This window comes from Micromonospora sp. R311 (assembly GCF_056780015.1).
On the sequence record NZ_JBSWCE010000028.1, the window covers coordinates 1 to 56,209 of the forward strand.

Below are 56,209 nucleotides of genomic sequence, written 5' to 3' on the forward strand. Positions count from 1 at the left end.
TTGCGTCACAACATGATCCTGGATGCCCTCTCTTCATACCCAGACATCGACCCCTGACATCGGAACTACTCGTCTAGTGATCTGCTGGCGGCGGCCGCGCCGCGCACCGTCGCGGTGGTCCGTACGATCGCCGACGACCAACTGCACCTGCCGACGCCCTGCCGCGACTACACCGTGCGCGACCTGCTCAACCATCTCTACCAGGTGGTGGTGAACTTCCAGGAGCTCGCCGCGAAGCGCAGCGTGCGGTGGGCGGAGAAGCCCGACCACCTCACCGACGACTGGCGGGGCCGGTTCGAGGTGGAGACGCGGCGGCTGATCGACGCCTGGTCCGATCCGGCCAGCCTGGCGGGTGTCTCGCCGGGGATGGGCATGCCGCAGGCCGTGGTCGGCGGCATGGTGCTGCTGGACCTCACCGTGCACGGCTGGGACCTCGCGGTCGCCACCGGCCAGCCGTACCGGCCGGCGCCGGAGGTGACGGCGGCGCTGCACGACCTGGTCGAGCAGTTGGGACCGCAGGCCCGGAAGATGGGCGTCTTCGCCGACCCGGTGCCGACCGCCGCCGGCCTGCCCGACCTCGACCGGCTGCTCGGCCTGACCGGCCGGGACCCCGCCTGGACCGGGTCGGCCTGACCGGCGCCGAAGCCCCCGCCGGCCGAGCCCGCCAACCCGCCGCTCCGACGAAGCCCGCGTGGCGTCCGCCGCGCGGGCTTCGTTGACAAGCGCTATTCACCCAGTGAATAGTGGCCGGCGTGTCCACTCCGCACGTGCTGCTCGGGTTGCTCGCCGCCGGCACCAGGCACGGCTACGAGCTCAAGCGCGCGCACGACGAGCGGCTGCCCCGGGCCCGTCCACTGGCCTTCGGCCAGGTCTACGCCACCCTCGGTCGGTTGGAGCGGGACGGGCTGGTGGCGGCGACCGGGCAGGAGCGCCAGGGCGGCCCGGACCGCACGGCGTACGCGCTGACCGGGGCGGGGCGCGCCGCGCTCGACCGGTGGCTCGGCACGGTAGAGCCGCCGATGCCGTACGTCGCCAGCACGCTCTTCGCCAAGGTGGTGGTGGCGTTGCTGGTGGCGGACGTCGACCGCGCCCGGACCTACCTGGTCGACCAGCGCCGGGCCCACACCGAGCGGCTGCGGGAACTGACCGCGGTGAAGACGGCACCCTCGGTCAGCCTCGACGACGTCGTCGCGGCCGACTTCGCCATCGCCCATCTCGATGCCGACCTGCGGTGGTTGCGGACCACCCTGGACCGGGTCGCCGACTGGCACCGGGAGGTGCACTCGTGACACTTCAGGCTCGCGGAGTGGTCAGGTCCTACGGGCCGACACCCGCCCTGCGCGGCGTGACGCTCGACGTCGCCGAGGGCGAGATCGTCGCCGTCACCGGCCCCAGCGGCTGCGGCAAGTCCACCCTGCTGCACTGCCTCGCCGGGATCCTGCGCCCCGACGCGGGCGAGGTGAGCTGGCGTGGCGAACGGATCGACACCTGGTCCGAGGCGGCCCGGTCCCGGCTGCGCCGCACCGAGTTCGGGGTGCTGTTCCAGTTCGGCCAGCTCGTCGCCGAGCTGACCGCGGCGGAGAACGTCGCGCTTCCGCTGCTTCTCGCCGGCACGGGGCGGCGAGAGGCGCGGACCGCGGCGCTCACCTGGCTGGACCGGTTCGGGGTGGCCGACGTGGCCGACGTCCGGCCGGGTGAGATGTCCGGCGGCCAGCAGCAGCGCTGCGCCACCTCCCGGGCGCTGGTCACCGAGCCCCGGGTGCTCTTCGCCGACGAGCCGACCGGCGCGCTGGACACGCTCACCGGCGAGCAGGTGCTCACCCAGCTCGTCCGGTTGACCCGCGAGCAGGGCACCGCGGTCGTGCTGGTCACCCACGAGCCGCGGATCGCCGGGTACGCCGACCGGGAGGTGGTCCTGCGCGACGGCATGGTGGACCACACCGGGCTGGGGCTCGACGCGCCGCTGGCCGGCGGTCACCGGTGAGGCCGGCGACGCTGGTCCGGCTGGCGCTGGCCGGCACCCGCACCGACACGGCCCGGGTGCTGCTCACCGCGCTCAGCGCGGCCCTGGCGACCCTCGCCGGGCTGGCCGCGCTGACCGTGCTGGCCATCCCCGGCCCGCTCGTCGACGGCGGGGCGGAGGCCGAGCAGTACCGCAACAGCCTGCTGCGCGAGCCCGGGCTGCGTGGCGGCACCGCGTTCGCGCTGCTGCTGCTCGCCGTACCGGTGCTGGCGCTGGCCGGCCAGTGCGCCCGGCTCGGCGCGCCGGCCCGGGACCGCCGGCTGGCCGCGCTCCGGCTGGCCGGCGCCACTCCCGGGCAGGTGACCCGGCTGGCCGTGTCCGAGACCGGCCTGGCCGCCCTGCTCGGCACGCTCGCCGGGCTCGCCATCCACCTCGGGGGTCGGGAGCTGCTGCACCGCCCGGACGAGCGGGGCCTGCTCGCGCTCCCCACCGACGTGCTGCCGCCGGTCGGCGCGCTGGTCGCCGTGGTGCTCGGGCTGCCGCTGGTCGCGGCGGCGGCCACCGCGCTGCTGCTACGCAGGAGCACCACCACCCCGTTCGGCGTGGTCCGCCGCGTCACCCGGGAACGGGCGCCCCGCCCCTGGCCGGGCCTGCTGATCGGGGTCGGGCTGGCGGCGGCGCTGCTCGTCACCCCGATCTTCCGGGCATCCGACGGGCCGGGCGACCCGGTGCCGCCCGGGCTGCTGCTCCTGCTCGTGGTCGGCGGCGCGTTCACCGCCATGCTCGGCGTGGTGCTCGGCTCCGGGTGGATCTCCCACAGCACCGGCCGGCTGCTGCACCGGGTCGCCCGCCGGCCGGCCGCGCTGCTCGCCGCCCGTCGGCTGATGGCCGACCCGTGGGCCGGCAGCCGCACGTTCGCCGCCCTGCTGGCGGCGGTGCTCCTGGGCGCCGGCGCGGCGGCGCAGCGCGCCTGGTTCGTGCTCAGCGACCAGATGCAGCGAGAGGCGAACCGGCTCGCCGGTCACGACGGCGGGGCGAACCCGTTCTACCTGCGCACCATGGACCTGGTCGACCTGGCCGTGGCGGTCGCCCTGGCGATCGCCGCCGGAGGGCTGCTCGTCGCGCTGGTCGAGGGCATCGTCGCCCGGCGGCGGGCGTACGCGGCGCTGGTGGCCACCGGCGTGCCACGGGCCACCGTCGGCGCGTCGATCGCCTGGCAGGCGCTGGCGCCCGCCGTCCCGGCGATCCTGGTGGCGCTGACCGTGGGGCTGCTGCTCGGCCGGGGCTTCGCCGGCGACGTGTCGACCGGCGGGACGTACCGGGAGGTCTGCGAGGCGAGTGCCGAGCTCTGCGCCGACCCGGCGACCCGGGCGCGGTACACCGAGATCGTCCGGGTCGGCGTCGAGGCGCGGGTGCCCGACGTACCGCTGGCGCAGCTCGCGGCGCTCGGCGCGGCGGCGCTCGCGGCGGTGCTGGTCACCGTCGGTGCCGGCCTGCTCTTCCTGCGTGCCAGCACCGCGGTGGAGGAACTCCGGGCCACCTGACGCGGTGTAACGCCCGGGGCGGTCGCGGCGCTCTCTGCACCGGAGGCCCGGTCACCGGGCCGGTGCCCGGACCGGACCGGGCGCGCGTGGCAGCGGGAGAGAGCACCAGATGCAGAACCAGCCGGGCGGACCGCCACCGGTGTTCGTCGACGGCACCGGCCGGCGACGCCGGATCACCGTCATCGCCGGCAGCGCCATGGGCGTCGGCCTGCTCGCCAGCCTGGGACTGATCGTCGCCGGCCTCTTCCTGGACACCTCGGTGTCCCTGCCCGGCTGGTCCGACAACCGCACGCCGGCGCCGTTGGAGGCCGGGGTGGACGGCCGCGACGGGCTCGGGGGCGAGGCCCCGCCCGCACCGGCCCCCTCCTCGGTGACCAGCACCTCCGCGGTGCCGACCCCTTCGCGGACGCCCGGCAACCGGCCCACCACGGCCCCGTCCGCCCCCACCGCCTCGGACAACCCCGGGCAGGGTGACGAGCGACGCGACAGCACCGGGAAGCCGAGCAAGTCCCCGGGCAAGCCGAGGTAACGGTGGCCCGACATGTCGCCCGCCGGGACCCCCGGGCGCACTGGATCCTGCTCCTGCTCGGCCTGGTGCTGCTGCTCGCCGCGCTCACCCTCAACGGCCTGGTGACCGGGCTCGCCGGTGGCTCCGGCGCGGGGGTGCCCGCGCCCGCCGGTGCGACGGCGGTACCGAAGCAGGTCACCTCCGGCGGTCCGGTGCTGCGGCTGGACCAGCCCGAGCCGGTCACCCGCGCGCTGCCGGACCGGACGATCGCGCTGACCTTCGACGACGGGCCGGACCCGGACTGGACGCCGCAGGTGCTCGACGTGCTGCGCCGGCACCGGGCCCACGCCACCTTCTTCGTGGTCGGCGCCCGGGTCAACGAGCACCCGGACCTGGTCCGGCGGATCCTCGCCGAGGGGCACGAGCTCGGCTCGCACACCTTCACCCACACCGACCTGGGCACCGCCGCCCAGTGGCGGCGCGACCTGGAGCTGTCGCTGACCCGCAAGGCGATCGCCGCGGCCACCGGCCGGGAGGTGACCCTGCTCCGGCCGCCGTTCTCGTCCAGCCCTCAGGCGCTGACCGGCGCGGAGTACGCCGCGCTGCGCGCCGCCGCCGGCAGCGGGCACGTCGCGGTCCTCGCCGACCTGGACACGAAGGACTGGCAGCGCCCCGGCGTGCCGGCCATCGTCACGGCGGCCACCCCGGCGAAGGGGCGGGGCGCGGTGGTGCTGATGCACGACGGCGGCGGTGACCGGGCCCAGACGGTCGCCGCGTTGGACCGGCTGCTACCCGAGCTGACCGGGCAGGGCTACCGGTTCACCACCGTCTCGACGGCCGTCGACGCGCCCGCGTCGATGCTGCCGGCCGGTGCCGGCAGCCGGTGGAGCGGCACCGCGCTGCGCTGGACGCAGAACGCCGCCGCCGGGCTGGCCACGACGATGGACCTGCTCCTCGGGATCGCGCTGGTGCTCGGCGTGGCCCGGCTGCTGGTGCAGGTGGTCTGCGCCCAGCTGCACGTGCGGCGGGTCCGCCGGCCACGGCACCGGCCCCCGGCGGTCACCGTGCCGGTCTCGGTGATCGTGCCGGCGTACAACGAGGCGGCGAACATCGCCGCGACGGTCCGGTCGCTGGTGGCCAGCGCCTATCCGACGCTGGAGGTGATCGTGGTGGACGACGGCTCCACCGACGGGACCGCCGACATCGTGGAACGGATGCGGCTGCGCGGCGTACGGGTCGTCCGGCAGGCCAACGCCGGCAAGCCGGCGGCGCTGAACACCGGCATCCGGGCCGCCCGGGCCGACCTGCTGGTGCTGGTGGACGGCGACACCGTCTTCCAGCCGGACACCGTGTACCGGCTGGTGCAGGGCTTCGCCGACCCGACGGTGGGCGCGATCTCCGGCAACACCAAGGTCGCCAACCGGCGCCGGCTGCTCGGCCGGTGGCAGCACCTGGAGTACGTGATCGGCTTCAACCTCGACCGCCGGATGTACGACGTGCTGGAGTGCATGCCGACCATCCCCGGCGCGATCGGCGCGTTCCGCCGGCACGTGCTGCTCGCCGTCGGCGGCGTGCCCGCGGACACCCTGGCCGAGGACACCGACCTCACCATGCGGGTGCTGCGGGCCGGCTGGCGGGTGGTCTACGAGGAGGCGGCGATCGCCTGGACCGAGGCGCCGTCGTCGCTGCGGCAGCTCTGGCGGCAGCGCTACCGCTGGTGCTACGGCACGATGCAGGCGATGTGGAAGCACCGGCACGCGCTGCGCGAGGCGGGCGCCGGTGGCAAGCTCGGCCGGCGCGGCCTGCCGTACCTGACCGTGTTCCAGATCGTGCTGCCGCTGACCGCCCCGGCGGTGGACGTCTACGCCGTCTACGGCCTGCTCTTCCTGCCCTGGTCGACGCTGGTGCTGGCCTGGGCCGGGCTGCTGCTGCTCCAGGCGGTCACCGCCGGCTACGCGCTGCGGCTGGACCGGGAGCGGCTCGGGCCGCTCTGGAGCCTGCCGTTCCAGCAACTGGTCTACCGCCAGGTGATGTACCTGGTGGTGGTGCAGTCGGTGGTCACCGCCCTGATCGGCAACCGGCTGCGCTGGCAGCGCATGGTGCGTACCGGCGAGGCGGCCGCCCTGGTCGGCGCCGGCCGGCCGACCTGAGCCGGTCAGGCCGGGCCGTCGAAGAGGCCGGCGGACCAGGAGAGGCCCAGGCCGACGGCGGCCGAGCAGCAGCAGACCAGCAGGGCGACGGCGACCACGCCGAGGATCAGCCAGGCCGATCCGCGGCGGGCCGCCGCCGGTTGCTCCGCCGGCACGTCCGGGCCGGGCGGCGGCCCGGCCGCCCGGTCGTCGTCGGTGGTCATCGCGGGCGGCTCAGGCGCGGCCCAGCCGGTCGAGGATCCAGGCGTTGATGAACGCCTCCTCCTTCCAGGCGTCGTATCGGCCGCTCGGCCCGCCGTGGCCGGCGCCCATCTCGGTCTTCAGCAGGTAGTCGCCGCGTGGCGCGGTGGCCCGCAGCCGGGCGATCCACTTCGCCGGCTCGTGGTAGAGCACCCGGGTGTCGTTGAGGCTGGTCACCGCGAGGATGGCCGGGTAGTCCCGGGCCGCCACGTTCTCGTACGGCGTGTAGGACTTCATGTACGCGTACACCTCGGGGTCGTCGAGCGGGTTGCCCCACTCCTCCCACTCGGTGACGGTCAACGGCAGCGACGGGTCGAGGATCGAGGTGAGCGCGTCCACGAACGGCACCTGCGCGACGATGCCGGCGAACGCGTCCGGGGCGAGGTTGGCCACCGCGCCCATCAGCAGCCCGCCGGCCGAGGCGCCCCGGGCGACCAGCCGGTCGCTCGCCGTCCAGCCCGCCTTGACCAGGTGCCGGGCGCAGGCCACGAAGTCGGTGAAGGTGTTCTTCTTGGCCAGCAGCTTGCCCTGGTCGTACCAGCGGCGGCCCAGTTCGCCGCCGCCCCGGGTGTGCGCCACCGCGAAGACCACCCCGCGGTCGAGCAGGGAGAGCCGGGCGACGGAGAACCACGGGTCCATGCTCGCCTCGTACGAGCCGTAGCCGTACAACTCGCAGGGGGCGGAGCCGTCCCGGGGCGTGCCCACCCGGCAGACCAGCGAGATCGGCACCCGGGTGCCGTCGTCGGCCAGCGCCCAGTCCCGGTGCTGCTCGTACTCGGCCGGGTCGTACGGCCGCCCGTCCGGCCCGGGCAGCACCGGCTTCCGCTTGCGCAGCACCATCTGCCGGGTGACCAGGTCGTAGTCGTAGATCGAGTCGGGGGTGACCAGCGAGGTGTAGCGCAGCCGCAGCTGCGTGGTGCGGTACTCCGGGTTGGCGTCCAGGCCGACGCTGTAGAGCGGCTCGGGGAAGTCGATGTCGTACGGGTCGCCGCCGCCGACCGGCAGCACCCGCAGCCCGGTCAGCCCGTTGCTGCGCAGCGAGACGACCAGGTGGTCGGCGAACGCGTCCACCGACTCCAGCCGGGTGCCGGGGCTGTGTTCGATCAGCGGCACCCAGTCGCCGGGCGCGTCGGCCGAGGTGAACGCCAGCGCGAAGTCCTCCGCGCCGTCGTTGTGCAGGATCAGGAACCGGTGGCCGTGGTGCTCGACCGAGTACTCCACGCCCTGCCGGCGCGGCGCGATGACCGCCGGCGCGCCGGTGGGGTTGCCGGCCGGGACGACCCGCACCTCGCTGGTGACCTTGCTGGCGATGTCGATCAGGATGAACCGCTCCGAGCGGGTCAGCTCGACACCGACCCAGAACCGCTCGTCGTCCTCCTGGTGCACCACCACGTCGTCGCTCGCGGCCGAGCCGATCACGTGCCGCCAGACCCGGTGCGGCCGCCAGGCGTCGTCGACCGTCACGTAGAACAGCACCGACGCGTCGGTGGACCACGCGGTGCCGTAGAAGGTGCCGGGGATCTCGTCCGGGAGCAGCTCGCCGGTGGAGAGGTCCTTCACCCGCAGGGTGAACCGTTCGTCCCCGGAGAAGTCCGTCGAGTAGGCCAGCCAGCGCCCGTCCGGGCTGACGTCGAACGCGCCGAGCGCGAAGAAGTCGTGCCCCTCGGCGAGCAGGTTGCCGTCGAGCAGCACCTCCTCGCCGTCCAGCGCGGCGCCGTCGGCGCTGACCGGGGGCTCGGTCTCGCCGTCGCGGACCGCACGCCGGCAGTGCACGCCGTACTGCTGGCCCTCGACCGTGCGGGTGTAGTACCAGTAGCCGCCCTTGCGGGTCGGCACCGACAGGTCGGTCTCCTGGGTGCGCCGGCGGGTCTCCTCGAACAGCTCCGCGCGCAGCCCGGCCAGGTGTGCCGTGCGCGCCTCGGTGTACGCGTTCTCCGCGGTCAGGTAGGCGATCGTCTCCGGGTTGTCCTTGGCGGACAGCCAGGCGTACTCGTCGACGACGGTGTCGCCGTGGTGGGTGCGCTCGCTGGGCACCCGCTTGGCCACGGGCACGGGGGTTTCGGTGGTCACGGCGTCACGTTACCGGCCGGCCGCCGCCCGTCGCCCGATCTGGCGACGTGCCCACATCCGCTTTCGAACACATGTACGATGGCCGGCATGGCGGCTGCAGCGAGTTCCACCGACCGACCCGGAGCCCTCGACATCACCCGACGACTGACGGAGATCTGCGGCCCGCCGTTCGCCCGCTTCGCCGGTCCGGCCGACGAGGTCGCCGGCCGCCCGGCGCGCTGGGTCGCCGTGCCCGGCGGTCCCGCGGCGGCGGCCGAGGTGCTGCGCCTCGCCGCCGTGCACGACCTGACCGTGGTGCCCCGGGGCGCCGGCACCAAGATCGACTGGGGCGCCGCGCCCGACCGGGTCGACATCATGCTCGACACCGGGCGGCTCGCCGGGATCGGTCACCAGCCGGTGGGCGCGCCGACGGCCGAGATCGGCGCCGGCACCCCGCTGCGGGCGGCACAGGCCACGTTGGAGCGCACCGGGCAGCGGCTGGCGCTGGACGCGCCCTCGCCCGGGGCCACCCTCGGCGGAGTGCTCGCCGCCGGTGAGGCCGGGCCACTGCGGCACCGCCACGGCACCCCGTGCGACCAACTGGTCGGCCTGCGCTACCTCGACGCCGACGGCGAGCTGGTCGACGCCGGCGGCGGTGTGCCCGGGCTGGAGCTGGCCCGGCTGCTCTGCGGCTCGCAGGGGGCGCTCGGGGTGCTGGTCTCGGCGACCCTGCGGGTGCAGGCCGCGCCCGCGCGCCGGGTCTGGGTCACCCGTCCGGTGTGGACCCCGCTGGAGGTGCACGACCTGGTGCGTGCGGTGCTCGCCGCCGGGCTCGACCCGGCCGCGGTCGAGCTGGATCTACCGGCCGGTGCGGGATCCCGGCCGGTGCCGCGCGGCCGGGCCGCGGCGATGGCGCGCCACCCGTCCATGACGGGGCGCACGCCGTCCGGCCCGGCCGCCGCCGGCAGCCTGGCGGTGCTCCTCGAAGGCGGCCCGGCCGACGTCGCCGAGCGGGCCGAGCGCCTGGCGGCGCTGCTCGGCGAGAGTTCGGCCGCCCAACCCGCCGCCCCGGGCTGGTGGCGACGCTACCCGTTCGGCCCGGGCGACACCGCGCTGCGCCTCGAGGTGCCGATCACCGATCTGCACGCCGCCGTCTACGCGCTGCGCGACGCGGCCGGGGCCCCGGTGCCGGTCCGCGGCTCGGCCGGGCTGGGCGTGGTGCACGCCGCGCTGCCCGGGGCGCTGCCCGCCGACCGGGTTGCCGCGATCCTCGCCGCGGTACGCGGAGTGCTGCTGGCCCGGCAGGGCCGCTGCGTGGTGGTCGCCGCGCCGGCGCCGGTGCGGCGCACCGTCGACCTGTGGGGCGACCAGGCCGGGCTGGCCCGGCTGCGCGAGGCCAAGGAACACCTCGACCCGCACCACCGGCTGGCCCCCGGCCGCCTCCCCGGCGGCCTCTGACCGAAGCCGGCTCCGATGCGGCATCCGGCGGTGTTGCGGTGGCCGGACGGGCCAACCTGCCGCATACCGGGCCGAGCAACGGGATGCCGGCGTGGGACGCGGCGTGGGCGGCAGGGGGTCAGACGGCGTCGTTGCGGAGGACCAGGATCGCGATGTCGTCGCGGGGCGCCTCGGTCGAGAACCCGATCGCGGTGGCACGCAGCCGGGCCGCCACCACGTCGGCCGAGTAGCCGGCCAGCGGCGCGGCGGCGTCGCGGAGCCGGTCGGTGCCGAAGAGTTCCCGGCCGCGCCGGCGCTCGGTGACCCCGTCGGTGTAGAAGACCAGCGCGTCGCCCGGGTCGAGCGAGAGCTCCGCGGTCGGCGAGGCGATCGAGTCGAGCAGCCCGAGCGCGGTGCCCCCGGTGCCGACGAAGGCCGCCCCACCGCCGCCGTGCAGCAGCACCGGCCGGTCGTGGCCGGCGAGGTGCAGCGAGACGTCGAGCTGGTCGCCGTCGCCGGGGCCGACCGCCGCCAGGACCAGCGTGCAGTAGCGCCCGCTGCCCCGTTCGACCAGCGTCCCGTTGAGCCGGGACAGCACCTCCGGCAGCGGCTTGCCGTCCCCGATCAGCACCCGGATCACGTCCCGGACCAGGCCGGTGACGGCGGCCGCCTGCACGCCCTTGCCGGAGACGTCGCCGACCACCACCAGCCAGCGCCCGTCCGGCAGCGGCAGCACGTCGTAGAAGTCGCCGCCGACGTCGGCGTCGTCGCCGGTCGGCACGTACTCGGCGGCGAAGCCGATGCCCTCGACCACCGGCAGCACCGGCGGCAGCAGTGACTGCTGGAGGGTCTGTGCCACCCGGCGGCGCTCGGCGTGGATCCGGGCGTTCTCGATGGCCAGGGCGGCTCGGCGGGCCACATCCTCCAGCACGGCGACCTCGTCCGGGTCGTGCCGGTGCCGCTGGTGCCGGCCCACCGCCAGGGTGCCGAGCCGCTGCCCCCGGGCGATCAGCGGGACCGCGAAGCCCTCCATCGGGGTGCCGAGCGGCGTCTGGGTGCCGTTGCGGGACGCCTCGCGCAGCCGCGCCTGGATCGAGTCCGGGCCGGTCTCCCGGAGCACCGCGTGCAGCTGGGGCAGCATCGACTCGTCGGCGTGGCTGGCGGCGGCGAGCCGCAGCCGGCCCCACTCGTCGGTGGTGTGCACCGCGCACCACTGACCGAGCCGGGGCACCACCAGCTGCGGGATGAGCGCCATGGTCAGCTCGACGTCGAGGGACTGGGCGAGCAGCTCGCTGGCCTCGGCGAGGAAGGTCAGCCAGGCCTGCCGGCGGACGTCCGCCCGGCGCAGCCGGTCGTTCTCCAGGTGCAGCGAGAGCCGCTCGGCCATCAGCGCCGCCAGCGGCCGGGCGTACGCCGAGGGCGCCGCGTCCAGCTCCAGCTCACCGGCGTACGGCCGGTGCACGGTCAGCGGCACCCGGACCAGCTCGTTGCCGGGCCGGGGCTGGCGGCCGTACCGGGCCAGCACCTGGGCGCCCTGCCCGTCGCCCCGGTCCAGCCGGACCACGCCGCCGGCCGCGCCGACCATCTCGGCCACCCGGGTGAGCAGGCTGGTCGCGAAGTCGGGCAGCGGGTCCTCGGCGTACGGATCCGGGGTGGTCTGCATCAGCTCGCTCATCGCGCCGGCGCTCGGCGCGGAGCTCTCCCCGGCGGCGGTCCCGCCCCCGCCGGGGCCGGTGGCCGGCGGCACCGCCACCACGGCTCCCGGCGTCGCCCGCTCGGCGCCCGGCGTGCCGGGCCGGTCCAGCCGGAACCAGACGCCCTTCCCGCTGGGCAGGTAGGTGGTGCCCCACCGGCTGGCGAAGTGGTCGACCAGCAGCAGACCCCGGCCGCGCTCGGCGACCTCGGCGATCTCGGTGGCGTCGTTGCGGACCCCGACGGTCAGCTCGTCGACCGGGCCGGACGCGAAGTCCGACACCATCACGGTCAGCCCGGTTCGGTCGGCGACGACCTCGATGTCCAGATCCGTGCCGGCGTGCTCCACCGCGTTGGTGGAGAGTTCGGTGGTCAGCAGCAGCGCCTCGTTGAGCAGCTGGTCGAGGTGCGCCTCGGCGAGCACCGAGCGGACGACGGCCCGGGCGGCGGCGGGCGTACGCCGGTCGGCGGGCAGCCGGACCCGCCGGACATGCTCGCCCGGGCCCCCGGTCGCCGTGGGCCCTGCCTCCGCTGACACCCTCGTATCCTCCACCGCCGTCCGCCCGGTGCCAAGCCGGTCCCCCCCCCGGCCGGCCCTGCCGAGGGGCGTTGGGGCGTCCGGGCAGCCCACCCCTCCGGGCGGTCAGGCTTGATCCCTGCGCGAGCGGGCTCCCCGGAGACCCGCCCAGCGCGCTGTCCGTGGTCGCGCCGGCCGGGCGCCGCGTGGTCGGCCGGGTCGGCGAGGCGACGATTGGGCGCCCGACCGGCCGCGCGACGTGGCGCTGGCCGCGGTCGCGGGCACAATGATGGGATGCCAACGTGCCGGCACGCACCGGTGGCCCCCGACGTGAGCGAGGAATGATGACCACGGCGAAACAGTCGGTAGCCGCGGACCCGTCCGCGCCCGACCACGAGGCGGTCCTCGTCGAGCTGACCGAGGCGCTGCGGCGGGTGCGCAGCGGCGACCTCAAGGTCCGGCTGCCCAGGCGGGCGGGCCGGGCGGGTGAGGTGGCGGACGCCTTCAACGAGGTGGTCTCCCTCCAGGAGCGGCAGTACCTGGACCTGCGCCGGATCAGCCGGATCGTCGGCCGGGACGGCCGGCTCACCGAGCGCCTCGACGACGAGGGGCTGGACGGCTCCTGGGCGGAGGGCCAGCGGGCGGTCAACTCGCTGATCGACGACCTGGGCCGGCCGACCACCGAGATCGCCCGGGTGATCGTGGCGGTCGCCGACGGCGACCTGTCCCAGCACATGGCGCTGGAGATCGACGGCCGGCCGCTGCGCGGTGAGTACCTGCGGATCGGGCGCACCGTGAACACCATGGTCGACCAGCTCTCCTCGTTCGCCGACGAGGTGACCCGGGTGGCCCGGGAGGTGGGCACCGAGGGCAAGCTGGGCGGCCAGGCCGACGTGCGCGGCGTCGCCGGCACCTGGAAGGACCTCACCGACTCGGTGAACACCATGGCGTCGAACCTGACCGGCCAGGTGCGGTCGATCTCCCAGGTGGCGACGGCGGTGGCCAAGGGTGACCTGTCGCAGAAGATCACGGTCGGGGCGCGCGGCGAGGTCGCCGAGCTGGCCGACACGATGAACTACCTCACCGACACGCTGCGGCTCTTCGCCGAGCAGGTGACCCGGGTGGCCCGCGAGGTGGGCACCGAGGGCAAGCTGGGCGGCCAGGCCGAGGTGCCGAACGTGGCCGGCACCTGGAAGGACCTCACCGACAGCGTCAACTCGATGGCGTCGAACCTGACCGCCCAGGTGCGCAACATCGCGCAGGTCTCCACGGCGGTCGCCCGGGGTGACCTGTCGCAGAAGATCACCGTGGCCGCGCAGGGCGAGATCCTGGAGCTGAAGGACACCGTCAACACGATGGTGGACCAGCTCTCGTCGTTCGCCGACGAGGTGACCCGGGTGGCCCGCGAGGTGGGCATCGAGGGGAAGCTGGGTGGCCAGGCGCAGGTGCGCGGCGTCTCCGGCACCTGGCGTGACCTCACCGAGAACGTCAACCAGCTCGCCGGCAACCTGACCAGCCAGGTGCGCAACATCTCCCAGGTCTCCACCGCGGTGGCCAAGGGTGACCTGTCGCAGAAGATCACCGTGGACGCGCAGGGCGAGATCCTGGAGCTGAAGAACACCGTCAACACGATGGTCGACCAGCTCTCGTCGTTCGCCGACGAGGTGACCCGGGTGGCCCGCGAGGTGGGCACCGAGGGGAAGCTGGGCGGCCAGGCGCAGGTCAAGGGGGTCTCCGGCACCTGGCGGGACCTCACCGAGAACGTCAACCAGCTCGCCTCGACCCTGACCACCCAGCTGCGGGCGATCGCCCAGGTCTCCACCTCGGTGACCCGGGGCGACCTGACCCAGCGGATCGCGGTCAAGGCGCAGGGCGAGGTCGCCGAGCTGAAGGACAACATCAACCAGATGATCGTCACCCTCCGGGAGACGACCAAGAAGAACGCCGAGCAGGGCTGGCTCGACTCGAACCTGGCCCGGATCGGTGGCCTGCTCCAGGGCCAGCGCGACCTCGGCGAGGTCTGCCGCATGATCATGATGGAGGTGACCCCGCTGGTCGACGCGCAGCTCGGCGCGTTCTTCCTGGCGGACACCTCCGAGGGCGTGATGCGGCTGCGGCTGACCGCCTCGTACGGGTACGTGGCCCGCGGGCACGACGTGACCTTCGGGCCGGGCGAGGGGCTGGTCGGCCAGACCGCGCTCTCCCGCCGGACGATTCGGGTCGGCGGCTCGCCGGACGGACGGCTCACGCTCCGCTCCGGGCTGGCCGACACCCCGCCGGCCGACCTGGTCGTGCTGCCGGTGCTCTTCGAGGGCGAACTGCTCGGCGTGATCGAGTTCGCCAGCGTGACCACCTTCTCCGAGCTGCACCTGTCGTTCCTGGAGCGGCTGGTCGCCACCATCGGCATCGCGGTGAACACCATCCAGGCGAACCGGCGCACCGAGGAGCTGCTGGCCCAGTCCCAGCGGCTCGCCCACGAGCTGCAGGAGCAGTCGGCGGAGCTGCAGCGCACCAACGCCGAGCTGGAGGACAAGGCGCAGCTGCTCTCGGAGCAGAAGGGCAACATCGAGACGAAGAACCGGGAGATCGAGCTGGCCCGGCTGGGCCTGGAGGAGAAGGCGCAACAGCTCACCCGGGCGTCGGCGTACAAGTCGGAGTTCCTGGCCAACATGAGCCACGAGCTGCGTACGCCGTTGAACTCGCTGCTGCTGTTGGCCCGGCTGCTGGCCGAGAACTCGGAGCAGAACCTCACCCCGAAGCAGGTCGAGTTCGCCCGCACCATCCACAGCGCCGGCTCCGACCTGCTCTCGCTGATCGACGACATCCTGGACCTGTCCAAGATCGAGGCGGGCCGGATGGACGTCGAGCCGACCGAGGTCCGGTTCGACGAGATCCGCAGCTACGTGGAGCAGGCCTTCGGGCCGCAGGCGGAGGAGAAGGGCCTGGACTTCCAGGTGCGGATCAGCAAGGACCTGCCGCCGGCGCTGGTCACCGACGCCCAGCGGTTGCAGCAGATCCTGCGCAACCTGCTCTCCAACGCGGTCAAGTTCACCGACAACGGCGCCGTGACGCTGCGCATCGCCCCGGCGGCGGAGAACGCGGTCTTCGACGTGCCGGCCCTGGTCAACGCCCGCCAGGTGATCGCGCTCACCGTGATCGACACCGGGATCGGCATCTCCGACGACAAGCTGTCGCTGATCTTCGAGGCGTTCCAGCAGGCCGACGGCACCACCAGCCGCCGCTACGGCGGCACCGGCCTGGGGCTGTCGATCAGCCGCGACCTGGCCCGGCTGCTCGGTGGCGCGATCAGCGTGTCCTCGGCGCCGGGGCAGGGCTCGACGTTCACGCTCTTCGTGCCGGACGTGCTGGCGCCGGACGCGGTGGTCGCCCCGCTGCCGCCGCAGCCGTCCCGCGCCGGGCTACCGTCCTCGCTGCTCATGCCGCCGGTGGAGCTGACCGAACCGGCGGCCGGCCCGACCACCCGGCGGCTGGAGGGGGCCACCGTGCTGATCGTCGACGACGACGTGCGCAACGTCTTCGCCCTCACCAGCGCGTTGGAACTGCACGGCATGACCGTGTTGTACTCGGACAACGGGGCGGACGGCGTCCGCCTGCTGGCCGAGCATCCGGAGGTGGACATCGTCCTGATGGACGCCATGATGCCGGATCAGGACGGCTACGAGACGACCCGCCAGATCCGGCGTAACCACCGCTTCGCCGACCTGCCGATCGTCTTCCTGACCGCGAAGGCGATGCCCGGCGACCGCGAGTCGGCGCTGGAGGCCGGCGGCAGCGACTACATCACCAAACCCGTCGACCTGGACGAGCTGATCGAGCTCATGGCGTCCTGGATCAGCGGCGGCCGGACCGAGGAGAGCTCGTGACCCAGATGGCGAAGGCGCTGCTGGTCGATGACCGGCGGGAGAACCTGATGGCCCTGGAGGCGATCCTCCAGGGGCTGCCGGTCCAGTCGGTCGCCGTGGAGAGCGGCGAGGCGGCGCTGAAGCAGCTGCTGGTCGACGACTTCGCGGTGATCCTGCTGGACGCGCAGATGCCGGACATGGACGGCTTCGAGACGGCCAGTCACATCAAGCGCCGGGAGCGTACCCGGCACGTGCCGATCATCTTCCTGACCGCGGCCGACCGGGACGCCCAGCTCGCGCTCCGCGGGTACGCGGTCGGCGCGGTCGACTACCTGACCAAGCCGTTCGACCCGTGGGTGCTGCGGGCCAAGGTGTCGGTCTTCGTGGAGCTGTGGGTCAAGACCCGGCAGCTGGCCGCCCAGTCCGACCTGGTGCGCGAGCGGGACGCGCAGTGGCGGATGCTGACCGACGCCGTCGACGAGGCCACCACCCTGCTGCGCGCGGACGACCCGGACGCCCGCGACCGCGCCGTCGAGATCCTCGAACAGGCCCGCTGGGGCAACACCCCCTGACCCACCCACCCTCCCGCCCCGCCCCGTTGATCATGAGGTTGGCGGTGCCGAAAGGTGCGAAACGCCCCGCTAACCTCATGATCAACGGGGCGGGGCGGGGCGGGGTGGGAGGGGGTTAGCGGGTGGTTTGGTCGTTGCGGATCATCAGGGCGGAGCGGAGGCCGGTGATGTCCAGGACGCGGAGCAGGAAATCGCCGACGTGGGTCAGGATCAGCAGGCTCTGCGCGTGACTGGCCTTGCGGCTGAGCACCACCAGGGTGCCCAGGCCCTGCGAGTCGCAGAAGGTGACGCCGCCGAGGTCGAGCACGATGCGCGGCGGGGGGTCGGCGAGCACCTCATTCACGACCGTCGACAGCTGGGCGGCCGTGAGCATGTCGATCTCACCGGCGAGGCGCAGCACTGCTTCGTCGCCCGCTCGATGTAGCGTGATGGACAGTTCGGCACGATCCACCCGGTCAGCCTATCGCGATCTCGACCGCCCGGCCCGTCGAGGCGACCCGACCGGGGCCGACCCGCGCGGCGGTCGCCGGCCGGGCGCGCCGCGGGCGGGCGGTCGCGAGCGCGGCGGAGCGCCGGCCGGGCCCGGCGCGGGCGGGCGGTCACCCGCGTGACCCGGGTGAGACTGGTAACCCCCGACCGGGGTGGCTGCCGATTCGCCGCCCGGCGCTGACACAATGGCCGCATCGTGACCGATATGTTTCCCGCCGGATCCGGCCGCTACCCGGCCGACGCGCCGGCCTCCGAGGCCCTGTTCGACCGCGCCCGCGCCATCGTGCCGGGCGGGGTGAACTCTCCCGTGCGCGCGTTCCGCGCCGTCGGCGGCACGCCGCGCTTCATGGTCCGGGGGGAGGGGCCCTGGCTCTACGACGCCGACGACCGGCGCTACGTCGACCTGGTCTGCTCCTGGGGCCCGCTGATCCTCGGGCACGCCCACCCGGAGGTGGTGGCCGCCGTGCAGGCCGCGGCCGCCCGGGGCACCAGCTTCGGCACCCCGACCCCGGCCGAGGTCGAGCTGGCCGCGGAGATCGTCGACCGCACCCCGGTCGAGCAGGTCCGGCTGGTCAACTCCGGCACCGAGGCGACCATGTCGGCGATCCGGCTGGCCCGCGGCTACACCGGCCGCTCCAAGATCGTGAAGTTCGCCGGCTGCTACCACGGGCACGTCGACGCGCTGCTCGCCGCCGCCGGCTCCGGCGTGGCCACCCTCGGCCTGCCCGACTCGCCCGGCGTCACCGGCGCCGCGGCGAGCGAGACCATCGTGCTGCCGTACAACGACCTCCGGGCGGTGGAGGAGGCGTTCGCCGCCGAGGGCGCGCACATCGCCGCGGTGATCACCGAGGCGGCCGCCGGCAACATGGGCGTGGTCGCCCCGCGCGACGGCTTCAACCAGGAACTGGCCCGGATCGCGCACGCGCACGGCGCGCTGCTGGTCGTCGACGAGGTGATGACCGGGTTCCGGGTCTCCCGCTCCGGCTGGCACGGCCTCGACGCCAGCGACGCCGACCTGTGGACGTACGGCAAGGTCATGGGGGGTGGGCTGCCCGCCGCGGCATTCGGCGGGCGCGCGGAGATCATGGCCCGGCTCGCCCCGGCCGGCCCGGTCTACCAGGCCGGCACGCTCTCCGGCAACCCGCTGGCCTGCGCGGCCGGGCTGGCCACGCTGCGGCTGGCCGACGACGCGCTCTACCGCAAGCTGGACGAGACGGCCGCCGTCGTGGGCAAGCTGGCGTCCGACGCGCTGGCCGCCGCCGGGGTCCCGCACCGGCTGTCGTACGCGGGCAGCATGTTCTCCATCTTCTTCACCGACGCCGACGTGGTCGACTACGACAGCGCCCGCACCCAGCAGGTGCCGGCGTTCAAGGCGTTCTTCCACGCGATGCTCGCCGCCGGGGTATACCTGCCGCCGAGCGCGTTCGAGTCGTGGTTCGTGTCGGCGGCGATGGACGATGCCGCGTTGGAGCAGATCGCCGCCGCGCTGCCGAAGGCGGCCGCCGCGGCGGCGTCGGCGGGACTCGGGGGGTAGCGGTGAGTACGACGGTGGTCCACGTGCTGCGGCACGGCGAGGTGCACAACCCGGACAAGATCCTCTACGGCCGGTTGCCCGGGTTCCGCCTCTCCGAACTCGGCGTGCAGATGGCCAAGGCGGCCGCGCAGGGGCTGGCCGAGCGGGAGATCGTGCACGTGGTGGCGAGCCCGCTGGAACGCGCCCAGCAGACCGCCGAGCCGATCGCCGCGCAGTTCGGCCTGCCGGTCGGCGTGGACGAACGGCTGATCGAGAGCGCCAACTGGTTCGAGGGCAAGAAGGTCTCCCCCGGTGACGGCTCGTTCCGCGACCCGCGCAACTGGTGGGTGCTGCGCGACCCGGTCACCCCGTCCTGGGGCGAGGCCTACCGGGCCATCGCGGAGCGGATGTTCGCCGCCCTGCACGCCGCCCGGGTGGCCGCCGAGGGGCGCGAGGCGGTGCTGGTCTCGCACCAGCTGCCGATCTGGACGCTGCGCCGCCACGTCGAGCGCAAGCGGCTCTGGCACGACCCGCGCAAGCGGCAGTGCGGGCTGGCCAGCCTCACCTCCTTCCACTTCGACGGCGCCAAGGTGGTCGGCATCGGTTACTCCGAGCCGGCCGCCCATCTGATCGCGATGTCGCCGACCGCCCGGACGGCCAAGGGGGCCTGATGAACGCCCGGAGGTGGACCGCTGGTCTGCTCGCCACCGTCACCGCGGTGGCGCTGGCCGCCTGCTCGTCGCCGGCCGGTGAGGAAGCCTGCGCCAACCGGGACGGCGTCATCGAGTGCGCCCCCGACCAGCGGTCCGCCGCCCCGAAGCTCGCCGGCGAACTGCTCACCGGCGGCAGCTACGACGTCGCCACCGCCCGCGGCCAGGTCGTGGTGGTCAACTTCTGGGGCTCGTGGTGCGCGCCCTGCCGGGCCGAGGCGGACGACCTGGAGGCCACCTACCAGGCCACCAAGGGTTCCGGGGTGACCTTCCTCGGCATCAACGTGCAGGACCAGCGGGACAAGGCGAAGGCCTTCGAGGAGGGCCGGGTCAGCTACCCGAGCCTGTTCGACCCGCCGAGCCGGCTGGCGCTCGCCCTGGACATCCCGCCGAACACCATCCCGGCCACCGTGGTGCTGGACCGGGAGGGCCGGATCGCCGCGGTGATCCGCGCGGCGGTCAAGCGGGAGGGCCTGCAACCCATCGTCGAGCGGATCGCCGCCGAGTCGCCGGCGCCCGCCGGTCAACGCTGATGGGCGAGACGTTCCGGGAACTGGCGCAGAGCGGCCCGCTGCTGCTCGCGATCGGCGCGGCCGCGCTGGCCGGGCTGGTCAGCTTCCTCTCCCCGTGCGTGCTTCCGCTGATGCCGGGCTACCTGTCGTACGTGACCGGACTGGCCGGCGCGGATCTGGAGGGCCGCCCGGCCCGGCCCGGCCCGTCGCCGGCCGACGGGAGCGCGCCGGACCCGTCGGGCGGGGTGGCCGTCGCCACCCGGCCGGTGGTCGCGGTGAAGGGGCGGGTGCTGGCCGGAACGCTGCTCTTCATCGCCGGCTTCACCGTCGTCTTCACGGCCACCGCGATCCTCTTCGCCGGGTTCGGCCGGATCTTCTTCGACCACGAGCGGACGCTGGAGATGGTCATCGGCGCGCTGGTCGTGCTGCTCGGGCTGGGCTACCTCGGCGTGGTGCCCGGGTTGCAGCGCGAGTTCCGGATCCACCGGCTGCCCGCCGCCGGGCTGCTCGGTGCGCCGGTGCTCGGCGCGGTCTTCGCACTCAGCTGGATGCCGTGCACCGGCCCGACGCTGGGCGCGGTGCTCGGCATGGCAGCGGTCGACGGCAGCACCGACCGGGCCGTGGTGCTCGCCGTCGCGTACTGCCTCGGGTTGGGGATACCGTTCGTCGTCTTCGGGCTGGGCTTCCAGCGCCTGCTCGGGGTGTTCCGCGCCGTCCGGCGCAACAGCCGCTGGGTCACCCGGATCGGCGGCGCCCTGCTGATCCTGATCGGCCTCGCGCTGGTCACCGGCGGGTGGACCAACTTCGTGATCTGGTTGCAGACCACCGTCGGGGTGGGCGAGGTGAGCATCTGATGACGGCCGTGGACGACCGGCCGGCGACCCCGGCCGAGGCGCCCCGGCGCCGGCCCAACCGGGTGCTGGCCCTGCTGCGCAACTCCTGGCGGCAGCTGACCAGCATGCGTACCGCGCTGGTGCTGCTCTTCCTGCTGGCGATCGCGGCCATCCCGGGTTCGGTGCTGCCGCAGCGCGGGGTCAACCCGGAGGACGTCCGGGACTACTTCGTCGCGCACCCCGACCTGGCGCCGGTGCTGGACCGGATCGGCGCCTTCGAGGCGTTCGGCTCGGTCTGGTTCTCCGCGATCTACCTGCTGCTGTTCACCTCGCTGATCGGCTGCATCACCCCCCGGCTGCGCGACCACGTCCGGGCGCTGCGGGCGAAGCCGCCGGCCGCCCCGAAGCGGCTGGACCGGCTGCCGCAGCACGCGGTGCTGGCCGCGCCGGCCGGCGGCGCGGCGGCGATCGCCGAGGTGCTGCGCCGGCGACGCTGGCGGGTGGTGGTCCACGGCGACGAGGTCTCCGCCGAGAAGGGCTACCTCAAGGAGACCGGCAACCTGCTCTTCCACACCTCGATGGTGGTGGTGCTGGTCGGCGTCGCGCTCGGCTCGTGGTACGGCTGGAGCGGCAACCGGCTGCTGGTCGCCGGCGAGGAGAACGCGTTCTGCAACACCCGGCAGCAGTACGCCGAGGCGAAGCTCGGCCCGCGGGTGGACAGTGCCGACCTGCCCGGGTTCTGCCTGCGGCTGGACGACTTCCAGGCCCGCTTCCTCGACACCGGGCAGCCGGAGTTCTTCAACGCCCGGGTGACGGTGGACGAGCCGGGCCGGGAGCGCCGGCAGGCCGACTTCTCGGTCAACTCCCCGCTGCGCCTCGACGGCGCGAACGTCTACCTGCTCGGCCACGGGTACGCCCCGGTGATCCGGTACACCGACCGGTTCGGCCGCAGCCAGACCAGCGTGGTGCCGTTCCTGACCACCGGGGACATGGGGCTGACCAGCGAGGGGCTGGCCGCCTTCCCGGACGCCAACGTCGACCCGGCCACCGGCGCGCGCGACCCGAACCTGCAGATGGCCTTCACCGGCCTCTACCTGCCGACCGCGCCCGACGCACCGCCGTACGCCCGCTCGGAGTACCCGACCGAGCGCAACCCGGTGCTCAACCTGGTGGCCTACCGGGGCAACCTGGGCCTGGACGCGGGCATCCCCGGCTCGGTCTACCAGCTGGACCAGCGGCAGGTCCGGGCCGGCAAGGTCAAGGAGGTCGGCACCAGGGTCGTCAAGCTGGGCGAGACCTGGACGCTGGACGACGGCACCCGGGTCGAGTTCCTCGGCACCGAGCCGTACATCACCCTCTCGGTGCGCCGCGACCCGGGCTCGACGCTGCTGCTGGTGAGTTCCGCGACCCTGCTGGCCGGCCTGATGGGCTCGCTCTTCGTCCGCCGCCGGCGGGTCTTCTTCCGGGTGCTCCCGGCCGGTTCCGTCACCCCGGCGGGTGCTTCCACCGACCCGGCGGGCGGATCTCCGACGGGCGGTAGTAGTTTGGTCGAGGCCGGTGGGTTGCCGCGCACCGACCATCCCGGGTTCGCCGACGAGTTCGCGCAGCTCGTCGCCGCGGTCAGCGGTGACGGGCGGCCGGACGAGCGGGCCGGTGCGGATCGCGACGGAGGCGATCCGGCCGGGACGCGAGAAGGAGCCGACTGATGTCCGCACTCTCCGACCAGCTGGTGTCGTTCGCGATCCTGGCGTACCTGGTCGCCATGATCAGCCACGCCGTCGAGTACGCGCTCGGCAACGCCCGCGCCCGGGTCGCCGCGCCCGCCCGGGAACTGGTCGGCGCCGGCGTCGGCGCGGCCGGCGGCAGCGCCCCGCCGGAGCCGGTCGTGGCCGGCCCGAACGCCGCCGAGCGCACCGCGCAGCGGGCCCGGCTGGCCGGCCGGATCGCGGTCGGCGTCACCGCGCTCGCCGCCCTGCTGCACCTCGGGGCACTGGTCACCCGCGGCCTCGCCGCCGACCGGATGCCCTGGGGCAACATGTACGAGTTCGTGCTCACGGTCTCGTTCATCGGCGTCGCCGCCTGGCTGGTGGTGCTCTGGCGGAAGCCGTCGCTGCGCCGGCTCGGGCTCTTCCTCACCCTGGTGATGGTGCTCCTGGTGGCCACCGCCGAGCTGGTGCTCTACGTGCCGGTGGTGCCGCTGGTGCCGGCGCTCAACTCGTACTGGTTCGTCATCCACGTCTCGACGATCGTGTTCAGCTCCGGCATCTTCCTGCTCGGCGTGGTGCCGGCGGTGGCCTACCTGATGCGGGCCGGTTACGAGCAGGGCAGGCGGAGCTTCCCGTACACGCTGGCCAAGCGGGTGCCGGCGGCGGCCGCGCTGGAGCGGCTGACCTTCGTGCTGCACGCCTTCGCGTTCCCGGTCTTCACCTTCGCGGTGATCGCCGGGGCGATCTGGGCCGAGGCGGCCTGGGGCCGACCGTGGGGCTGGGACCCGAAGGAGACCTGGGCGTTCATCTCCTGGGTAGTCTACGCCGGTTACCTGCACGCCCGGGCCACCCCGAGCGTGAAGCGGAACGTGGCCACCTGGCTGGCCGTGGTCGGCTTTCTCACCATGCTGATGAACCTGTTCGGGGTGAACATCTTCTTCGAGGGCCTGCACTCCTACGGCGGCCTCCCCGACTGACCGCCGGCTGCGGCTACCTGCCGGGGCGCCGTCGCCGGAGGGTCTCGTCCACCCGCAGGGTGACCTGGTACGCGACGTCCGGAACGTCGGCGAGTTCGATCCGCTCCGCGCGCAACGCGAGCTGGGCGTGCAGCTCCCGGGCCACGGCGTCGCGGAGCTCGGTCAGTAACGGCGACAGCCCGTCCGGGTCGCCCACCACGTACGCGTCGGACATGCGTCCACCGTGCGCCGGTGCGTCGCCGCCGGGCCAGCACCGGTGACATGTGTCGCCGGTGCGGTCAGCCGCCGAACCAGCCGGGCACGTCGAGGCGGAACCAGTTGGCCGGGGTGACCGCGCGCAGGTCGTCCTCCATGGCGGCGACCCGGTCCGGGCCCAGAGTGTCCGTCCAGCGCTGCCGGAGCTGGTCGAAGACCACCGCCGAGCGGCGCAGCCCGTCGTGCCCGCGCGGGGTCATCCGGACCAGCTTGCGCCGCGCGTCGTCCGGGTCGTCGGCGCGTTCCAGGTAGCCCAGGGCGACCAGCCGGTCCACCGTCTTGCCGGCCGCCTGCTTGGAGATGCCCAACCGCTGGCCCAGCTCGGTGGCCGTGGTGCCGCCGGCGCCGACCGCCTGGAGCACGAAGCCGTGCAGCGGGCGCAGCTCGGGATGCCCCTGCCGGGCCAGCTCGGCGTGCAGGTCGTCGATGAGTGTGCGGAAGCCGGCCAGCAGCAGCAGGGGCAGCAGGAAGCCGGGCCGGTCGGGGTCAGTTGCCATGTTCGACAACCAGGTTTACCATTTGGACAACCACGTTGACGATCATACGTCACGCCCGGCGGCGGCCCGTGCCCCGCGCCACCGGCTCCTTCGTCGCCGCTCCGTCACCCGCGAAAGCAGGTCGCCATGCCCGTCTTCACCCCGCACACCGCCGACACCGCGCCCGACGCCGCCCGACCCACCCTGGCGGCGGTACGCCGGAAGTTCGGCTACCTGCCCGCCGCCGTCGCCCTGATGGCCGAGTCCCCGGCGCTGCTGCAGACCTTCCTCACCGCCAACGCCGGCTTCGAGGCCGGCAGCCTCGACCCGGTGCAGCGGGAGGTGGTCGTGCTGACCGTCGCCACCCGCAACGAGTGCCACGTCTGCGTGGCCCTGCACACCGCGACGCTGACCCGGCTCGGCGCCGCCGCCGAACTGGTCGACGCGCTGCGCGCCGGCACGCCGCTGCCCGACGACCGGCTCGAGGCGCTGCGCCGCTTCACCCTGGCGGTGCTGGAGCACCGGGGCGATGTCCCCGACGAGCGGACCCGCGCCTTCCTCGCCGCCGGCCACCAGCCGCGGCAGGCCCTGGACGTGGTGCTCGGCGTCGGCGTCTACACCATCTCCACCTTCGCCAACCGGCTCACCGGCGCGCCGGTCGACCCGCCGCTGGCCGGGTACGCCTGGACGCCCGCCGGCTGACCCCGGCGGGACCGGTCAGCGGGGGCGGCGGAGCCGGCCACCGGGCGGCGGCGGGACCGGTCAGCGTTCGGCGGCGACCCGGTCGAGCCACTCGCCGTCGACATCACCCCACCCGGCGTGGGCGGGGCGACGACCGGTGCGGGAGACTGGCTCCCATGGCGGCTCGTGGCTTCCCGTACACCGATCTCAAGGACTTCCTCGCGGCCCTGGAGCAGGCGGGTGAGCTGCGGCGGGTGAGCGTCCCGGTGGACCCCACGCTGGAGATCAGCGAGATCGTCACCCGGACGGTCCGGGCGGGTGGGCCGGCGCTGCTCTTCGAACGGCCGACCCGGGGTGAGATGCCGGTGGCGATCAACCTCTTCGGCACCGAGAAGCGGATGGCGATGGCGCTCGGCGTCGGGTCGCTGGACGAGATCGGCGCCCGGATCGGCGCGCTGGTCAAGCCGGAGCTGCCGGTGGGCTGGTCCGGCATCCGGGAGGGCCTGGGCAAGGTCATGCAGCTCAAGTCGGTGCCGCCGCGCAGGGTGAGGACCGCCCCCTGCCAGCAGGTGGTCTACCGGGGCGACGACGTCGACCTGAACCGGCTGCCCGGCCTGCAGGTCTGGCCGGGCGACGGCGGGATCTTCCACAACTACGGGCTGACCCACACCAAGCACCCGGAGACCGGCAAGCGCAACCTCGGCCTCTACCGGCTCCAGCAGCACTCGCCCAACACCCTCGGCATGCACTGGCAGATCCACAAGGACTCCACCGCCCACCACGCGGTCGCCGAGCGGCTGGGCCAGCGGTTGCCGGTGGCCGTGGCGATCGGCTGCGACCCGGTGATCTCGTACGCCGCCTCCGCGCCGCTGCCCAGCGACATCGACGAGTACCTCTTCGCCGGCTTCCTGCGCGGCGAGCGGGTGGAGATGGTCGACTGCCTCACCGTGCCGTTGCAGGTGCCGGCGCACGCGCAGGTGGTGCTGGAGGGCTACCTGGAGCCCGGCGAGCGGCTGCCGGAGGGCCCGTTCGGCGACCACACCGGCTTCTACACCCCGGTCGAGCCGTTCCCGGTGCTGCACGTCGAGGCGATGACCATGCAGCGCGACCCGGTCTACCACTCGATCGTCACCTCCAAGCCGCCGCAGGAGGACCACGGTCTCGGCAAGGCCACCGAGCGCATCTTCCAGCCGCTGCTGAAGCTGCTGATCCCGGACATCGTCGACTACGACCTGCCGGCTGCCGGCGTCTTCCACAACTGCGCGATCGTGTCGATCCGCAAGCGCTACCCGAAGCACGCGCAGAAGGTGATGAACGCGATCTGGGGCGCGCACCTGATGTCGCTGACCAAGCTGATCGTGATCGTCGACGAGGACTGCGACGTGCACGACTACAACGAGGTGGCCTTCCGCGCCTTCGGCAACGTCGACTACGCCCGCGACCTGCTGCTCACCGAGGGCCCGGTGGACCACCTGGACCACTCGTCCTACCAGCAGTTCTGGGGCGGCAAGGCGGGCGTCGACGCGACCCGCAAGCTGCCCGGGGAGGGCTACACCCGGGGCTGGCCCGAGGAGATGTCGATGAGCCCCGAGGTGGTCTCCCTGGTCGACAAGCGCTGGAAGGAGTACGGAATCTGATGGCCGCCACCTCCGATCCGCGCGATCTTGCGGTTTCCGCCCCCGATTCGCCCGGTTCCTCCAGCTCTGCCGGGGCGACGAGTGCAAGATCGCGGGGCCGGGTCCGGGCCTTCCTCGACCTCGTGGCGATCGAGCACTCGGTGTTCGCGCTGCCGTTCGCGTACCTGTCGGCGTTGACCGCCATGCGGGTCGACGGGGGGCGGGTGCGGTGGGTGGACCTGCTGCTGATCACCGTGGCGATGGTCGGGGCGCGGACGTTCGCGATGGCCGCCAACCGGATCCTGGACCGGCGGATCGACGCGCGGAACCCCCGTACCGCCTCGCGTGAACTGGTCACCGGGGCGGTGAGCGTCCGCACGGCCTGGACCGGCGCGGCCGTCGCGCTGGTGGTGTTCCTGGCCGCCGCCGCCCTGCTCAACCCGCTCTGCCTGGTGCTGGCGCCGCTCGCCGTGGTGCCGCTGGTCGTCTACCCGTACGGCAAGCGGTTCACCAACTGGCCGCACGCCATCCTCGCGGTCGCCCAGGCGGTCGGCCCGGTCGGCGCCTGGCTGGCGGTCACCGGCACCCTGGCCGGCTCCGGGCCGGCCTGGCTGCTCGGCGCGGCGGTCGGGCTCTGGATCGGCGGCTTCGACCTGATCTACGCCTGCCAGGACGCCGAGGTCGACCGGCGGATCGGCGTGCACAGCGTGCCGGCCCGGTACGGGCTGCGGTTCGCGCTGCACGCCTCGACCGTCGCGCACGTGGTGACCTTCGCGCTCTTCATCTGGTTCGGCGCGCTGGTCGGGTTCGGCTGGCTCTGGTGGATCGGCCTGGCGCTGACCGCGGCCGCCTTCGGCTACCAGCACCTGGTGGTCAGCCCGACCGACCTGAGCAAGGTCAACCGGGCCTTCTTCACCGCCAACGGCTTCGTCGGCATCGCGCTGTTCGTCTTCGCCCTGCTCGACCTGGTGGTCCGGCTCGGCCTGCGGGCCTGATCCGAGCGGCTCCGGGCTCCTCCGGCCGCCGGTTGGCGGGGGGCGGGCGCCGCCCGGCGGCGGCGACCAGGCAGGCTGGTGGGCATGCGTGAGCCATGGGTGGTCGGGGTGTCCGGGGCGTCCGGCACGCCGTACGCGGCGGCCGTCGTCCGAGGGCTGCTCGACGCCGGGCAGCCGGTGGATCTGATCGTCTCCCGGGCGGCCCGGCTGACCCTGCTGGACGAGACCGGCCGCCCGTTCCGCGACGGGCACTGGGCCGAGGACCTCGCCACCTGGCTGGGCCGGGAGCTGGCCGGCGCCGACGTGCGGCACTGGCCGGCCGGCGACCTCGCGGCCGGGCCGAGCAGCGGCTCCTACCGGGTGCGCGGGATGGCGGTGGTGCCGGCGAGCACGGCGGCCTGCGCCGGCATCGCGATCGGGCTCTCCAAGGACCTGCTGCAGCGGGCGGCCGAGGTCAACCTCAAGGAGCGGCGGCCGGTGGTGGTGGTGCCCCGGGAGACCCCGGTGACCCGTAGCCACCTGGAGCACCTCATCGCGTTGCACGACGCCGGTGCGGTGGTGCTGCCGGCCAGTCCCGGCTTCTACGGCGCGGGTGCGTCGGCCTCCGCCGCGCAGCTGGTGGACTTCGTGGCCGGCAAGGTGCTGGACGCTCTCGGCGTACCGCACACCCTGTTCCGGCGCTGGTCGGGCGAGCTGGGCGCGGCCCGGGCCTGAGACTCAGGCAGGACGCGGACCGGATCCGGCGTCCGGTCCGCGTGCCGATCTCGGTGCCATTCAGTACATCCCGGCGTTGGCGGGACCCGGCCCGGTCGAGGCGGTGGGGCCCACGTTGCGCGGTTTGCCCACGTCTTCCGCCTCGTCCAGCATGCCCTCCCCTTCAAGCAGGGCTCGCACCTCGGATTCCCGAAACCGGCGATGCCCGCCTGGAGTCCGGATGCTTCCTATCCGGCCCGCCGCTGCCCATCTCGTCACAGTCTTCGGGTCAACCCGAAACAGTGCGGCGACCTCTCCCGGTGTCAGCAGGCGATCTCCAGTGTCCACAGCCCCCTCCTCGCGTCGACGAAGCCCCCGGCTGAACACACTGCCCCCGGCCGGTGCGAGCCCAGAGCCGTCATGAGGGACGTATGGCAATTACAGCACCAGCGACCTGGCCTGTCCGCCAAACGCGAAAAACGCACTGAGTGGGAAGTTAGTAAATGGTACCGGCGTCGCGCTCCCGTCACCGATGGTCTGCGAACAGTCACCTGCTGTTATAACCAACGGATGCCGAACGCCCGGCGTTACGCCTCTGCGACTAGGGTCTACATTCCGTGGACGCCATCGACCTGAGCCTCGTGGAACTGTTGCGCGGCAACGCCCGCCTGTCCTACGCCGAACTGGCCCGACAGGTCGGCCTCTCCGCGCCCGCCGTGCACGAGCGGGTCGGCAAGCTGGAGTCCGGCGGGGTGATCCGGGCCTACCGGGCGGAGATCGAGCCCGAGGCGGTCGGGCTCGGCGTGACCGCGCTGATCGGCATCATCGAGGACTCCGGCGCCGACACCGACGACGTGCTGGAGGCGTTCCGGGCGATACCCGAGATCGAGTCCTGCTACTTCATGGCCGGCGTCGAGTCGTTCCTGCTCAAGGCGCGGGTGACCACCATCGCCGAGCTGGAGCGGTTGATCGTGCGGTTGAACCGGACGCCCGGGGTGGCCTCCCCCCGCACCGGCATCGCGCTGTCGACCAAGTGGGAGAACCGCCCGCAACCGGTCAACCCGCCCCCCGCCTGACCGCCCCGCCGGCCGGCCCGGCGTCCGGGTCGGCTCCGGCGCCGCCGGTTGTGGTGCCTGCCGGGTCAGGCCGGGTGCCGCCCGGTCGGCTCTGGCGCGGCCCGGGGCGGCGGCGGTAGCGTGCGCCGATGAGTACGCCCGCGCCCGGAGCCGCCGTGGTGACCGGCGCCGCCGGCGGTCTCGGCCGGGCGCTGGCCGCCGCACTGCACGCCGACGGCTGGCCGGTGCTGCTCACCGACCTCGACCCGGCCGCGGTGGCCGCGGCCGCCGCCCCGCTCGGCGGCTGGTCCCGCCCGCTCGACGTGCGTGACGAGGCCGCCTGCGCGGACGCGGCCGCCGAGGCGGCCGGCCGGGGCGGCCTCGGGCTCTGGGTGAACAACGCCGGCATCCTGGTCACCGGGCCGTCCTGGGAGCACGACGCGGCGACCCGGCGGCGGGTCGTCGAGGTGAACACCCTCGGCGCGATCAACGGCACCCTGGCCGGGCTGGCCGTGATGCGGGCCCAGGGGCACGGGCACGTGCTCAACGTCGTCTCGCTGGCCGGGCTGATCGCCGCTCCCGGCGAGACCGTCTACGCGGCCAGCAAGCACGCCCTGCTCGCGTTCAGCCTGGGCACCCTGGCCGACCTGCGGGCGGCCGGGCACCGGGGCGTACACGTGTCGTGCCTGTGCCCGGACGGGATCTGGACGCCGATGCTGCACGACCGGCTGGACGACCCCGGGGCGGCGGTCTCCTTCACCGGCACGCTGCTCACCCCGGAACGGGTGGCCGCGCGGGCCGTCCGGCTGGCCCGGCGACCCCGGCCGGTGGTCAGCCTGCCGCGCTGGCGCGGAGCGCAGGTGCGGCTGCTGGACACGCTGCCCCGGCTCGCGCTCGGGCTGACCCCGGTGATCGGTGCGGTCGGTCGGGCCGGGCAGCGCCGGCAGCGCCGCCGGGGCGGGGCGGATCGGCCCTGACCGGCCTTGTTAGGTTTCCGGCGTGACTCATCTCGACCGGTGCGACGAGGCCAGCCGGGTCTGGGTGACCGAGGCGATCGCCACCGTGGAGGCCGACGCCAACCGGTCCGCCGACACCCACCTGCTGCCCTTCCCGCTGCCCAGGGAGTGGGGCATCGACCTCTATCTCAAGGACGAGTCGGTGCACCCCACCGGCTCGCTGAAGCACCGGCTGGCCCGTTCGCTCTTCCTGTACGGGCTCTGCAACGGCTGGATCGGCCCGGACACCACCATCGTGGAGGCCTCGTCCGGGTCGACCGCGGTCTCCGAGGCGTACTTCGCCCGGATGCTCGGGCTGCCGTTCATCGCGGTGATGCCGGCCTCCACCTCGCCCGAGAAGATCGCCCAGATCGAGTTCCAGGGCGGCCGCTGCCACCTCGTCGACGACCCGGCCAAGGTGGTCGTGGAGGCCCGCTGGCTGGCCGAGGACACCGGCGGGCACTTCATGGACCAGTTCACCTACGCCGAGCGGGCCACCGACTGGCGGGGCAACAACAACATCGCCGAGTCGATCTACGCGCAGCTCGCCCTGGAGCGGCACCCCGTGCCGGCCTGGATCGTGGTGGGCGCGGGCACCGGCGGCACCAGCGCCACCATCGGCCGGTACGCCCGGTACCGCCGGCTGCCCACCAAACTCTGCGTGGTCGACCCGGAGAACTCCGCGTTCTACCCGGCCTGGCAGGCGGCCGACTGGTCGGTCCGCACCGGCCGGGGCTCCCGGATCGAGGGGATCGGCCGGCCGAGTGTGGAGCCGTCCTTCCTGCCCTCGGTGGTCGACCGGATGGTCCAGGTGCCGGACGCCGCGTCGCTGGCCGCGATGCGGGCCGCCTCCGCGGTGCTCGGCCGGCGGGTGGGCGGTTCGACCGGCACCAACCTCTGGGGCGCGTTCGGGCTGATCGCCGGGATGCTCGCCGACGGCCGGCACGGCTCGGTGGTCACCCTGATCTGCGACGCCGGCGACCGGTACGCCGACACCTACTACGCCGACGGGTGGGTGGCCGCCCAGGGCCTCGACCTGACCCCGCACCTGGCCACCGTCGAGCGCTTCCTGGCCACCGGCGCCTGGCCGGCCTGAGCCCCTGGCTCAGCTCACCGCGGACCGCTCGGCCAGGCCCGGGTAGCGCAGCACGTAGCCGTCGGCGTCCAGGTCCAGGTCGGCGGCGTAGGTGTCGCTGGCGAACCGGACCCGTCCGGGGCCCAGCGCGGTGTAGACCTGCTCGGCGGGGACCACCAGCAGGCTCGGCACCAGCACCCAGGCGACGGTGATCCGGTGCGCGGTGTCCGGTGGCGCGTCGGTAAGCCCGAGCCGGCGTACCGGCAGGGTGTTGAAGAGGGCCGAACCGCCCAGGTCGATGTCGACCGCCTCGGCCAGCCGGTCCGGTTCGTCGGTGCCGGGCAGCCCGGCCGGTGGATTGCCGGCGGCGGTCAGCGCCGCGTCCAGGTCACCCTGCTCGGCGGTGGTCACCCGCCACCGGTCGGCCGCCCGCTCCATGCGTACGCTGCGCAGCCAGCCCGCCCCCTCGACCTCGATCTCGAGCCGGGTGCTCGCCCACCGCTCGTCTGTGGTCAGTTGATAGCGGCAGGTGTAGGGGATGGGATCCACGGCCAGCTGGGTGCCCCGTGCGGTCAGTCCCAGGGCGTCGTCGAACCGGGCGTGCTCGGCGCCGGCGGTGTCGGTACGGGTCCAGAAGAGCGACTTCGGCATGGTCGGCATGAGCCGGACGTTACGCGACCCGGCGGATGTCGGCAGCGCATGCGGAAACGCCGCCGCGGAGCCGGAGCTCCGCGACGGCGTCCATGGTCCGTCGTCCGGGTCAGTGGGTACGCGCCGCCGGCCGGCCGCCCCGCCGGTCGTCGCGCGGCCGGTCGTCCCGGCCCCGGCCCTCCGGCCGGAACCCGCCCCGGTCCCCGAAGCGCCGCTCGCCCTGCGGGCGGTCCCCGTAGCGGCGCTCGCCCTGGGGCCGGTCGCCGTAGGTGCGGCTGTCGGTCGGCCGGTCGGCGTAGCGGCGGTCGCCCTGGGGCCGGTCGCTGTAGGTGCGGCTGTCGGTCGGCCGGTCGGCGTAGCGGCGGTCGCCCTGAGGCCGGTCGCCGTAGCGGCGCTCGCCCTGGGGCCGGTCGCCGTAGGTGCGGCTGTCGGTCGGCCGGTCCCCGTAGCGGCGGTCGCCGTGCGGCCGGTCCCCGTAGCGGCGCTCGCCTTGCGGCCGGTCGCCGTAGCGGCGCTCGCCCTGAGGCCGGTCGCCGTAGCGGCGCGGGCCGCCGGGCCGGTCGCCGTGCCGGCGCGGCTCCTCGGGCTCGTTGCGCACCGGCACGCCGCTCGGCTCGCGGGCGCCGGTCAGCTCGGCGAGCGCCGGGTCGCCGGCCCGCACCCGGGTCTGCGCCGGCTCCACGCCGGCCTTCTCCAGCATGGCGAGGGTGGTCCGGCGCTGCTTGGGCAGGACCAGGGTGGCCACCGCGCCCGACTCGCCGGCCCGGGCGGTGCGCCCGGCCCGGTGCAGGTAGTCCTTCGGGTCCTTGGGCGGGTCGACGTGCAGCACCAGCGACACCCCGTCCACGTGGATGCCCCGGGCCGCCACGTCCGTGGCGACCAGCACGTTCATCCGGCCCTCGCGGAACTCGGCCAGGGTGCGGGTACGCATCCGCTGGGTCTTGCCGCCGTGCAGCCCGCCGGCCCGTACGCCCACCGCCGCCAGCTGCTCGACCAGCCGGTCCACGCCCAGCTGGGTGCGGGCGAAGACCATCGTCCGGCCCTCGCGGGCCGCGATCGACGCCGCCACCGGGAACTTGTCGTGCGGCGGGATCAGCAGCAGGTGGTGGTCCATGGTGGAGACCGACGCGGTGGACGGCGCGGTCGAGTGGGTGACCGGGTCGGTCATGAACCGCTTGACCAGCGCGTCGACGTCACCGTCCAGGGTGGCCGAGAAGAGCAGCCGCTGGGTGCCGGCCGGGGTCTTGGCGAGCAGTTCGGTGACCTCCGGCAGGAAGCCCATGTCGGCCATCTGGTCGGCCTCGTCGAGCACGGTGACCTCGACATCGTCGAGGCGGCAGACACCCCGGTCGATCAGGTCGCCGAGCCGCCCGGGGGTGGCCACGACGATCTCCACGCCGCGCCGGAGGGCGTCGATCTGCCGGTCGTACGGCACGCCGCCGACAGCGGTCTTGAGGAACACCCCGACCGCCTTGCCGAGCGGCAGCAGCGCGTCGTTGACCTGCATGGCCAGTTCCCGGGTCGGCACCAGGACCAGGGCCCTCGGGTGCAGCGGCCGGGCCCGCTCGCCGGCGGCGACCCGGGCGAGCAGTGGCAGGCCGAAGGCGAGGGTCTTGCCGGAGCCGGTCTGGCCCCGGCCGAGGACGTCCCGGCCGGCGAGCGCGTCCGGCACGGTGGCGCTCTGGATCTCGAACGGGGTGGTGATGCCCTGCCGGGTCAGCGCGCGGACCAGCGGCTGGGGCAGCCCCAGCGCGGCGAAGTCGGGGGCCGGGGTGGCGTCGACCGGCTCGGCGGCCTGCTCGGCGGCGGTCACCGCGGCGGCCTGCTCCGGGGTCTTGCCGTTGAGGGTGTCGAAGGCGGACGGAAACGTGCTGGGATCAGCAAAGGTGGTCAAGAAATGCCTTTCGAGCGGGGCGCATCTTCGCGATGGCCGGTCGCGGCTGAACGCCGCCGAATCGCCCGCAAGATCGCCCATGGGCGCGCACGACGCGCGCCGGGTCAGTGATCTCCACAAGTCTACGGCGGCGCGGCCGGTCCGCACGGCGGCGCGGAGCCGTAGTGGGCGGGCTCACCATCGCCGCCGCCGTCCGGGTCAGCCGTTCAGGACGCCGCCCACCAACCCGTCCATGGCATCGTTGGCGAGCAGTACGACCAGCACGCTGATCGCCACCAGCAGGCCCAGCGAGGCGGCCAGGACGATCACCACCCGGGTGGTGCTGGACCGCTCGGCGGCCGGGGAGTCGGCCCAGCCCTGGGCCAGGATGTGCCCGGTCAGCGAGCCCGAGTTCTCCAGCGGGTTGCCGGCCGGGAAGGAGACCGTGGCGAAGCCCGGTCCCTCGGTGCTGGCGCTGTAGACCGTGCCGGCCAGGTCCCGCCCGCCGCCGTACCGGCCGGGCTGGCCGGGTGCGGTCGCGGACGCCCGGGCGGTGAAGACCGCTGGCGGTCCCGGCGCGGCGGAGGTGGCCGGCGGTGGCGGGAACGGCGGGGCCGGCGTCGGCCCGGGCGGCGGCGGAGGCGGCGGCACCGGCGGGCCGGGCGGTGGCGCCGGCGGCCCGGGCAGCGGCGGCACCGGGCCGGGCGGGGTGGGCCCCGGCTTCGGCGGCACCGGGCCGGGCGGGTAGGGCCCGGGGGTCGGCGGCGTCGGGCGTGGCACGGGCGGGGAGGGCGCGGGCGGCTTCGGCCCGGGCACGGGCGGCACGGGTGCGGGCGCCGGTTCCGGCTCGGGAGTGGGCGGCTTCGGCGGCTGGGCCGGCTCCGGCGGCTGGGCGGGCTCGGGTGGCTCCGGGTTGACCGGTCCGGCCCGGTAGACCGTCGCCGCGCCGGCGCGGCCGTCGGCGGCCGATTCGGCCTCGTCGGCCGAGATCCGGCTCATGCCGGGGACGGCGGCGCTGGCCCGGGCCGCGGCCCCGGTGCGCTGGCCCGGAAGGGCGGGGGCGGCCAAGGCGGTGGCCCGGTAGGTGGTGGCGGCGGCCGCGGGCGGCGGCGCCCCGCCGCCCGCCGGGGAGACGGCATCCGCGACGCTCACCCGGGCGCTCGCCCGGGCGGCGCCACCGGACAGCGCCCCGGCGCCGACCGGATCGGCCGTGTCCGGTGCACCCCCGCCCGGCGTGCCTGGCCGTCCGGCGGCCGGGGCCGCCTCGGTCTTCACGGCGGCGGCCTTCTCGGCGGCGGCCGGCTCGGCCTCGTCGGCAGCGGCTGGCTCGGCCTTCACGGGCGCCGACCCGGCCACAGCGGGGGCCGGCTCGGTGGGGGCCGCCTCGGCCGTCTCAACGGCGGCTCGATCCGTGTCCTCGGCCGTGCCGGACCGGTCGGTGGTCGGCCCGGGGTCGGCGGGGGACGGCCGGACGGCGGGCGGCTCGGCCGACTCCCGAGCCGTCACCTCGGCCCGGTCGGCCGGGCGCGGCGCGTCGTCGTCCGGCTCCGCCGGAATCTGCTGATCGGCCATGTGCTCGCCCTCCGCGCCACGCTCGCACCCGGGTCCGCGGCGACGGTCCGGGCGTGCCTGATTGTCACCGTGCCACATTCCGACCCGGCCGCACAGCCGGAGTCCGTTCCGCGTCGGTACGCGCCCGGCGCCGGAAGACGCCGGCCGGCCCGCTGCCGCGTCAGCTACCCGCGCTCGGGCTCCCTGAATCGCTCGCCGCGCTGCTGCTGGCCTCGGCGCTGCTGCTGGCCGCCGCGCTGCTGCTGGCCGGGGCCGAGGTGGTCGCGGCGGTGGTGGGCGTCGGGGACGGGGAGTCGGTCGGGCTCGGCGAGGTGGTGCCGGTAGGCGTCGGCGAGGCGGTCCCGGTCGGGGACGGGCTCGTCGTGCCGGTCGGCTTCGGCGTGGGCGACTGCGTGGGCGACTGCGTGGGCTTGGGGCTGGTGGTCTGCGTCGGCGTCGGCGTCGGCGTCGGGACCTGGGTCTGGGTCGGGGTGGGTGCCGGGGTCGGAGACTGGGTGGCCGGGGCGGGCACCGCACCGATCACCCGGGTGGCCGCGTAGAGCCGGGACCAGCGGACCGTGGAGATCTTGACGACGTCGCCGGTGGTCGGCGCGTGGATCATCTTGCCGCCGCCGATGTACATCCCCACGTGGTGGATGCTCGTCCAGCTGCTGCCCGAGGCGAAGAAAAGCAGGTCGCCAGGGAGGAGCGCGGTGCGGGCCACCGTCCGGGAGCGGGTCGCGTAGTACTGGTCGCGGGAGACCCGGGGCAGGGCGCGGTAGCCCGCCGAGCGGTACGCGGCCCACATCAGCCCGGAGCAGTCGAACCGGTCCGGTCCCTCGGCCGCCCAGAGGTAGGGGTCACCGAGCTGTGCCTTGGCGTACGCCACCGCGGCCAGCGCCATCGGGTGCGCGGCCAGCCCGTTGACGGTCTCGTTGGCGAGGTAGCCGGCACCGAGCCGCTGCTCGGCCGCCTCCTGCTGCTTCTCGATCTCGATCAGCTGCGCGGCGTTGTCCTTGCGCAGCTTGAGCAGCTTGGTCTCCTCGGCGCGGAGGGCCTGCTCGGTGCTGGCGTACTCCTGCTGGGCGCCGCGGGCCCGGGAGTCGGCCGCCAGCCATGCCTGGTAGGCCACCTGCTCGCCGGTGCGGGCCCGGGACAGCTCGCCGTCGGCGGCGGTGGTGCCACCCTCGGCCTTCTCCCCCCGGGTGATCCGGGAGAGCCGGTTGAGGTCGTGCAGGTCGGAGGCGAACCCGCCCGGCGGCAGGGCCGCGGCGGCCTTGAGTGCGTCGGCCGCGGCGGCGTCCGCGCCCTGCTGCGCCCGGGCGAGCGCGTCCCGGGCGAGGTCGAGGTCGCGCTTGGCCATGGCCAGCTGGCCGTCCGCCTCGGTGCGCTTCTGCCGCAGCAGCAGCAACTGGTCACCGAGCTGGCCGACCCGCACCTCGGCCGCGTAGATCGCGCTGGCCAGGGGGCCGTTGCCCACGTTGGACACCGGCGCGCCGGGAGTGCCGGACAGGCCGGGGACCGGCGCGCCGCCGGGCAGTAGCAGCGAACCGCTGTAGGTGGGGCGGGCGCCGGTGTCGGGGACGCTGGTGGGCAGCGCGGGCTCCGCGTAGGACGGGCTGGCCAGCACCGTGGCGGCGACGGCGCCGAGCAGGGCGGACCAGAGCGCCGGGCGTAGCACCGGCGAGATCACCGGCCGCCGTCGTCCGTGTCGCCGCCCGCGCCCGCTGTCGACCATTCCGCTCCCCGTCCGGTGCTGCCGCCACGCTCGGTGGGCGCGGCCGTGCGGACGCTACCAGTGTGTGTCGCGTCCCTCCCTGTCTTACCGCACGGAGACAGCGATGTCGATGCGTCGCCAGGTAACGGCAGGCTGAGAGTTCGGTGAGCGCGGGCACCCGCGCCGACCGTGCCGGAGACCGCCGGCGGGGGCGACGTAGGCTCGATCCCGACCTGCAGGTGGAAGGGACGTGGCTTTCGATGGACGCCGGACTCAAGCGGGAGCTCGAAGCGAAGGTGTACGCCGGGGAGCGGCTGACCCGGGAGGACGGCATCGCCCTCTACTCCAGCGACGACCTGGTCTGGCTGGGGCGGTTGGCGCACCACCGGCGTACCGAGCTCAACGGCGACCGGGTCATGTTCAACGTCAACCGGCACCTGAACCTGACCAACGTCTGCTCCGCCTCCTGCGCCTACTGCTCGTTCCAGCGCAAGCCGGGCGAGAAGGACGCCTACACGATGCGCATCGACGAGGCGGTCCGCAAGGCCAAGGAGATGGAGGACGAGCAGCTCACCGAGCTGCACATCGTCAACGGCCTGCACCCCACGCTGCCCTGGCGCTACTACCCCAAGGTGCTGCGCGAGTTGAAGGCCGCGCTGCCGAACGTCAAGCTCAAGGCGTTCACGGCGACCGAGGTGCAGTGGTTCGAGAAGATCAGCGGGCTGGGCGCCGACGAGATCCTCGACGAGCTGATGGACGCCGGCCTGGAGTCGCTGACCGGCGGCGGCGCGGAGATCTTCGACTGGGAGGTCCGGCAGCACATCGTCGACCACGCCTGCCACTGGGAGGACTGGTCGCGGATCCACCGGCTGGCCCACGCGAAGGGCATGAAGACCCCGTCGACCATGCTCTACGGGCACATCGAGGAGCCCCGGCACCGGGTCGACCACGTGCTGCGGCTGCGCGAGCTGCAAGACGAGACCGGCGGCTTCGTGGTCTTCATCCCGCTGCGCTACCAGCACGACTTCGTCGACTCGGCGGACGGCAAGATCCGCAACCGGATCCAGGCCCGGACGACGATGGCCTCCCCGGCCGAGTCGCTGAAGACGTTCGCGGTCTCCCGGCTGCTGTTCGACAACGTCCCGCACGTGAAGTGCTTCTGGGTGATGCACGGGCTGTCGGTCGCCCAGCTCTCGCTCAACTTCGGCGTCGACGACCTGGACGGCTCGGTGGTCGAATACAAGATCACCCACGACGCGGACGCGTACGGCACCCCGAACACGATGCACCGGGACGACCTGCTGCACCTGATCTGGGACGCCGGCTTCCGGCCGGTGGAGCGGAACACCCGCTACGCGGTGGTCCGCGAGTACGACACCGCGCCGTCGCTGGCCGAGCGCCGCGCCGAGCCGCAGCGGGTCTGGGCCTGAGAGACCGTCGGGACACCCCCGGCAGCGGGGTCTCCCGACGGTCTCCGGGCCGGCACGTACCCTCGTAGGCGATGACCGAGCAGCAGAGCGGGTTCCCGCGGCGTGACGCCGAGGGCCGCATCCGTACCCTGGGTGACCTGCTCGGGGTGAGCCTGGCCGGCCTGGTCATCGGCGTGCTGGCGCTGGTGCTCTTCGACTGGGTGTTCGCCCTGGTCGGCGGCGGCGACTTCGGCCGGGCCAACGGCTGGCTGGCGGTGATCCTGCCGGCCTGGCTGTTCTGGGACGATTTCCGGGCGTGGGCGTTCGGCGCCGCACGGGTGGTGGCGGCGCTGCTGGCCGCCGCGGTCGGGGTGGTCGCCGGGCTGGTGGTGGCCGGCCTGGTCGCCGGTCTGCCGCCGTTGGCGTCCGGCGCGCTGGCCGCGACCGCATTCACGCTCGGCTACGCGGTGGTGTGGTTCCCGGGCGTGCGCTGGCTGGCCCGTCGGACGGGCTGAGGCTTCCGCCGGTGGTCCCGGCGGTGGAGAACGGAGTGGAAGAGTGAGCGCGAGGAGTGCGCCGGGTCTGCCAGCCCCGCGGTCGCGAACCGAGGTGACGCCGTGAGCGCGGCGGTCAAGTACACGCTGGCCCGGATCGGCCTGTTCGTCGTCGTGCTGGCGGCGCTCTGGCTGGTCGACATGAACGTCTTCCTGAAGCTGATGCTGGCGCTCGCCTTCTCCGCCGCGGCCTCCTTCTTCCTGCTGCGCGGCTGGCGCGACGAGATGGCGGAGGAGATGGCCGCCGCCGCCGAGCGCCGCCGGGCCGAGAAGGAACGTCTCCGCGCGGCCCTCGCCGGCGATGACCAGCCCGCCCCGGACGACTCCGGCGAGCGCCCCGACTCGAAGTGAGCGGGAGGTTCGCGCCACCCGGGGACGGGCCCGGGCTGACGCGGACCTCCTGGTCGTCGCCGGGTGAGCGCCGGCCCCGCCGGGGCGGGGCCGGCGGGTCAGCTCACCAGTTGGTGGAGCCGGGGACGTTCGGCCAGGGGAGGCGTTCCGGCTTGATCAGGTAGACCACGCCGCCGGAGCCGCCGGACACCCCGCCGCTGGCGTTGATCCGCTTGGTCCGCAGCCAGATCTGCTCGAACTGCTCACGGGAGTAGACGTTGCGGACCACGTCGTTGCTGGAGGAGGCGGGGTCGTTGACGATCACGTCGCCGTCGGCGGTGAAGCCGACCACCACGAAGAGGTGCCCCGAGGTGCCGTAGTTCGCCCCGTCCAGCTCGCTGGCGAGGAAGGACTGGCTGGTCACCACCGGGATGCCGGCGGCGATGAAGCGCTCCAGCTCGTCCAGCGAGTGCAGGCGGGTGACCCGCCCCTCCAGGCCGGGGAAGCTGGCGGCGTACGCGGTGTTGAACGGCCAGTTGCCGGCGCCGTCGTAGGCGTAGTCGTAGACCATCCGGGCGGCGTGGTTGACCGTCGGGTCCGGATAGGTCGGGTCGACCCAGGCGGTGTCCTCCTCGGACGCCTTCCGCCCCCAGTACTCGATCACCATCGTGGTGGAGGTGGGGGAGCACCAGGCCTGGCCGCCACCGTCGTACTCGGGGTAGTGGCCGCTGTGGACGTTCTGCGAGTAGCGCGGCACGGGAAGCTCGATGCCCCAGGCGATCCCGCCGGGGCTCGGGGCGACGGTGAACCGGTCCGGCACGGTGGAGCTCATCGCGCCGAGCGTGTGGACCACCGGTGCGGCGTGCTGGCCGGGCGCCCGGTAGAGGGTGACCCGCAGCTGGTACGCGCGCAGCAGCACGCCGGCCGCGGCGTCGTCGATGCTGAAGGTGTCGGTCCAGATGGTCGACCAGGGGTCGCCCTGCCGGTTCACGCTGGTGCGCTTGATGTCGGCGTCGCCCTCGGCCCAGCGGCCCATGACGTACCACGGGGTCTGGCCGCCGGTGTTGTACGTGCCCTGCAGCTCGACCTGGATCCAGGTGCCGGCCGGGGTGTCCGCGTTCCACGAGGCGATCAACTCGGTGGCGTCGAACCCGACCTGGGTCAGCGGGGCGGTCCAGGTGGCGTACTCCCAGGTCCGGGTGGTCCCGGTGTGCGGATCGGTGTAGGCGGTGGTGCCGGCCGGCCGGGCCAGGGTGAGGCCCGGGTGGGCGCCGGGCACGGCCCGGGTGCCGGCGTGGGTGCCCCGACGCCAGTCGGGGTACCGCGACCACTCGTGGAAGGTGATCTGCTCGTCGTGCACCACCGGCTGGCCGGCCGGGGCCGCGACCGGCGTGGCGCCGACGGGTGCCGTCGTGCCGAGGAGGGCGAGCGCGGTGACGCCGGCGAGGACGGCCGCGGATAGACGTGGTCTGGGCATCGCTACTCCACAGGGAAGGAGGTGGGGCATCGTTGCCGGTCAGTCTCCCGCTCGCAAGGAAGTTTCGCCATAGGTCGACAGATGGAAAATCCTTGCCGGTGTGAGGATCAGGCTGGCATGGACCAAACAGCGATGAATATTGATATGACCATGTGACTGGTGGTGGAGTGTCCCCCACCGAGCGGGATCTCCCGCCCTCCGAGGAGGTTGTCCATGGCCTTCCGCACCTCAACCCTCCGCCGCCGGCTGGCGCTCGCCGTCGCCACCGGGCTCGGACTGCTCACCGTCGCCGCCGCACCGGCCACCGCGCGGCCGGCCCCGGACCGCGACGCCGGACCGGCCGCCGCGTCCTACCGGGTGCTCGGCCCGCGTACGGTGGCCGACCGCACCGCGGTCGCCGGCACCGGCGCCGCGATCGACTACGTCGAGCACGGCGTGCTCAACGTCTCGGCCACGCCGGCCGAGGCGGCCGCCATCACCCGGCTCGGCTTCCGGCTGGAGGCGGTCCCCGCCCCGTCCGCCGAGGGCCACGGCCACAGCCACGCCGAGGGGGACGTCGGCACCACCGCCTTCCCGCCGGCCGACTCGAACTACCACGACTACGCCGAGCTGACCGCCGTGGTGAACCAGGTGGTCGCGGACCACCCGGCCATCGCCCGGAAGATCAGCATCGGCAGCTCGTACGAGGGCCGCGACCTGATGGCGGTGAAGATCTCCGACAACGTCGGCACCGACGAGGCCGAGCCGGAGATCCTCTTCAACTCCCAGCAGCACGCCCGTGAGCACCTCACCGTCGAGATGGCGATCTACCTGCTCAACCTCTTCACCGACAGCTACGGCTCCGACTCCCGGGTGACCAGCATCGTCAACAGCCGGGAGATCTGGATCGTGCCGACGGTCAACCCGGACGGCAGCGAGTACGACATCGCCACCGGCTCCTACCGCTCCTGGCGGAAGAACCGGCAGCCGAACAGCGGCTCGTCCTACGTGGGCACCGACCTGAACCGCAACTGGTCCTACCAGTGGGGCTGCTGCGGCGGGTCGTCCGGCTCCACCTCGTCGGACACCTACCGCGGCCCGTCGGCGTTCTCCGCGCCGGAGACCCGGGCGCTGCGCGACTTCGTCAGCAGCCGGGTGGTCGGCGGCGTGCAGCAGATCAAGGCCAACATCGACTTCCACACCTACTCGCAGCTGGTGCTCTGGCCGTTCGGCTACACGTACAACAACACCGCCCCCGGGATGACGACGGACCAGTACAACACCTTCGCCACCCTGGGCCAGCAGATGGCGAACACCAACGGCTACACCCCGCAGCAGTCCAGCGACCTCTACATCACCGACGGCGACAGCATCGACTGGATGTGGGGCACCCACGGCATCTGGGCGTACACCTTCGAGATGTACCCGGGTTCGGCGACCGGGGGCGGCTTCTACCCGCCCGACGAGGTGATCCCGCGGGAGACCTCGCGCAACCGGGAGGCGGTGCTGCTGCTCAGCGAGTACGCCGACTGCCCGTACCGGGTGATCGGCAAGCAGGCGCAGTACTGCGGCGGTGGCGGCGGCACCACGGTGTGGTCGGACACCTTCGAGACCGCGACCGGCTGGACGACCAACCCGAACGGCACCGACACCGCGACCCGCGGCGCCTGGGAGCGGGGCGCCGCGCAGGCGACCACGTCCAGCGGCGCCAAGCAGCTCACCCCGTACGCCGGCAGCAACGACCTGGTCACCGGCCGGCTGGCCGGCGTCGGCGCGGGTGACTACGACGTCGACGGCGGGGTGACCAGCGCCCGGTCGCCGGCGGTGACCCTGCCCTCCACGGGCACGCTGACCCTCTCGCTGGCCTGGTACCTGGCGCACGGGTCGAACGCCTCGTCGGCGGACTACCTCCGGGTCAGCGTGGTGCACAGCGGCGGCACCACCGCCCTGCTCACCCAGTCCGGGGCGGCCACCAACCGCAACGGCGCCTGGGCGGTGGCGAACCTGAACCTCACGCCGTACGCCGGGCAGTCGGTGCGGATCCTGGTCGAGGCGGCGGACGCCTCGGGCGCGAGCCTGGTCGAGGCGGCTGTGGACAACGTCACCATCACCAGCTCCTGACCGGTGGGGCCCCGTTCCGCCCCCGACGGGGCCCCACCCACCAGCCCGTTCGAGGACATATCGCCGCCGGACGGCCGCCGGTGACCCGCGCCAGCGCGGGCCGGACGGCCGGCCGGCGGCGATCGGTCCGTCGGCGGATGAGCACGTCCGGGCGGTGCGCTACGGTCTTACCGACCATCCCGCAGCGAAGCCGGTGCGAAACCGGCGCTGTCCCGCAACTGTGATGCCCCGTGCGGCGTCGCCGGCCCCGGCCGGTGTCCGACGCGCGGTGGACGAGCCAGGTCGCCTGCGGAGCGGTCGCGACCCGCGCTCTCGAGGAAGGGCGCCTCGCGGACGGGCGCACGGGGTCCCTGTCGGCGAAGCACCACGCTCCTCGACCGACAGGAGGACAGATGTCCAGACGTATCCCCCGGCTCTTCGCCGCGACCCTCGCGGTCGCCGCGCTCGCCCTCGGCGCCTGCGCCGAGAAGACCTCCGACACGCCCGCCGCCGGCGGCAGCAGCAGCGCCGGCACTTCCGCCTACCCGGTCACCGTCGGCGAGCTCACGCTGGAGAAGCGGCCCGAGAAGATCGTGTCGCTCTCCGCGTCGGCCACCGAGATGCTCTACGCGATCGGCGCCGGCCCGCAGGTCACCGCCGTCGACGACAATTCGAACTACCCGCCGGACGCGCCGAAGACCGACCTCTCCGGCTTCTCGCCGAACGCCGAGGCGATCGCCGGCAAGAGCCCCGACCTGGTGGTGCTCTCCGACGACCGGAACAAGATCGTCGAGCAGCTCGGCACGCTGAAGATCCCGGTCTACATCACCCGGGCGGCGACCACGCTCGACGACTCGTACCGGCAGATCACCGACCTGGGCGCGCTCACCGGCCACCCGGCCGAGGCCGCCGACGTCACCAAGCGGATGAAGGACGACATCGCCAAGCTGGTCGCCGGCCTGCCGCAGCGCGCCGAGAAGCTGACCTACTACCACGAGCTCGGCCCGGAGCTGTACACCGCGACCAGCAAGACCTTCATCGGCTCGCTCTACGCGATGGCGGGCCTTGCGAACATCGCCGACCCGGCCGACGCCGACGGCAAGAACGGCGGCTACCCGCAGCTGTCCCAGGAGGTGATCGTCAAGGCGGACCCGGACTTCGTCTTCCTCGCCGACACCAAGTGCTGCCAGCAGAGCGCCGAGACGGTCAAGGCCCGCGCCGGCTGGGCCGGGATCACCGCGGTCAAGAACAACCAGGTCGTCGGGCTGGACGACGACATCGCCTCGCGCTGGGGCCCCCGCGTGGTGGACCTGCTCCGGGCCATCATCGACGCGGTCGCCAAGGCCCAGGCGTGACCCGCACCCGGCGATGACCAGGGCCGCCGTCATGGCACCACCCACCCGGCCGGCCGGGACGCCCCGCGCGTCCCGGCCCGCCGGGCTGCGACCGCGCTGGCTCGTCGCCGGCCTGGTCGCGGTGCTGGTCGCCCTGGTCGCGGGGGTGTCGCTCGGCCCGGTCAGCCTGCCGCCGGGCAGCGTCGCGGCCGAGTTGCTCAACCTCATCCCCGGGGTACGCATCGACAGCGGGCTGACCGAGCGGGAGATCGCCATCGTCACCGAGCTGCGGCTGCCCCGGGTGGTGCTCGGTCTGCTGGTCGGCGGGCTGCTCGCCCTGGCCGGCGCCGCCTACCAGGGGGTCTTCCGCAACCCGCTGGCCGACCCGTACCTGCTCGGGGTGGCGGCCGGGGCCGGCCTGGCGGTCACCGCCGTGATCACCCTCGGGGTGGGTGCGGGCGGCGCGCTGACCGGGCTGCCGCCGACCATCCCGCTGGCCGCGTTCGTCGGCTCGATCGGCGCGGTGGCGATGACCTACCTGCTCGGCGCCGCCGGCGGCCGCGGCCGCTCCCCGGCCACCCTGATCCTGGCCGGGGTGGCCGTCTCCGCGTTCCTCTCCGCCGGGCAGACCTACCTGCTGCAACGCAACTCCGACAGCATCCAGCAGGTCTACGCCTGGTTGCTCGGCCGGCTGGCCACCGCCGGCTGGCACGACGTCCGGCTGGTCCTGCCGTACTTCCTGCTGACCGCCGTCGTGGTGCTGCTGCACCGCCGGGAACTCGACGTGCTCTCCGTCGGCGACGACGAGGCGACCAGCCTCGGGCTGCACCCGCAGCGCTCCCGCTACCTGCTGATCGCCGCCGCCTCGCTCGGCACCGCCGCCGCGGTCTCCGCCTCCGGCCTGATCGGCTTCGTCGGGATCATCGTGCCGCACACCGTACGGCTGCTCGCCGGGTCGAGCTACCGGGTGATCCTGCCGCTCTCGCTGCTCTTCGGCGGCGCCTTCCTGGCGCTGACCGACGTGGTGGCCCGGACCGCCGCCGCCCCCGCCGAGGTCCCGATCGGGGTGGTCACCGCGCTGCTCGGCGGCCCGTTCTTCGTGCTGGTGCTGCACACCACCCGGCGGATGGTCGGATGAGCGCCCCGGCCGTCGTGGTACGGGACCTGCGCGTCCGCCTGGGCGGCGCGCCGATCCTGGCCGGGGTCGACCTGACCGTCGCCGCCGGCGAGTGGGTCACCGTGATCGGCCCGAACGGCGCCGGGAAGTCCACCCTGCTGCGCGCCGTCGGCGGCCTGCTGCCCGCGCCGGGCGCCATCTCCCTCTTCGGTACGCCGAGCGAGTCGATGCGCCGCCGGGACCGGGCCCGGGTGGTGGCCACCGTGGCCCAGTCCCCGGTCGTGCCGCCCGGCATGCCGGTGCTGGACTACGTGCTGCTCGGCCGCACCCCCTACATCCCGCCGCTGGGCCGGGAGTCGGCCGCCGACCTGGCCGCCGCCCACGACGTGCTGGACCGGCTGGACCTCGCCGGCTTCCACGACCGGGAGCTGGCCACCCTCTCCGGCGGCGAGCGGCAGCGGGTCTTCCTGGCCCGGGCGCTGGCCCAGGGCGCCACCCTGCTGCTGCTCGACGAGCCGACCAGCGCGCTGGACATCGGCCACCAGCAGGAGGTGCTGGAGCTGGTCGACCAGCTGCGCCGGGCGCACGGCCTCACCGTCCTGGCCACCATGCACGACCTCTCCGTCGCCGGTGAGTACGCCGACCGGCTCGTGCTGCTCGCCGACGGCCGGGTGGTCGCCAACGGCACTCCCCGCGAGGTGCTCACCGAGCAACTCCTCGCCGAGCACTACCGGGCCAGCGTGCGGGTGGTCGACGGCGAGCACGGGCCGCTGGTGGTGCCGGTGCGGCCGGAGCCGCGGCCGGTCAGGGCGGAGTGGTCCCGAGGATCGAGAAGAACGCCCCCTGTGGATCGGTGAGCACGGCGAACCGGCCCCGCGTCAGATCCGTCGGCTGGACGGCGAGCGTCGCGCCCGTCCGCAGCGCCTCGGCGACGACCCGGTCGGTGTCGGTGACCGCGAAGTACACCATCCAGTGGGACGGCAGGTCACCCCAGTCATCGCCGATCATGGGCATCATCCCGGCGACGGGGCGACCGTCCAGCTGCCAGGTGGTGTAGGTGATCGGCCCCATCGGTTGGTCGTCCGCCGTCCAACCGAAGACCGACCCGTAGAACTCCTTCGCCCGGTCCGACTCCCGCGTGGTCAGCTCGGCCCAGGTCAGCGAGCCGGGTACGTCGAACACCTCGGCTCCCGGCATGCCCAGCGACTGCCACACCCCGAACGACGCCCCGGCCGGATCGGCGAAGAGCGCCGTCCGCCGGGAGCCGGTGACGTCGGACGGCTCGGTCAGGATCCGGCCGCCGGCGGCGGTCACCCGCCGGCCGGCCCCGGCGGCGTCGTCGGTCGCCAGGTAGGGCGTCCAGGCGGGCGGCCGTTGCGGGCCCGCCCCCGGTCCGGCACCGGCCACCGGTCTGCCCTGCTGATGGAAGACGAGGTGACCGTCGGCCGGGGGTTCCCGGTCCGCCTCGGCGACGGCCCAGCCGAACAGCGGCGCGTAGAAGCGGGTCGCGCCGGCGAGGTCGGTGGTGACCAGGTCGACCCAGGCGGGCGCCCCCGGTGGAATGTCCGTCATGGCTTCGGCTCGGCTTCCTCTGCTCGTGGGCGGTCCTGGGCGGGATGGCGGCCGCACCGCCGGCGGCCGTCAGCCGACATCGGGGCTGGCGAGGGTGATGACGTTGAAGAGGGCGCCCTGCGGGTCGCGGAGGGCGGCGAAGCGGCCGGCCGGGATGTCCTGGGGCGGGACCAGGATGGTGCCGCCCAGCTCGGCGGCACGGGCGGCCGCCGCGTCCGCGTCGGCCACCGCGAAGTACACCGACCAGTAGGCGGGCGAGTCCGCCGGAAAGTCGTCGCCGAGCGGCGGCATCATCCCCGCCACGATCTGCGCGCCGAGCCGCCAGCCGGTGTAGGTGACCGGTCCCATCGGCTGGTCGTCCGGGCGCCAGCCGAAGACCAGCTCGTAGAAGACCTTCGCGCCCTCCGGGTCGGGGGTGACCAGCTCGTTCCAGGCCATCGCGCCGGGGGTGTTGAACACCTCGGCACCGGGCATCGCCAGCGGCTGCCACACGCTGAAGGTGGCGCCGGCCGGGTCGGCGAAGACCGCCATCCGCCCCCGGTCGAAGACCTCGAACGGGGGCACCACCACCTGCCCGCCGGCCCGCTCGACGCGGCCGGCCACCAGGTCGGCGTCGTCGGTCGCCACGTACGTCGACCAGATCGGCACCTGCTCGGGGACGGCCGGGGGACCGGCGCCGGCCACCGCCCGGCCGCCGAGCAGGAAGACCGTGTAGCCGCCCGCCTCGGGCTCCGGAGCCACCCGGCCGGTCCAGCCGAACAGTTCCGGATAGAAGCGCCGCGCGTCGTCGAGGCCCGGGGTGGCCAGGTCGGCCCAGCAGGGCGTGCCCGGCGGGACGCTGCTCACGTCGACCCCTCTCGGCCCGGGGCGGCCACGGCCGGCACGCCCCTGCCGGCATCGTGGCACCGCCGCCGGGCCGTCCGGGGCGGAATCCGAGGAAAGGTCAGCTGAACCGGCGACCCTCGTCCCGCTTGTACGCCCAGCCGGCCAGGGTGGCGAGCAGCACCACCCAGACGCCGAGCATGACCATCGACAGCGGGTTCAGCGGGTAGTCGCCGACCGCCGTCCACATCAGCTCCACCGCGCCCCGGGTCGGCAGGTACGGCGCGATCGCCTCGATGAAGCCGGGCGCCTGGTCCGGGGCGGTGAGCAGGCCGCCGCCGAAGGCGAGCGGGAAGAAGACCACCTGCGCTACCACGATCGCCGCCTTGCTCGGCAGCGAGTAGCCGATGGCGAGCCCCATCAGCGTGGACGGCACCGACACCAGCGCGACGGTGACCAGGGCGAGCAGGAACGCCGGCGCGGTGATCCGCGCCTGCGTGAGCGTCGCGCCGATCACCACCACCGGCACCAGCGACAGGTAGGTGAGCGCGAGGCCGGCCAGCACCCGGCCGGCGAAGCGCGGCGCCGGCCCCGCCGGCAGGGTCCGGGTGTACGGGTTCCACGGCTGGTCGCGGTCCTCCGCCACGCCGACGCCGTACTGGAAGATGTTGGCGCTCATCACCGAGAAGGTGACCATCGAGGCGGTCGCGAAGGTGGCCGCGACCGGGTCCTTCCCGGCGAACGGCACCACGAAGAAGAGCATCGCGGCGGCCGGGAAGAACGCGCTGCCGAACACCGCCACCGGGATCCGGACGATCTCCAGCAGCTGGTAGCGGGCGTGGATCAGGGCGAGCTGCACTCCGGTCGCCTCCTCAGACGGTGGTGGTCGGTCGGGCGGCGACGGGCCGGCCGTCCGCGGTCGGCGGCTCGCCCTCGGCCGTCGCCCCGTCCCCGGTCGCGGTGATGGCGAGGAACGCCTCCTCCAGCGAGGTGGGCCGGACCTCCAGCTCTTCGAAGGCCACCCCGGTCGTGACCAGGTCCCGCACCAGCTGGTCGGCGTCGGTGGTGAGCAGGTGGGTGCGCCCGTCGACCCGTTCGGTGCGGACCACGCCGGGCAGCGCGGGCAGCGCGTCGGCGACCAGGCTCACCCGGCGTACGCCCACGATGCCGCGTACCGCCGCCACCGTGTCGTCGGCGAGCACCCGGCCGTGCCCGATCACCACCACCCGGCGGGCCAGCGCCTCGACCTCCTCCAGGTAGTGGCTGGAGAGCAGGACCGTGCCGCCGCCGTCGTGGAACGCCCGGACGGCGTCCCAGAGGGTGTGCCGGGCCTCCACGTCCAGGCCGGTGGTCGGCTCGTCGAGCAGTACCAGCCGGGGCCGGCCGACGAAGGCGAGCGCCACCGCGAGCCGGCGCCGCTGCCCGCCGGAGAGGCCACCGGTCTGCCGCCGGGCCAGCCCACTGAGGCCGAAGCGGTCGAGCAGCTCGCCGCGGGGGACCGGGTCGGGGTAGTGGGCGGAGACGAAGTCGACCACCTCGCCGACGCGCAGCGTGCCGGGCAGGCCGGTCTCCTGCGGGGTGACCCCGATCCGCTGCCGGCTGGCCGGGTCGCGCGGGTCGCCGCCGAAGAGCTCGACCCGGCCGGCGGTGGGCCGGCGCAGCCCGACCAGCAGGTTCATCAGAGTGCTCTTGCCGGCGCCGTTCGGGCCGAGCAGGCCGACCAGCTCACCGGCTTGCACGTCGAGGTCGACCCGGTCCAGCGCGAGGACGTCGCCGTAGCGGCGGCTGGCCTGGACGGCGCGGGCGAGGATCATGGCGGCTCCCTGGCGGCACCGATGGCGGTCGGGTACGGCTCAGGTGTACTCCGTCCCCGCAACCGCCGACCACCGGGCTGCCCGCCGGTGCCGGTGCCGTCGAGCCCGTCGGGCGACCGGCTGACCCCGGCCGGGGCTGACCGGCTCGCCCGCCGGGGCTCAGCCCAGCTCGGCGGGGAGCGGCGCGGCGTGCAGCACCGACAGCCGGGACACCGCCCGGGTGAGCACCACGTAGAGCCGGTGCAGGCCGCGCGGTTCGGCGGCCACGATCGCCGCCGGTTCGACGACGACGACGTGGTCGTACTCCAGGCCCTTGACCAGGGTGGCCGGCACCACGGTGACCCGCGCCCCGGCCGCCGGGTCGTCGGCCGTCGCGGTCTCGACCCCGGCGGCGGCCAGCGCCGCGCGGAGCCCGTCGACCGCGTGGTCCGCGGCGATCACCGCGATCGACCCCTCGTGCGCGAGCGCCGCGCGCACCTCGGCGACCGTCGCCGCGGCCAGGTCGCCGACGGTACGCACGTCCAGCGCACCGTCGCGGCGCAGCGACTCCGCCGGCGGCACGTCGACGGCAAGCGCCGGCAGCAGCCGGTTGGCGAACGCGACCACGGCGGCGGGCACCCGGAAGCCGACCGTCAGCGGGACCACGGTGGCGTCCGGCTTGCCCAGGTGGGCGAGGGACTCGCGCCAGTCGGTGGCGGCCCACGGCGCGGTGCCCTGGGCCAGGTCGCCGAGGAGGGTGATCGACCCGTGCTCGCTGCGCCGGGCGATCACCCGGCACTGCATCGGGGAGAGGTCCTGCGCCTCGTCGACCACCACGTGCCCGAAGCCGGTCGGGCGTTCGATCAGCCCGGCCGCCTCGTCGACGAGCACCGCGTCGGCGGCGGTCCACTTGGTGGCCTTGGCGGTGCGCGGCGGCTTCGTCCAGGTCAGCAGCGCCTGCTCGGCGGGGGTGAGCAGGCCGTCGGCCACCGCGGCCAGCCGCGCCGGGTCGGCGAACAGGGAGTGCACCAGCCCGTCCGGGGTGAGCGCCGGCCAGACCGCGTCGAGGAAGTCGACCACCGGCCGGCACCGGCCCGTCCGGCGCAGCCAGGCGTCGCTCGGCGACTCGGCCCGCCGCGCCTCGGCCTGCCGTTGCAGCAGGCTGACCACCCGGGCCCGGACCCGCTCCCGGCCGACCGCGTGCGGCAGGCCCTCCCGGCGGGTCTCCTGGACCACCCGGTGCAGCGGCTCCAGGCCGATCCGCCAGCGGAACGAGCCGTCGGAAACGGTGATCGGCCCGGTCGGCTCGCCGATGTGCGCGTGCGCCGCCCGGCGGAGCACCTCGGCCATCCGTACGTCGTGCTTGACGATCGCGGCCGCCGGGTCGTCGACCGCCCGCACCGGCACCCGGTCGACCAGGTCCTCCACGGTGGCCTGCGCGACCTCGACCTCGCCGAGCGCCGGCAGCACCGCCGCGATGTACGACAGGAAGGCCCGGTTCGGCCCGACGATCAGCACGCCGGCCCGGCGCAGCCGTTCCCGGTGCAGGTAGAGCAGGTACGCGGCCCGGTGCAGGCCGACCGCGGTCTTCCCGGTGCCCGGCGCGCCCTGGACGCAGATCGAGTCGGTCAGCTCCGCCCGGACCAGTTCGTCCTGCTCGGGCTGGATGGTGGCCACGATGTCGCGCATCGGCCCGACCCGGGGCCGCTCGATCTCGGCGGTCAGGATCCGGCTGGCCATGCCGAGCTCCTCGCCCCGGTCCAGGTGCTCGTCCTCGAAGCTGGTCAGCACGCCGTTGTTGAAGCCGAACCGGCGGCGGACCGCCAGGCCCTGCGGGTCCCGCGCGCTGGCCCGGTAGAACGCCCGGGAGACCGGGGCCCGCCAGTCCAGCACCAGCGGCTCGCCCCGCTCGTCGGTGACGTGCCGCCGACCCACGTGGTACCGCCGCCCGGCGTGGTCGAGATCCACCTGCCCACCGGCCGTCGCCGGGTCGGCGCCGCCGGCGAAGTCGAGGCGGCCGAAGAAGAGCGGGGTGGTCGGGTCGTCGGCGAGTTCGGCGACCCGGCGGGCCAGGGTGCGGCCCAGCGTTTCGGCCGCGTACGCGTCGCCGGCCACCTGGTCGCCGCTGGCGAAGAGGGCCTCGGCGCGTTCCCGCATCCGCCGCAGGGCGGCCCGGGAGGTGGCGAGGTGCTCACGCTCCGCGGCCAGGTCGGTGTCGAGGTCGAGGTCAAGTGCGGTCACGCTGATTTCCCTCGGGTCATCTGCTGATCGCTCGCGTGTCCGGTAGGCGGATGGGCCGGCCTCCGGCGCGGGACGTCCGATGCGGTGTCCACCCACCCTGGCCGTCAAGCGGCCTGCCAGCTTACGCGCAAGCACCCGGCCGTTCCACCGAATAACGCGCCGACTCTGACCGGCGGCGACGCGGGCTGATCCCGGAGCTGAGGTGGGCATGCCACCGGACCCACCCACGATCGGCCGGGGACCTCCGGCGACCTTCCGGCCGAGGCGCTCGCCGCCGACCCGATCGTGAACCATTTCCCAAATCCGGCGGAGCCGGGGGCGCAGGTCGCGTACCGACTCGAGTTCTCGGACCTCAACCAGGTCGAACTCTCTCTAGCGCCGGTGGTGCCTGGGGATCAGCCTCCGGTCCCCCGGGCCCGAAATCGACGCGGGGTACTCCCGGCACGCATCGCGCTGCACGATCGACATGACGATTCGGGCACTGCCTCCTGGGCTTCGCGCCCGGTCAGGGTCTTCGGTGCAGCAGGTTGCGGCGCGGACGCCGGTCGGGGTCGAGCCAGGCGGGTGGGAGGAACTCGGGCCGGCCGTCGGGTGCGAGCCGTACCGTCCATTCGCCCTGGTGGACGAGGCGGTGGTGGTGGCCGCAGAGCAGGACGGCGTTGGCGAGGGTGGTGGGGCCGCCGTCAGCCCAGTGCTGGATGTGGTGGCCGTCGCATCAGCGTGGTGGGCGGTCGCAGCCGGGGAAGGCGCAGCCGCCGTCGCGGAGGGCGAGCGCGCGGCGGAGCGGGCCGGTGATGAGGCGGCGTTGGCGGCCGAGGTCGAGGAGTTGGCTGTCGCCACCGAGCACGGCGGGCAGGACGGCGGCGTCGCAGGCGAGCCGGCGCACCGTGCCGGGGGTCAGGCGCAGGCCGCTGTCGAGGGTGCCGGCGCCGAGGCGGTTGCGTAGCGGGTCGAGGGGCACCGTGACGACGAGCTGGGGCCGGTCGCCGCCGTGGGCGGGCAGGGCGCCGGTGCGCAGGGCGAGGCGGCAGACCTCGGCGAGGGCATCGGCGCGGCGCTGGCCGGGGGTTCGGTCGTCGTGCGGGCCGGTCGGGGCGGTGAGCGGGTCGATGGCGGCGCGCAGCACGGCGGCGGTCTCGGCGTCGAGGGCGCCGGTGAGGCGTACCTGCCCGTCGGGCTGGGCGGCGAGGGTGAGATGGCGGCGGGCCTCGACCCGCGCGGTGGCTCGGTCCAGCGCGGCCAGCTCAGACCGATCGGCGAGGTCGGGAGCGACGTGGGCGAGCACCCGCTCGCCGAGCCGCCGCAGAATCACCGGCTCGAACCGGCCGGCCCAGTCGACCAACAGGTGTGCCGCCTTGTCGGCCACCTCCGCGCCCGCCTCGACCGGTAACGCGACGACCGCCTGCGCCACCACCGCGCCCTGCTCCACCGTCACCGCACCCGCGCGCATGGCCTCCTGCAGCACCGCCGGAGCGGCGTCGACCGTGGCAGCCAGTTCGACCAGGCGGCGGGCCGAGCGGCCCGAGATGCGCAGCCGCTTCCGCAACCACACCGCGGTCGTCGACGCACCCTCGCCGACGGCCAGACCGCGACCGTCGAGCTCCCGCACCAGGCCCAACTTCACCGCCGCCAGCCGCTGCTCAAGCACGTGCACCCCGTCGAGCGACGCCCTCACCTCGGCGTCGGACAGCGCCCACGGCGACGCGTCGGCACACCTGTCGACCACCTCGCCGACCTGCGCCAACGTCGCCATCACGACCGAATGCTAGAACACCCGTACGACAACTTCGGGTGGCGGTGAACCCGTTCCGGCGGCACCACCGCGGCGGGCCGCCTTCTACTCCGGCGTCTTCGTCTTCACGGGCGCCGATGATCAGATGGGGCGGAGGCTCGCTCGCTCCGGGCCGACCGATGAGTCGACCGGCCCGTACCGCAGGTCGACGACGTCGCGTCGTTGCTGGCTGAGGCTCCAGTCGGAGACCTCGGCCAGGTCGACGGTGAGCCGGAGGGTGCCGGTCTCACCGGCCGGCAGTTCCGCGAGCACCTCGCCGCGCGGTGAGATGACCATGCTCGGGCAGTGTTGGCGCGGGTCGGCGAGGTTCACCGCGAACACGAAACGCTGGTTCTCGGCGGCACGGCTGATCAGGTGACTGCGCCAGACGCCCGCGGCGGCCTCGGGGCTGGCGGCGTTGGTCAGGAAGACGAAAGCGGCGGCGCCGGAGCGGGCCAGGTGCTGCCACTGCTCGGGGTAGCGGATCTCCCGGCAGATCTGCACGCCGACCAGCAGGTCACCCCAGGGCTGGGACACCCGCCGGGTGGGCAGCTCGGCTCCGGCCCGGAGCACCCCGCGCTCCTTCACCGCCAGGTTTATCTTGCGGTACGCCCACCGCTCGCCGGACGGGGTGAAGTGCAGGGCCACGTTCCACCAGGCGCCGTCCTCGGGCAGCAGTGATCCGCAGAAGAGGTGGACGCCCCGGTGCCGGGCCAGTTCGGCAACCGTCTCGACGGCCCCGGCGAGGCGCGCCCGGTCGAGCGTGGCGAGCGGTGCCAGATCCGGGGCGTACCCGGAGAGGGCGCCCTCGGGCAGCAGCACGAGGTCGTTGGGCCGGGCGTGGCCCACCACCTGCTCGATCGAGGCGAGATTCGCGTCGATGTCCCAGCCGGTCGGGACCTGGCCGATGGTCACGGTCGTCTTCATGTCACCGTCCTCCCGGCCCGGCCGGTCGTGGCTCGTCGCGGCACCAGGGTGCGTGGGGCGGTGGTGCGGCGCCGGGGTGGGCCGGGATCATGGTGGGATGACCGAGCCGCGTGCCGAGCGTAGCCGCGTGACGATCAGCGATCCGCGGGTGATGCGGGCGCTGGCCCACCCGGCCCGACTCGCGATCACCGAACACCTCAGCGGGCTGGAGGGCGGGGCGACCGCCACCGAGTGCGCGGAGATTGTCGGCCTCTCCCCGAGCGCCACCAGTTACCACCTGCGGGAACTCGCCAAGGCGGGGCTGGTGGAGCAGGCGCCGAGCCGGGGCGACGCCCGGGAGCGGGTGTGGCGGACGGTCAGCCAGAGCTGGACCGTCGACGCCGGCCGGGCCACCGAGCCGGAGGCGCAGGCCGCCGAGCGTGCGCTGGTGGAGGCGTGGCTGGCCCGGGACGTGGAGCGCAGCCGGGACTGGTTGCGGCGCGCGCCCGACGAGCCGCCCGAGTGGTACGCGGCGAGCCGGCTCTCCGACACCCAACTGCTGCTGACCGCCGCCGAGATGAGCGCGCTGAACGAGGCGGTGGACCGCCTGCTGGAGCCGTACCGCAAGCGGTCCCGGGTGGATCCGCCGGCCGCGGCCCGCACGGTCTCGGTGCAGTTGAAGGTGTTGCCGCAGGACTGAAAGGGGTTGAGCCGATCGGGTGTGAAGGACTATTTTCGAAGTATGTCTTTCACGCCTGTCCGGTCGCGCTGGCCCGACGTCTGGCTCGCCACCGCCGCCCGGGGCATCTCCAGCTGCGGGGACTTCCTCGCCGCCAGCGCGCTCACCCTGGCCCTGCAGTCCGCCGGGGCCGGCGGGCTCGCCGTGTCCGGGTTGCTGCTGGCGGCGACCCTGCCGCTGGTGGCGCTCGCGCCGCTGACCGGGCGGCTCGCCGACCGGGTGGACAGCCGCACCATCCTGGTGACCGCCGGGGTGGCCCAGGCCGGCATCTGCCTCGCGCTCGCCTACGCCGGGCACCCGGTGCTGGTCATCGTGCTGGTGGCGCTGCTCGCGTCCGGCCTGGCCGTCACCCAGCCGGTCCTCGCGGCGCTGGTGCCGGCGATGGTCCGCGCCGGGGACCTGCCCCGGGCCAGCGCGCTCAACCAGTCGGCCGGCACGCTCGGCGCGCTCGCCGGACCGGCCCTGGCCGGGCTGCTGGTGGGCGAGTTCGGGCCGCGCCTGCCGCTGCTCGTGGACGCCGGCAGCTACCTCGCGCTGGTGGTGGCCGGGCTGCTGATCCGTACCCGTCGTGGCGGCCGGCGGCACCCGGAGCCGGCGCTGGCCGGCGGCGCGGTGACGGCGCCCGGCTGGCGGCTGCGGCAGGACAAGCTGCTGGTCGCGATGGTGGCCAGCGTCGCGGGCGTGGTCGGCGCGGTGGGCGCGATCAACGTGGTCGAGGTCTTCTTCATCCGCGAGACGCTCGGCAGCTCGACCACCATGTACGGCCTGGTGACCGGTGCCTGGACGCTCGGCATCCTGGTCGGCGGGTGGCTGTTCGCCCGGGTGGTGCGGCGGCTCGACCGGGACGGCGCGCTGGTCGGGGCCGGCCTGGCGCTGCTCGGCGGCTGCTGCCTGATGGTGCTGGTCTCGGCCGCGGTGCCGGCCGCCCTGCTGCTCGTGCCGATCTGGCTGGTCGGCGGCGTCCTCAACGGCGGCAACAACGTCTTCGACAACGTGCTGCTGGCCCGCCGGGTGCCGGAGGCGGCCCGGGGACGTGCCTTCGCCGCCTTCGGGGCGTCGGTGCAGGGCGCGGCGATGGTCGGCTTCCTGGCCGGCGGCCTGCTCCTGGAGGTCGCCGCACCCCGGCCGCTGGTGGCCGGCTGCGGGGTGGCCGGGCT

The 56,209-nt window shown here is 74.3% G+C and carries 51 protein-coding genes and 1 riboswitch (1 of these 52 cut by a window edge); of the genes, 31 read left to right on the forward strand and 20 right to left on the reverse strand.

The window, feature by feature from the left end:
* Positions 1 to 84: 84 nt before the first annotated feature.
* The 6 genes from AC1WTP_RS22985 (at position 85) to AC1WTP_RS23010 (ending at position 6,165) form a co-directional block, all read left to right on the forward strand.
* Positions 85 to 633 carry a TIGR03086 family metal-binding protein gene (locus AC1WTP_RS22985; RefSeq protein WP_481651432.1) on the forward strand — a complete coding sequence of 183 codons (549 nt, stop codon included), beginning with the start codon at positions 85 to 87 and terminating at the stop codon, positions 631 to 633.
* 119 nt (positions 634 to 752) lie between these two features.
* The gene (locus AC1WTP_RS22990; RefSeq protein WP_481651339.1) at positions 753 to 1,289 is read left to right on the forward strand and encodes a PadR family transcriptional regulator; all 537 of its coding nucleotides are present in this window, start codon (positions 753 to 755) and stop codon (positions 1,287 to 1,289) included.
* A complete protein-coding gene (locus tag AC1WTP_RS22995) occupies positions 1,286 to 1,984 on the forward strand; it encodes an ABC transporter ATP-binding protein (protein ID WP_481651340.1) in 699 nt (232 codons plus the stop codon). The genes AC1WTP_RS22990 and AC1WTP_RS22995 overlap by 4 nt, the downstream gene beginning before the upstream one ends.
* Complete coding sequence (locus tag AC1WTP_RS23000) at positions 1,981 to 3,507, forward strand: FtsX-like permease family protein (RefSeq protein WP_481651341.1); 1,527 nt, start codon at positions 1,981 to 1,983, stop codon at positions 3,505 to 3,507. Before AC1WTP_RS22995 ends, AC1WTP_RS23000 begins: the two co-directional genes overlap by 4 nt.
* 109 nt (positions 3,508 to 3,616) lie before the next feature.
* Positions 3,617 to 4,036: a hypothetical protein gene (locus tag AC1WTP_RS23005; RefSeq protein ID WP_481651342.1), complete on the forward strand. Its 420-nt coding sequence runs from the start codon at positions 3,617 to 3,619 to the stop codon at positions 4,034 to 4,036.
* 2 nt (positions 4,037 to 4,038) lie between these two features.
* Positions 4,039 to 6,165, forward strand: a complete 2,127-nt coding sequence (locus tag AC1WTP_RS23010) for a bifunctional polysaccharide deacetylase/glycosyltransferase family 2 protein (RefSeq protein WP_481651343.1) — start codon at positions 4,039 to 4,041, stop codon at positions 6,163 to 6,165.
* Positions 6,166 to 6,170: 5 nt separating this feature from the next.
* Here the strand turns inward: AC1WTP_RS23010 and AC1WTP_RS23015 are convergent, their stop codons facing one another.
* Positions 6,171 to 6,368 carry a hypothetical protein gene (locus tag AC1WTP_RS23015; RefSeq protein ID WP_481651344.1) on the reverse strand — a complete coding sequence of 66 codons (198 nt, stop codon included), beginning with the start codon at positions 6,366 to 6,368 and terminating at the stop codon, positions 6,171 to 6,173.
* Between the two features lie 10 nt (positions 6,369 to 6,378).
* The gene (locus AC1WTP_RS23020; RefSeq protein WP_481651345.1) at positions 6,379 to 8,475 is read right to left on the reverse strand and encodes a S9 family peptidase; all 2,097 of its coding nucleotides are present in this window, start codon (positions 8,473 to 8,475) and stop codon (positions 6,379 to 6,381) included.
* A gap of 87 nt (positions 8,476 to 8,562) precedes the next feature.
* Between AC1WTP_RS23020 and AC1WTP_RS23025 the strand changes: the two genes are divergently transcribed.
* Entirely contained in the window at positions 8,563 to 9,912 is a 1,350-nt protein-coding gene (locus tag AC1WTP_RS23025) for an FAD-binding oxidoreductase (RefSeq protein WP_481651346.1), read from the forward strand.
* A 118-nt stretch (positions 9,913 to 10,030) separates the two neighbouring features.
* Here the strand turns inward: AC1WTP_RS23025 and AC1WTP_RS23030 are convergent, their stop codons facing one another.
* Positions 10,031 to 12,121: a SpoIIE family protein phosphatase gene (locus AC1WTP_RS23030; RefSeq protein ID WP_481651347.1), complete on the reverse strand. Its 2,091-nt coding sequence runs from the start codon at positions 12,119 to 12,121 to the stop codon at positions 10,031 to 10,033.
* Between the two features lie 323 nt (positions 12,122 to 12,444).
* On the opposite strand from AC1WTP_RS23030, the gene AC1WTP_RS23035 reads away from it, so the two are divergent.
* Complete coding sequence (locus tag AC1WTP_RS23035; RefSeq protein WP_481651348.1) at positions 12,445 to 15,984, forward strand: hybrid sensor histidine kinase/response regulator; 3,540 nt, start codon at positions 12,445 to 12,447, stop codon at positions 15,982 to 15,984.
* On the forward strand, positions 15,981 to 16,535 hold the full coding sequence (locus AC1WTP_RS23040) for a response regulator (protein ID WP_481651349.1): 555 nt from the start codon (positions 15,981 to 15,983) through the stop codon (positions 16,533 to 16,535). The genes AC1WTP_RS23035 and AC1WTP_RS23040 overlap by 4 nt, the downstream gene beginning before the upstream one ends.
* A 115-nt stretch (positions 16,536 to 16,650) precedes the next feature.
* Here AC1WTP_RS23040 and AC1WTP_RS23045 read toward each other — a convergent pair whose 3' ends face one another.
* A complete protein-coding gene (locus tag AC1WTP_RS23045; RefSeq protein ID WP_481651350.1) occupies positions 16,651 to 16,986 on the reverse strand; it encodes an STAS domain-containing protein in 336 nt (111 codons plus the stop codon).
* A gap of 234 nt (positions 16,987 to 17,220) precedes the next feature.
* On the opposite strand from AC1WTP_RS23045, the gene hemL reads away from it, so the two are divergent.
* From hemL to ccsB, 6 genes are read left to right on the forward strand one after another with little or no spacing between them, the layout of a single operon-like run.
* Positions 17,221 to 18,558, forward strand: a complete 1,338-nt coding sequence (hemL, locus tag AC1WTP_RS23050; protein ID WP_481651351.1) for a glutamate-1-semialdehyde 2,1-aminomutase — start codon at positions 17,221 to 17,223, stop codon at positions 18,556 to 18,558.
* A 2-nt stretch (positions 18,559 to 18,560) separates the two neighbouring features.
* A complete protein-coding gene (locus tag AC1WTP_RS23055; protein ID WP_447134802.1) occupies positions 18,561 to 19,208 on the forward strand; it encodes a histidine phosphatase family protein in 648 nt (215 codons plus the stop codon).
* On the forward strand, positions 19,208 to 19,780 hold the full coding sequence (locus tag AC1WTP_RS23060) for a TlpA family protein disulfide reductase (RefSeq protein WP_481651352.1): 573 nt from the start codon (positions 19,208 to 19,210) through the stop codon (positions 19,778 to 19,780). The genes AC1WTP_RS23055 and AC1WTP_RS23060 overlap by 1 nt, the downstream gene beginning before the upstream one ends.
* Positions 19,780 to 20,613, forward strand: coding sequence for a cytochrome c biogenesis CcdA family protein (locus tag AC1WTP_RS23065; RefSeq protein ID WP_481651353.1), 834 nt, complete (start codon positions 19,780 to 19,782; stop codon positions 20,611 to 20,613). The genes AC1WTP_RS23060 and AC1WTP_RS23065 overlap by 1 nt, the downstream gene beginning before the upstream one ends.
* Positions 20,613 to 22,298, forward strand: coding sequence for a cytochrome c biogenesis protein ResB (gene resB / locus AC1WTP_RS23070; protein ID WP_481651354.1), 1,686 nt, complete (start codon positions 20,613 to 20,615; stop codon positions 22,296 to 22,298). Before AC1WTP_RS23065 ends, resB begins: the two co-directional genes overlap by 1 nt.
* The gene (gene ccsB / locus AC1WTP_RS23075) at positions 22,298 to 23,275 is read left to right on the forward strand and encodes a c-type cytochrome biogenesis protein CcsB (RefSeq protein ID WP_481651355.1); all 978 of its coding nucleotides are present in this window, start codon (positions 22,298 to 22,300) and stop codon (positions 23,273 to 23,275) included. Before resB ends, ccsB begins: the two co-directional genes overlap by 1 nt.
* A gap of 13 nt (positions 23,276 to 23,288) precedes the next feature.
* Here the strand turns inward: ccsB and AC1WTP_RS23080 are convergent, their stop codons facing one another.
* The gene (locus tag AC1WTP_RS23080) at positions 23,289 to 23,489 is read right to left on the reverse strand and encodes a hypothetical protein (protein WP_481651356.1); all 201 of its coding nucleotides are present in this window, start codon (positions 23,487 to 23,489) and stop codon (positions 23,289 to 23,291) included.
* Positions 23,490 to 23,553: 64 nt separating this feature from the next.
* A complete protein-coding gene (locus tag AC1WTP_RS23085) occupies positions 23,554 to 24,027 on the reverse strand; it encodes a MarR family winged helix-turn-helix transcriptional regulator (RefSeq protein ID WP_481651357.1) in 474 nt (157 codons plus the stop codon).
* A 126-nt stretch (positions 24,028 to 24,153) separates the two neighbouring features.
* On the opposite strand from AC1WTP_RS23085, the gene AC1WTP_RS23090 reads away from it, so the two are divergent.
* The 4 genes from AC1WTP_RS23090 (at position 24,154) to AC1WTP_RS23105 (ending at position 28,012) form a co-directional block, all read left to right on the forward strand.
* On the forward strand, positions 24,154 to 24,708 hold the full coding sequence (locus AC1WTP_RS23090) for a carboxymuconolactone decarboxylase family protein (protein WP_481651358.1): 555 nt from the start codon (positions 24,154 to 24,156) through the stop codon (positions 24,706 to 24,708).
* Positions 24,709 to 24,863: 155 nt separating this feature from the next.
* Complete coding sequence (locus AC1WTP_RS23095) at positions 24,864 to 26,324, forward strand: menaquinone biosynthesis decarboxylase (protein WP_481651359.1); 1,461 nt, start codon at positions 24,864 to 24,866, stop codon at positions 26,322 to 26,324.
* Positions 26,324 to 27,298 (forward strand): menaquinone biosynthesis prenyltransferase MqnP, encoded by a 975-nt coding sequence (mqnP, locus tag AC1WTP_RS23100; protein ID WP_481651360.1) that lies wholly within the window; start codon positions 26,324 to 26,326, stop codon positions 27,296 to 27,298. The genes AC1WTP_RS23095 and mqnP overlap by 1 nt, the downstream gene beginning before the upstream one ends.
* An 84-nt stretch (positions 27,299 to 27,382) precedes the next feature.
* A complete protein-coding gene (locus tag AC1WTP_RS23105) occupies positions 27,383 to 28,012 on the forward strand; it encodes a UbiX family flavin prenyltransferase (protein ID WP_481651361.1) in 630 nt (209 codons plus the stop codon).
* 60 nt (positions 28,013 to 28,072) lie between these two features.
* On the opposite strand, the gene AC1WTP_RS23110 is transcribed toward AC1WTP_RS23105, so the two are convergent.
* Positions 28,073 to 28,339 carry a BldC family transcriptional regulator gene (locus AC1WTP_RS23110; RefSeq protein ID WP_481651362.1) on the reverse strand — a complete coding sequence of 89 codons (267 nt, stop codon included), beginning with the start codon at positions 28,337 to 28,339 and terminating at the stop codon, positions 28,073 to 28,075.
* 269 nt (positions 28,340 to 28,608) lie between these two features.
* Between AC1WTP_RS23110 and AC1WTP_RS23115 the strand changes: the two genes are divergently transcribed.
* The 3 genes from AC1WTP_RS23115 to cds1 all read left to right on the forward strand — a co-directional run bounded on the left by AC1WTP_RS23115 (position 28,609) and on the right by cds1 (position 31,137).
* The gene (locus AC1WTP_RS23115) at positions 28,609 to 29,067 is read left to right on the forward strand and encodes an Lrp/AsnC family transcriptional regulator (RefSeq protein WP_481651363.1); all 459 of its coding nucleotides are present in this window, start codon (positions 28,609 to 28,611) and stop codon (positions 29,065 to 29,067) included.
* A 128-nt stretch (positions 29,068 to 29,195) separates the two neighbouring features.
* Complete coding sequence (locus AC1WTP_RS23120) at positions 29,196 to 30,023, forward strand: SDR family NAD(P)-dependent oxidoreductase (RefSeq protein ID WP_481651364.1); 828 nt, start codon at positions 29,196 to 29,198, stop codon at positions 30,021 to 30,023.
* A gap of 22 nt (positions 30,024 to 30,045) precedes the next feature.
* Positions 30,046 to 31,137, forward strand: coding sequence for an L-cysteine desulfhydrase Cds1 (gene cds1 / locus AC1WTP_RS23125; protein WP_481651365.1), 1,092 nt, complete (start codon positions 30,046 to 30,048; stop codon positions 31,135 to 31,137).
* Between the two features lie 9 nt (positions 31,138 to 31,146).
* Here the strand turns inward: cds1 and AC1WTP_RS23130 are convergent, their stop codons facing one another.
* The 4 genes from AC1WTP_RS23130 to AC1WTP_RS23145 form a co-directional block, all read right to left on the reverse strand.
* Complete coding sequence (locus AC1WTP_RS23130) at positions 31,147 to 31,776, reverse strand: putative glycolipid-binding domain-containing protein (protein WP_481651366.1); 630 nt, start codon at positions 31,774 to 31,776, stop codon at positions 31,147 to 31,149.
* A 100-nt stretch (positions 31,777 to 31,876) separates the two neighbouring features.
* Complete coding sequence (locus AC1WTP_RS23135) at positions 31,877 to 33,661, reverse strand: DEAD/DEAH box helicase (protein ID WP_481651367.1); 1,785 nt, start codon at positions 33,659 to 33,661, stop codon at positions 31,877 to 31,879.
* 198 nt (positions 33,662 to 33,859) lie between these two features.
* Positions 33,860 to 35,212 carry a hypothetical protein gene (locus AC1WTP_RS23140; protein WP_481651368.1) on the reverse strand — a complete coding sequence of 451 codons (1,353 nt, stop codon included), beginning with the start codon at positions 35,210 to 35,212 and terminating at the stop codon, positions 33,860 to 33,862.
* 160 nt (positions 35,213 to 35,372) lie between these two features.
* Positions 35,373 to 36,929, reverse strand: a complete 1,557-nt coding sequence (locus AC1WTP_RS23145) for a C40 family peptidase (protein WP_481651369.1) — start codon at positions 36,927 to 36,929, stop codon at positions 35,373 to 35,375.
* A 239-nt stretch (positions 36,930 to 37,168) separates the two neighbouring features.
* Between AC1WTP_RS23145 and mqnE the strand changes: the two genes are divergently transcribed.
* The 3 genes from mqnE to AC1WTP_RS23160 all read left to right on the forward strand — a co-directional run bounded on the left by mqnE (position 37,169) and on the right by AC1WTP_RS23160 (position 39,222).
* Entirely contained in the window at positions 37,169 to 38,338 is a 1,170-nt protein-coding gene (mqnE, locus tag AC1WTP_RS23150; RefSeq protein WP_481651370.1) for an aminofutalosine synthase MqnE, read from the forward strand.
* Between the two features lie 71 nt (positions 38,339 to 38,409).
* Entirely contained in the window at positions 38,410 to 38,832 is a 423-nt protein-coding gene (locus AC1WTP_RS23155) for a hypothetical protein (protein ID WP_481651371.1), read from the forward strand.
* Between the two features lie 102 nt (positions 38,833 to 38,934).
* On the forward strand, positions 38,935 to 39,222 hold the full coding sequence (locus AC1WTP_RS23160; protein WP_481651372.1) for a DUF4229 domain-containing protein: 288 nt from the start codon (positions 38,935 to 38,937) through the stop codon (positions 39,220 to 39,222).
* 103 nt (positions 39,223 to 39,325) lie between these two features.
* Here AC1WTP_RS23160 and AC1WTP_RS23165 read toward each other — a convergent pair whose 3' ends face one another.
* Positions 39,326 to 40,678: a peptidase C39 family protein gene (locus tag AC1WTP_RS23165; RefSeq protein WP_481651373.1), complete on the reverse strand. Its 1,353-nt coding sequence runs from the start codon at positions 40,676 to 40,678 to the stop codon at positions 39,326 to 39,328.
* Positions 40,679 to 40,891: 213 nt separating this feature from the next.
* On the opposite strand from AC1WTP_RS23165, the gene AC1WTP_RS23170 reads away from it, so the two are divergent.
* The 4 genes from AC1WTP_RS23170 to AC1WTP_RS23185 all read left to right on the forward strand — a co-directional run bounded on the left by AC1WTP_RS23170 (position 40,892) and on the right by AC1WTP_RS23185 (position 46,065).
* Entirely contained in the window at positions 40,892 to 42,778 is a 1,887-nt protein-coding gene (locus AC1WTP_RS23170; RefSeq protein WP_481651374.1) for a M14 family metallopeptidase, read from the forward strand.
* Between the two features lie 189 nt (positions 42,779 to 42,967).
* A riboswitch (cobalamin riboswitch) is annotated at positions 42,968 to 43,060 on the forward strand.
* Positions 43,061 to 43,170: 110 nt separating this feature from the next.
* Positions 43,171 to 44,112, forward strand: a complete 942-nt coding sequence (locus AC1WTP_RS23175) for an ABC transporter substrate-binding protein (protein ID WP_481651375.1) — start codon at positions 43,171 to 43,173, stop codon at positions 44,110 to 44,112.
* Positions 44,113 to 44,143: 31 nt separating this feature from the next.
* Positions 44,144 to 45,229, forward strand: a complete 1,086-nt coding sequence (locus AC1WTP_RS23180) for a FecCD family ABC transporter permease (protein ID WP_481651376.1) — start codon at positions 44,144 to 44,146, stop codon at positions 45,227 to 45,229.
* The gene (locus AC1WTP_RS23185; RefSeq protein ID WP_481651377.1) at positions 45,226 to 46,065 is read left to right on the forward strand and encodes an ABC transporter ATP-binding protein; all 840 of its coding nucleotides are present in this window, start codon (positions 45,226 to 45,228) and stop codon (positions 46,063 to 46,065) included. The genes AC1WTP_RS23180 and AC1WTP_RS23185 overlap by 4 nt, the downstream gene beginning before the upstream one ends.
* On the opposite strand, the gene AC1WTP_RS23190 is transcribed toward AC1WTP_RS23185, so the two are convergent.
* The 8 genes from AC1WTP_RS23190 to AC1WTP_RS23225 form a co-directional block, all read right to left on the reverse strand.
* A complete protein-coding gene (locus tag AC1WTP_RS23190; protein ID WP_481651378.1) occupies positions 46,013 to 46,780 on the reverse strand; it encodes a VOC family protein in 768 nt (255 codons plus the stop codon). The genes AC1WTP_RS23185 and AC1WTP_RS23190 overlap by 53 nt on opposite strands.
* Before the next feature lie 69 nt (positions 46,781 to 46,849).
* Positions 46,850 to 47,626, reverse strand: coding sequence for a VOC family protein (locus tag AC1WTP_RS23195; RefSeq protein ID WP_481651379.1), 777 nt, complete (start codon positions 47,624 to 47,626; stop codon positions 46,850 to 46,852).
* A 97-nt stretch (positions 47,627 to 47,723) separates the two neighbouring features.
* A complete protein-coding gene (locus AC1WTP_RS23200) occupies positions 47,724 to 48,461 on the reverse strand; it encodes an ABC transporter permease (RefSeq protein ID WP_481651380.1) in 738 nt (245 codons plus the stop codon).
* A gap of 13 nt (positions 48,462 to 48,474) precedes the next feature.
* On the reverse strand, positions 48,475 to 49,416 hold the full coding sequence (locus AC1WTP_RS23205) for an ABC transporter ATP-binding protein (protein ID WP_481651381.1): 942 nt from the start codon (positions 49,414 to 49,416) through the stop codon (positions 48,475 to 48,477).
* Between the two features lie 159 nt (positions 49,417 to 49,575).
* Positions 49,576 to 51,636, reverse strand: coding sequence for a HelD family protein (locus AC1WTP_RS23210; protein ID WP_481651382.1), 2,061 nt, complete (start codon positions 51,634 to 51,636; stop codon positions 49,576 to 49,578).
* Between the two features lie 505 nt (positions 51,637 to 52,141).
* On the reverse strand, positions 52,142 to 52,336 hold the full coding sequence (locus AC1WTP_RS23215) for an HNH endonuclease signature motif containing protein (RefSeq protein WP_481651433.1): 195 nt from the start codon (positions 52,334 to 52,336) through the stop codon (positions 52,142 to 52,144).
* A gap of 15 nt (positions 52,337 to 52,351) precedes the next feature.
* Positions 52,352 to 53,389 (reverse strand): DUF222 domain-containing protein, encoded by a 1,038-nt coding sequence (locus AC1WTP_RS23220; RefSeq protein WP_481651434.1) that lies wholly within the window; start codon positions 53,387 to 53,389, stop codon positions 52,352 to 52,354.
* A gap of 120 nt (positions 53,390 to 53,509) precedes the next feature.
* Complete coding sequence (locus tag AC1WTP_RS23225; RefSeq protein ID WP_481651383.1) at positions 53,510 to 54,334, reverse strand: carbon-nitrogen hydrolase family protein; 825 nt, start codon at positions 54,332 to 54,334, stop codon at positions 53,510 to 53,512.
* Positions 54,335 to 54,431: 97 nt separating this feature from the next.
* On the opposite strand from AC1WTP_RS23225, the gene AC1WTP_RS23230 reads away from it, so the two are divergent.
* Together AC1WTP_RS23230 and AC1WTP_RS23235 are read left to right on the forward strand one after the other, a co-directional pair.
* On the forward strand, positions 54,432 to 55,013 hold the full coding sequence (locus AC1WTP_RS23230; protein WP_481651384.1) for a helix-turn-helix domain-containing protein: 582 nt from the start codon (positions 54,432 to 54,434) through the stop codon (positions 55,011 to 55,013).
* Positions 55,014 to 55,055: 42 nt separating this feature from the next.
* Positions 55,056 to 56,209, forward strand: the 5' portion of a protein-coding gene (locus AC1WTP_RS23235; protein ID WP_481651385.1) for an MFS transporter. Its footprint extends 187 nt past the window's final position; only the first 1,154 of its 1,341 coding nucleotides appear in the window; its start codon is at positions 55,056 to 55,058; the stop codon falls past the right edge of the window.

Excerpts from the sequence above, each read along its gene's own strand:
- AC1WTP_RS23005 (WP_481651342.1), top strand. The coding sequence starts at position 3,617 with ATGCAGAACCAGCCGGGCGGACCGCCACCGGTGTTCGTCGACGGCACC.
- AC1WTP_RS23015 (WP_481651344.1), bottom strand. The coding sequence starts at position 6,368 with ATGACCACCGACGACGACCGGGCGGCCGGGCCGCCGCCCGGCCCGGAC.
- AC1WTP_RS23025 (WP_481651346.1), top strand. The coding sequence starts at position 8,563 with ATGGCGGCTGCAGCGAGTTCCACCGACCGACCCGGAGCCCTCGACATC.
- AC1WTP_RS23035 (WP_481651348.1), top strand. The coding sequence starts at position 12,445 with ATGACCACGGCGAAACAGTCGGTAGCCGCGGACCCGTCCGCGCCCGAC.
- AC1WTP_RS23060 (WP_481651352.1), top strand. The coding sequence starts at position 19,208 with ATGAACGCCCGGAGGTGGACCGCTGGTCTGCTCGCCACCGTCACCGCG.
- AC1WTP_RS23065 (WP_481651353.1), top strand. The coding sequence starts at position 19,780 with ATGGGCGAGACGTTCCGGGAACTGGCGCAGAGCGGCCCGCTGCTGCTC.
- resB (WP_481651354.1), top strand. The coding sequence starts at position 20,613 with ATGACGGCCGTGGACGACCGGCCGGCGACCCCGGCCGAGGCGCCCCGG.
- ccsB (WP_481651355.1), top strand. The coding sequence starts at position 22,298 with ATGTCCGCACTCTCCGACCAGCTGGTGTCGTTCGCGATCCTGGCGTAC.
- AC1WTP_RS23080 (WP_481651356.1), bottom strand. The coding sequence starts at position 23,489 with ATGTCCGACGCGTACGTGGTGGGCGACCCGGACGGGCTGTCGCCGTTA.
- AC1WTP_RS23085 (WP_481651357.1), bottom strand. The coding sequence starts at position 24,027 with ATGGCAACTGACCCCGACCGGCCCGGCTTCCTGCTGCCCCTGCTGCTG.
- AC1WTP_RS23090 (WP_481651358.1), top strand. The coding sequence starts at position 24,154 with ATGCCCGTCTTCACCCCGCACACCGCCGACACCGCGCCCGACGCCGCC.
- AC1WTP_RS23095 (WP_481651359.1), top strand. The coding sequence starts at position 24,864 with ATGGCGGCTCGTGGCTTCCCGTACACCGATCTCAAGGACTTCCTCGCG.
- mqnP (WP_481651360.1), top strand. The coding sequence starts at position 26,324 with ATGGCCGCCACCTCCGATCCGCGCGATCTTGCGGTTTCCGCCCCCGAT.
- AC1WTP_RS23105 (WP_481651361.1), top strand. The coding sequence starts at position 27,383 with ATGCGTGAGCCATGGGTGGTCGGGGTGTCCGGGGCGTCCGGCACGCCG.
- AC1WTP_RS23120 (WP_481651364.1), top strand. The coding sequence starts at position 29,196 with ATGAGTACGCCCGCGCCCGGAGCCGCCGTGGTGACCGGCGCCGCCGGC.
- AC1WTP_RS23130 (WP_481651366.1), bottom strand. The coding sequence starts at position 31,776 with ATGCCGACCATGCCGAAGTCGCTCTTCTGGACCCGTACCGACACCGCC.
- AC1WTP_RS23140 (WP_481651368.1), bottom strand. The coding sequence starts at position 35,212 with ATGGCCGATCAGCAGATTCCGGCGGAGCCGGACGACGACGCGCCGCGC.
- AC1WTP_RS23145 (WP_481651369.1), bottom strand. The coding sequence starts at position 36,929 with ATGGTCGACAGCGGGCGCGGGCGGCGACACGGACGACGGCGGCCGGTG.
- mqnE (WP_481651370.1), top strand. The coding sequence starts at position 37,169 with ATGGACGCCGGACTCAAGCGGGAGCTCGAAGCGAAGGTGTACGCCGGG.
- AC1WTP_RS23155 (WP_481651371.1), top strand. The coding sequence starts at position 38,410 with ATGACCGAGCAGCAGAGCGGGTTCCCGCGGCGTGACGCCGAGGGCCGC.
- AC1WTP_RS23165 (WP_481651373.1), bottom strand. The coding sequence starts at position 40,678 with ATGCCCAGACCACGTCTATCCGCGGCCGTCCTCGCCGGCGTCACCGCG.
- AC1WTP_RS23170 (WP_481651374.1), top strand. The coding sequence starts at position 40,892 with ATGGCCTTCCGCACCTCAACCCTCCGCCGCCGGCTGGCGCTCGCCGTC.
- AC1WTP_RS23175 (WP_481651375.1), top strand. The coding sequence starts at position 43,171 with ATGTCCAGACGTATCCCCCGGCTCTTCGCCGCGACCCTCGCGGTCGCC.
- AC1WTP_RS23180 (WP_481651376.1), top strand. The coding sequence starts at position 44,144 with ATGGCACCACCCACCCGGCCGGCCGGGACGCCCCGCGCGTCCCGGCCC.
- AC1WTP_RS23185 (WP_481651377.1), top strand. The coding sequence starts at position 45,226 with ATGAGCGCCCCGGCCGTCGTGGTACGGGACCTGCGCGTCCGCCTGGGC.
- AC1WTP_RS23190 (WP_481651378.1), bottom strand. The coding sequence starts at position 46,780 with ATGACGGACATTCCACCGGGGGCGCCCGCCTGGGTCGACCTGGTCACC.
- AC1WTP_RS23205 (WP_481651381.1), bottom strand. The coding sequence starts at position 49,416 with ATGATCCTCGCCCGCGCCGTCCAGGCCAGCCGCCGCTACGGCGACGTC.
- AC1WTP_RS23220 (WP_481651434.1), bottom strand. The coding sequence starts at position 53,389 with ATGGCGACGTTGGCGCAGGTCGGCGAGGTGGTCGACAGGTGTGCCGAC.
- AC1WTP_RS23225 (WP_481651383.1), bottom strand. The coding sequence starts at position 54,334 with ATGAAGACGACCGTGACCATCGGCCAGGTCCCGACCGGCTGGGACATC.
- AC1WTP_RS23230 (WP_481651384.1), top strand. The coding sequence starts at position 54,432 with ATGACCGAGCCGCGTGCCGAGCGTAGCCGCGTGACGATCAGCGATCCG.